Origin of the sequence: Pseudomonas sp. Irchel s3b5, from assembly GCF_900187435.1 — a bacterium.
GTDB lineage: Bacteria > Pseudomonadota > Gammaproteobacteria > Pseudomonadales > Pseudomonadaceae > Aquipseudomonas.
On sequence record NZ_FYDY01000039.1, the window covers coordinates 1 to 44,125 of the forward strand.

31 protein-coding genes and 3 pseudogenes are annotated in these 44,125 nt (G+C 60.3%); 16 read left to right on the forward strand and 18 right to left on the reverse strand.

Annotated features, from left to right (window positions below; all coding sequences use genetic code 11):
* The first annotated feature begins 341 nt into the window (after positions 1–341).
* Both CKW15_RS25545 and CKW15_RS25550 read left to right on the forward strand, forming a co-directional pair.
* The gene (locus CKW15_RS25545; RefSeq protein WP_095060779.1) at positions 342–803 is read left to right on the forward strand and encodes a glycine zipper domain-containing protein; all 462 of its coding nucleotides are present in this window, start codon (positions 342–344) and stop codon (positions 801–803) included.
* A gap of 235 nt (positions 804–1,038) precedes the next feature.
* A pseudogene (locus CKW15_RS25550) lies at positions 1,039–1,257 on the forward strand (IS4 family transposase); the annotation flags it as partial.
* A gap of 51 nt (positions 1,258–1,308) precedes the next feature.
* Here CKW15_RS25550 and CKW15_RS25555 read toward each other — a convergent pair.
* Both CKW15_RS25555 and mobA read right to left on the reverse strand, forming a co-directional pair.
* On the reverse strand, positions 1,309–1,530 hold the full coding sequence (locus CKW15_RS25555) for a YgdI/YgdR family lipoprotein (protein WP_095060777.1): 222 nt from the start codon (positions 1,528–1,530) through the stop codon (positions 1,309–1,311).
* A 78-nt stretch (positions 1,531–1,608) separates the two neighbouring features.
* The gene (gene mobA, locus CKW15_RS25560) at positions 1,609–2,211 is read right to left on the reverse strand and encodes a molybdenum cofactor guanylyltransferase MobA (protein ID WP_095060775.1); all 603 of its coding nucleotides are present in this window, start codon (positions 2,209–2,211) and stop codon (positions 1,609–1,611) included.
* A gap of 81 nt (positions 2,212–2,292) precedes the next feature.
* Here mobA and moaB point away from each other — a divergent pair, with 81 nt between their 5' ends.
* Positions 2,293–2,832, forward strand: coding sequence for a molybdenum cofactor biosynthesis protein B (moaB, locus tag CKW15_RS25565; RefSeq protein ID WP_095060773.1), 540 nt, complete (start codon positions 2,293–2,295; stop codon positions 2,830–2,832).
* Positions 2,816–4,042 carry a gephyrin-like molybdotransferase Glp gene (glp, locus tag CKW15_RS25570; RefSeq protein ID WP_095060771.1) on the forward strand — a complete coding sequence of 409 codons (1,227 nt, stop codon included), beginning with the start codon at positions 2,816–2,818 and terminating at the stop codon, positions 4,040–4,042. The genes moaB and glp overlap by 17 nt, the downstream gene beginning before the upstream one ends.
* A gap of 62 nt (positions 4,043–4,104) precedes the next feature.
* Here the strand turns inward: glp and CKW15_RS25575 are convergent, their stop codons facing one another.
* Positions 4,105–4,377 carry a hypothetical protein gene (locus tag CKW15_RS25575; RefSeq protein WP_095060783.1) on the reverse strand — a complete coding sequence of 91 codons (273 nt, stop codon included), beginning with the start codon at positions 4,375–4,377 and terminating at the stop codon, positions 4,105–4,107.
* A 263-nt stretch (positions 4,378–4,640) separates the two neighbouring features.
* Between CKW15_RS25575 and yegS the strand changes: the two genes are divergently transcribed.
* A complete protein-coding gene (gene yegS, locus CKW15_RS25580; protein ID WP_095060769.1) occupies positions 4,641–5,558 on the forward strand; it encodes a lipid kinase YegS in 918 nt (305 codons plus the stop codon).
* On the opposite strand, the gene CKW15_RS25585 is transcribed toward yegS, so the two are convergent.
* The 3 genes from CKW15_RS25585 to CKW15_RS25595 all read right to left on the reverse strand — a co-directional run bounded on the left by CKW15_RS25585 (position 5,542) and on the right by CKW15_RS25595 (position 8,016).
* Entirely contained in the window at positions 5,542–6,201 is a 660-nt protein-coding gene (locus CKW15_RS25585; RefSeq protein WP_095060767.1) for a response regulator transcription factor, read from the reverse strand. The two genes, yegS and CKW15_RS25585, sit on opposite strands and share 17 nt — an antisense overlap.
* Entirely contained in the window at positions 6,198–7,091 is an 894-nt protein-coding gene (locus tag CKW15_RS25590; RefSeq protein WP_095060764.1) for a sensor histidine kinase, read from the reverse strand. Before CKW15_RS25590 ends, CKW15_RS25585 begins: the two co-directional genes overlap by 4 nt.
* A 454-nt stretch (positions 7,092–7,545) precedes the next feature.
* Complete coding sequence (locus CKW15_RS25595) at positions 7,546–8,016, reverse strand: hypothetical protein (RefSeq protein ID WP_095060762.1); 471 nt, start codon at positions 8,014–8,016, stop codon at positions 7,546–7,548.
* 431 nt (positions 8,017–8,447) lie between these two features.
* Between CKW15_RS25595 and CKW15_RS25600 the strand changes: the two genes are divergently transcribed.
* On the forward strand, positions 8,448–9,383 hold the full coding sequence (locus tag CKW15_RS25600; RefSeq protein ID WP_095060760.1) for a chemotaxis protein CheV: 936 nt from the start codon (positions 8,448–8,450) through the stop codon (positions 9,381–9,383).
* Between the two features lie 171 nt (positions 9,384–9,554).
* Positions 9,555–10,361 (forward strand): MOSC domain-containing protein, encoded by an 807-nt coding sequence (locus CKW15_RS25605; RefSeq protein ID WP_095060758.1) that lies wholly within the window; start codon positions 9,555–9,557, stop codon positions 10,359–10,361.
* A gap of 72 nt (positions 10,362–10,433) precedes the next feature.
* On the opposite strand, the gene CKW15_RS25610 is transcribed toward CKW15_RS25605, so the two are convergent.
* From CKW15_RS25610 to CKW15_RS25645, 8 genes are all read right to left on the reverse strand, one after another.
* Complete coding sequence (locus tag CKW15_RS25610; protein ID WP_007940055.1) at positions 10,434–10,718, reverse strand: pyrimidine/purine nucleoside phosphorylase; 285 nt, start codon at positions 10,716–10,718, stop codon at positions 10,434–10,436.
* Between the two features lie 89 nt (positions 10,719–10,807).
* Positions 10,808–11,350: an exonuclease domain-containing protein gene (locus tag CKW15_RS25615; protein ID WP_095060756.1), complete on the reverse strand. Its 543-nt coding sequence runs from the start codon at positions 11,348–11,350 to the stop codon at positions 10,808–10,810.
* A 70-nt stretch (positions 11,351–11,420) separates the two neighbouring features.
* A complete protein-coding gene (locus tag CKW15_RS25620; RefSeq protein ID WP_095152884.1) occupies positions 11,421–13,382 on the reverse strand; it encodes an acetyl/propionyl/methylcrotonyl-CoA carboxylase subunit alpha in 1,962 nt (653 codons plus the stop codon).
* Positions 13,383–13,499: 117 nt separating this feature from the next.
* The gene (locus tag CKW15_RS25625; protein ID WP_095060752.1) at positions 13,500–14,297 is read right to left on the reverse strand and encodes an enoyl-CoA hydratase/isomerase family protein; all 798 of its coding nucleotides are present in this window, start codon (positions 14,295–14,297) and stop codon (positions 13,500–13,502) included.
* Entirely contained in the window at positions 14,294–15,451 is a 1,158-nt protein-coding gene (gene atuD, locus CKW15_RS25630; protein ID WP_095060750.1) for a citronellyl-CoA dehydrogenase, read from the reverse strand. Before atuD ends, CKW15_RS25625 begins: the two co-directional genes overlap by 4 nt.
* A 25-nt stretch (positions 15,452–15,476) precedes the next feature.
* Entirely contained in the window at positions 15,477–17,093 is a 1,617-nt protein-coding gene (atuC, locus tag CKW15_RS25635; RefSeq protein WP_095060748.1) for a geranyl-CoA carboxylase subunit beta, read from the reverse strand.
* A gap of 3 nt (positions 17,094–17,096) precedes the next feature.
* The gene (locus CKW15_RS25640; protein ID WP_095060746.1) at positions 17,097–17,966 is read right to left on the reverse strand and encodes an SDR family oxidoreductase; all 870 of its coding nucleotides are present in this window, start codon (positions 17,964–17,966) and stop codon (positions 17,097–17,099) included.
* Between the two features lie 12 nt (positions 17,967–17,978).
* Positions 17,979–19,781 carry an acyclic terpene utilization AtuA family protein gene (locus CKW15_RS25645; protein ID WP_095060745.1) on the reverse strand — a complete coding sequence of 601 codons (1,803 nt, stop codon included), beginning with the start codon at positions 19,779–19,781 and terminating at the stop codon, positions 17,979–17,981.
* Positions 19,782–19,959: 178 nt separating this feature from the next.
* Here CKW15_RS25645 and CKW15_RS25650 point away from each other — a divergent pair, with 178 nt between their 5' ends.
* The 3 genes and pseudogenes from CKW15_RS25650 to CKW15_RS25660 all read left to right on the forward strand — a co-directional run.
* Positions 19,960–20,586 (forward strand): TetR/AcrR family transcriptional regulator, encoded by a 627-nt coding sequence (locus tag CKW15_RS25650; protein ID WP_095060744.1) that lies wholly within the window; start codon positions 19,960–19,962, stop codon positions 20,584–20,586.
* Between the two features lie 91 nt (positions 20,587–20,677).
* Positions 20,678–21,496 (forward strand): ABC transporter substrate-binding protein, encoded by an 819-nt coding sequence (locus CKW15_RS25655; protein ID WP_095060743.1) that lies wholly within the window; start codon positions 20,678–20,680, stop codon positions 21,494–21,496.
* 114 nt (positions 21,497–21,610) lie between these two features.
* Positions 21,611–22,249 (forward strand): annotated as a pseudogene (locus CKW15_RS25660) (GNAT family N-acetyltransferase); the annotation flags it as partial.
* A gap of 63 nt (positions 22,250–22,312) precedes the next feature.
* On the opposite strand, the gene CKW15_RS25665 reads toward CKW15_RS25660, so the two are convergent.
* Positions 22,313–22,861, reverse strand: a complete 549-nt coding sequence (locus CKW15_RS25665) for an RNA polymerase factor sigma-70 (RefSeq protein WP_095060741.1) — start codon at positions 22,859–22,861, stop codon at positions 22,313–22,315.
* A gap of 372 nt (positions 22,862–23,233) precedes the next feature.
* Here CKW15_RS25665 and CKW15_RS25670 point away from each other — a divergent pair, with 372 nt between their 5' ends.
* A complete protein-coding gene (locus CKW15_RS25670; RefSeq protein WP_095152885.1) occupies positions 23,234–36,232 on the forward strand; it encodes a non-ribosomal peptide synthetase in 12,999 nt (4,332 codons plus the stop codon).
* Between the two features lie 58 nt (positions 36,233–36,290).
* Here the strand turns inward: CKW15_RS25670 and dsbG are convergent, their stop codons facing one another.
* From dsbG to dsbD, 3 genes are read right to left on the reverse strand one after another with little or no spacing between them, the layout of a single operon-like run.
* On the reverse strand, positions 36,291–37,058 hold the full coding sequence (gene dsbG, locus CKW15_RS25675; RefSeq protein ID WP_095060737.1) for a thiol:disulfide interchange protein DsbG: 768 nt from the start codon (positions 37,056–37,058) through the stop codon (positions 36,291–36,293).
* Positions 37,034–37,888 (reverse strand): TlpA disulfide reductase family protein, encoded by an 855-nt coding sequence (locus tag CKW15_RS25680; RefSeq protein WP_095060735.1) that lies wholly within the window; start codon positions 37,886–37,888, stop codon positions 37,034–37,036. The genes dsbG and CKW15_RS25680 overlap by 25 nt, the downstream gene beginning before the upstream one ends.
* Positions 37,888–39,624 carry a protein-disulfide reductase DsbD gene (gene dsbD / locus CKW15_RS25685; protein ID WP_095060733.1) on the reverse strand — a complete coding sequence of 579 codons (1,737 nt, stop codon included), beginning with the start codon at positions 39,622–39,624 and terminating at the stop codon, positions 37,888–37,890. Before dsbD ends, CKW15_RS25680 begins: the two co-directional genes overlap by 1 nt.
* A gap of 154 nt (positions 39,625–39,778) precedes the next feature.
* On the opposite strand from dsbD, the gene CKW15_RS25690 reads away from it, so the two are divergent.
* From CKW15_RS25690 to CKW15_RS25710, 5 genes and pseudogenes are all read left to right on the forward strand, one after another.
* Positions 39,779–40,459: a response regulator gene (locus CKW15_RS25690; protein WP_095060731.1), complete on the forward strand. Its 681-nt coding sequence runs from the start codon at positions 39,779–39,781 to the stop codon at positions 40,457–40,459.
* Positions 40,456–41,781: an ATP-binding protein gene (locus CKW15_RS25695; protein WP_095152886.1), complete on the forward strand. Its 1,326-nt coding sequence runs from the start codon at positions 40,456–40,458 to the stop codon at positions 41,779–41,781. Before CKW15_RS25690 ends, CKW15_RS25695 begins: the two co-directional genes overlap by 4 nt.
* A gap of 270 nt (positions 41,782–42,051) precedes the next feature.
* A complete protein-coding gene (locus CKW15_RS25700) occupies positions 42,052–43,458 on the forward strand; it encodes an aspartate aminotransferase family protein (RefSeq protein WP_095060727.1) in 1,407 nt (468 codons plus the stop codon).
* An 81-nt stretch (positions 43,459–43,539) separates the two neighbouring features.
* Positions 43,540–43,767 (forward strand): MbtH family protein, encoded by a 228-nt coding sequence (locus CKW15_RS25705; protein ID WP_095060725.1) that lies wholly within the window; start codon positions 43,540–43,542, stop codon positions 43,765–43,767.
* A gap of 197 nt (positions 43,768–43,964) precedes the next feature.
* Positions 43,965–44,125: pseudogene (locus CKW15_RS25710) on the forward strand (IS256 family transposase); the annotation flags it as partial.

Sequence of the window (44,125 nt, forward strand, 5' to 3'; positions counted from 1 at the left end):
TCTTTGCGGGTCTGCTTACGCTTGCCTGCGTACTCGGCGTCAGCGAAGGTCATCTGTTTCATCGGAAAACTCGGCGGGTGGAGTCCTGGTATTTTGCCAAAATCAGGAAGTCTTCTTCAGAATTTCCCTAGAAAATCCGAGACCAGACCTCTGGTATCGGATTTTTTATGTCTGTTCAACAAGACCTGCTCGACCTCGGCGACCTTTTCAACTTCTCTGATCTAAGTACCTTCACTCAAACATTCCGGTTGAATGGGTAAATGCCGGACCTTTTCTTTTATGAACGATTCTTTAAACAAAGGCTCGAAGCCCATATACCCCAGAAGAACATGAGGCGTCCTATGACACCGGTTAACAACGGCAAAAAGACTAAACGTTTGGCACTGTCCGCGTTTGTGGCTGGACTGTTGATGGCTCAAGGAGCAATGGCAGCCAATGACGGCACCGCTGCTGTAGGCGGCGGTCTGGGTGGTGCATTGGGTAACGTCGTCGGCGGCCAATTGGGCGGCAGCACGGGCGCAGCCATCGGCGCCGGTGTCGGCGGTGCGGCAGGGAGCGCAGTCGGGGCGAATAAGGGCAGTCGCAACGAAGCAGCCATTGGCGGTGGCTTAGGTGCGGCAGGCGGCTCGATAATTGGTAACAGCCTCGGCGGCTCAACGGGTTCGACCATTGGTGCGGGCCTTGGCGGTGCAGCGGGTGGTGGCGTCGGCAATAACCTGGGCAACGACGACGATGATCATGGCAGTTCCCATTCCGGTGGTGGCCATAAGCACAAGCACAAGCATAAAAACAAACACCACTAACTCGGTATCGAGTAGCAAAAACCCGGCCCCGTGCCGTAATGCTGTTCACTTAAGCATTTGAGCTCACGCGGGGCTTCCTAGAAAATCCGAGACCAGACTTCTGGTATCGGATTTTTTATGTCTGTTCAACAAGACCTGCTCGACCTCGGCGACCTTTTCAACTTCTCTGATCTAAGTACCTTCACTCAAACATTCCTGTTGAATGGGTAGCCTCAGCGCTGGATCTTTCTATGCAGGCATCCGTTTCAAGTCAGCCTGCCAATACATCGCCGTTCAACTGATCGTGATGGCTGCGGCAAATCCGATTTCAGCAACGGGAAGGCGGTTGGCAGAGCTAAGGGCGGGTGTAGGAGGGATGTTTCTGGATCACCGTCCGAGGCCTTTGAGGCCAAGGACGGTGAAGATCTCAAAGACCCGGTTTCCGGTGGACCGTAAGGCTGCTCCGCTTAAGTGAACAGCATTACGCGACTAGCGGGCTTTTCTGTATCTGATCTCTCGTCCTGGATTACAGCTCCTTGACGGTACGAACCTGATCCTTGTTGATGCGTGTTTGCTTGCCATCCAGCTGTTCGAATTCGTAGAAGCCAGTTTCATCGTCGTACTGTGGCGCGTCGACGGCCTGGATTTCGCGACCGTCATTCAAGGTGATCACCGATGGCGATGCGCAACCGGCAAGGGTCGCAAGGCCGAGGGCAAGCATGAAAGTGGCGAGGGTCCGTTGTGTCATGGGTGTGTCTCCGAATGGGAATTCTTTTGGTTACCGAGCTTGAGACGTAAACGGCACGAGCAAGTTCCTCACATAGTGTCAGTCTGACACAGTGTAGTCGGTGCTCAACAGTTCCGGTGTGTTGAGGTTGGCCAGTCGAGGGTCATTGTCGGGGCATTGCAACGCCGTTGCACCGAGCTTGCGCATCAGTCGGCCCGGGCTGCGTTCACCTTGATTCCAGGCTTCTTCGAACGCTGCCTTGAGCGTCACCGGTATCACGCACAACAACGGTTCCCAATGGTCGCCATGACGCAGCATCAGCGGTTTGTCCGGATGCAGGTTGGCGGTTTCGCGCATGCTGGTGAGCAGCGCCGCATCTACACGTGGCACGTCGCAGGGCATAACCAGCAGATGAGTATGGCGAGCCGCGTTCAGACCCGCACGGATACCCGCCAGAGGGCCGGGGAAATCCCTTTCATCGTCATGGACCAACTGATCGGCGTAGGGCGCGTACTTCTCCAGATTGCGGTTGCAGGAGATGATCAGGTCATCGGTCATCCCGCGGGTCTTGGCATGCAAGTGGGTAATCAGCGGCTCGCCGTGCCAGTCCAGTAACCCTTTGTCCTGGCCACCCATACGTTGGCCGCGGCCACCTGCCAGAAGCAGAATGGAGCAGGGCGGCAAATGTGTATTGGTGGTCATGGCAGGTCTCCACGGGAGCGGCGCAAAAAGGGGGCGCTGTGATATAACACCGGGCTGTTTCTCCTACAACTGGACGAGCCTATGAAAGCCAAGGCTGATGTGCCTTTCGCACCGCTGAACATCGCCGTACTGACTGTCAGTGATACCCGCACCCTGGAAACCGACACTTCCGGCCAGGTTTTTGTCGACCGATTGACCGCTGCCGGCCATCACCTTGCTGCCCGTGTATTGCTCAAAGATGACCTCTACAAAATTCGCGCGCAAGTGGCCAACTGGATTGCCGACGATGTCGTGCAAGTCGTGCTGATTACCGGCGGCACCGGATTTACCGGACGTGACAGTACGCCGGAAGCAGTGAGCTGCTTGCTGGACAAGCAGGTGGATGGTTTCGGTGAACTGTTCCGTCAGATATCGGTGGCCGACATTGGCACCTCGACCGTTCAGTCCCGAGCTTTGGCCGGTTTGGCCAATGGCACGCTGGTCTGCTGCTTGCCGGGCTCGACCAATGCCGTGCGCACGGGGTGGGATGGCATCCTTGGCGAACAGCTGGATTCACGGCATCGCCCGTGCAATTTCGTGACGCATTTGAAGCAGGCCGCCCCTTGTGAATCCCGTGGGTAAGCCGGGCAAGACCGGCAGCCTGATGCCCGTCGAAGCGGCATTGGCACGCTTGCTTGAAATGGCTGAAGCCTCAAGAATTTTCGAGCGTGAACGCTTGCCGTTGGCGCAGGCGCAGGGTCGAGTGTTGGCTGAAGATTTACTGTCGACGCTTGACCTGCCGCCCTGGCCCAACAGTGCCATGGACGGTTATGCGCTGAGGATGGCGGACTGGACGGGTGAACCGTTGACCGTCAGCCAGAAGATTTTTGCCGGCCAGGCTCCCGCTCCCCTGGAGCCTGGAACCTGTGCGCGAATCTTCACGGGCGCACCTGTTCCCGCCGGCGCCGATTGTGTCGAAATGCAGGAAAACGCCGACGTTCAGGCCGATGAGCGAGTGCGCTTCACCGAAGTCATGACTCCGGGCCAGAACATCCGTCCGCAAGGCCAGGAAACCACGGTCGGTGAGCTGATTCTGTCGGCAGGCACGCGTTTGGGCCCAATCGAACAAGGATTGGCGGCCTCCTTGGGCTGTGCCGAGCTTGATGTCATCCGAAAAGTGCGCGTAGCCGTGTTGTCCACTGGCGACGAGTTGATTGAGCCAGGACAAGCGTTGGGGCCGGGGCAGATCTATAACAGTAATCGGGTATTGCTTTGCAGCTGGTTGCAGCGTTTGGGCTGTGAAGTCATTGATGCGGGCATTCTCCCGGATAATCTGGAAACCACTCGCGCCCGATTGGGGGAATTGAAGGATGTCGACCTGATTCTCTCGACAGGCGGAGTATCGGTAGGTGAGGCCGACTTTTTGGGCATTGCCTTGCGTGAAGAAGGTGAATTAACGCTGTGGAAACTTGCGATCAAACCCGGTAAACCACTGACGTTCGGGCATTTTCGTGGCGTACCCGTGATTGGTCTGCCTGGCAATCCGGCATCGACGCTGGTGACCTTCGCGTTACTGGCCAGGCCTTACCTCCTGCGCCGACAGGGCGTGCAAGACGTTGAGCCGCTAAACGTGCAGGTGCCCGCAGGGTTTGACTGGCCACAGGCCGGTAACCGGCGTGAGTATCTACGGGGACGCCTAGAAAACGGTCGGGCAATTATCTATAGAAACCAGAGTTCCGGCGTACTGCGCAGTGCCGCGTGGGCCGATGGTTTGGTTGAGGTGCTGGAGGGGCGCACCTTGGTTCAGGGTGACAGCGTGAACTTCATTCCGTTAAGTGAAGTATTGGGCTGACGGCTGCTCCACCCTACATGCAAAGCCCGGTCGAATGAGCCGGGCTTTGCACTTATGGCGAGTCAATGAGCCAGCAGCAGGGCAATGACCTGCTCGAATCGACTATTGGCAATCCAGCCGAGGAGCCCGAGGACGACCGCTGTACCTCCGGCCGAGTAGGCAAGCCGATGCTTGATGGATTTGACGTCACCCCGGACTTCGTCCATGTCTCTGCGGATGTACTTGAGGTGTGTTTCCAGTTCGGTGACGCGAGGTTCCATATCAACTTCTCCAGTGGCTTTTGCGCTGTCTTTGGGCTCTGCCCGGTGGTCGGCACGTTTTTCTGCGAGCGCCATAACCTGAATGACCGATGAACCGATGTGTTGGTTTTGCAATGGCACGTCCTTGTGTTTGTCCTGATGACTGAAAACCGCCGACCCAAAGTGAACCAATCCTCTTTCTGGGTCAATTGAGCCGATTCCTCACGTTTTGTAAGAAAAATCCCGCAATGTGATACCGAACAAAATTACCCGCCGGAATTAATTCGCGACCTGGCGACTTTTATGGCGTGTGGCGAGGTCACATTTCCCAGATGGCATTCATTCCGGGGGAACACCGCATGAGCGAACGCAAGGCGCTATTGATTCTGCATGGCAAGCAGGCGCTCAACGAAGAGGTGCGTGCCGCTGTCGCAAACAAACGTGAACAGGGTTGGGAGTTGGCGGTTAGCTTGACCTGGGAGGCCGGCGACGCGCAGCGGATGGTGACGCAAGCACTGGCGGCGGGTTATCGGCAGATCATCGCGGGGGGCGGCGATGGCACCTTGCGTGATATCGCCGAAGCCATGGCAATGCAACCGACCCAGGCCAGCCTGGTGCTGATGCCGCTGGGCACTGCCAACGATTTTGCGCGCGCGGCGGGCGTCCCGCTTGAACCCGCTTTGGCGCTGGAGCTTCTGGAGTCTGCGCCGAGTGCAATCGATCTGGGAGAGGTCGATGGGCAGGTATTTCTGAACATGGCCACGGGAGGCTTTGGCAGTCAGGTGACGGCGAACACCTCGGAAGAACTGAAAAAGATCCTCGGTGGCGCGGCCTATCTGTTTACCGGTCTTTCACGCTTCAACGAGCTGCATGCCGCTTACGGTGAGTTGCAGGGACCGGACTTTCACTGGCAAGGCGATCTGTTGGCGTTGGGTATCGGTAATGGACGGCAGGCCGGTGGAGGGCGGGTGCTGTGTCCTGAAGCCCTGGTGGATGACGGATTACTGGATATCAGTATCTTGCCTGCACCGCAGGAAGTGGTGGGCACATTAAAGAACCTGTTGACCGAGGGGTTCGGCATCGACAGCCTGTTCGTTCGCGCCCGGTTGCCCTGGATCGAGATCAAGGTGTCTGAAGGGCTTTACATCAACCTGGACGGTGAGCCACTGGAAGGGAATAGCCTACGGTTTTCGGTGCGTCCAGCGGCGCTGCTTGTGCATTTGCCTGAGACCTCGCTGCTGTTAAGCGCCAATGCAGAGGTTAATCGTCCAGGCTGATGATTTGTTCACGCACTGCAAACAGCACCAGACCTGCCACGTCGTAGATCTGCAAGCGTTTCATGATCTGCGAGCGATGGGTCTCGACGGTCTTGACGCTCAAGCCCAGGCCGTTGGCGATCTCCCGGGTGGATTTCCCGCGAACGATCAGTCGCAGGATTTCCAGCTGGCGCGCGGTCAGGTTGTGCGAGTCGGAAGGCTCCGGCTGGTTTTTCTGGTGTCGGGTGAGCGCCTGATTGATGACCGTGTGAGCGATGGCCGGGCTCAGGTAGCGTTCGTTGTTACGCAAAGCCTCCAGAGCATGCTCGAGTTCGGTGGCGGTTGTGTCCTTGAGCAGGTAACCGTGGGCGCCGGATTCCAGTGCCTGCATGATGACAGCCGGGTCGGTGTGCATGGACAGGATCAGCACCTTGCTTTGCGGGCGGACGCGTTTGAGCTGCTGCAAGGATTCCAGGCCTCCGGTCTGCCGCATGGAAATATCCAGCAAGACAATATCCGGAAGCAATTGCTCGACCAGCTCAAGCAACTGCGACCCGTCATTGGCTTCACCAATGACGGCATAGCCGGGAAGATCCATTACCAGAGCGCGCACGCCAGCCCTGATCAGCGAGTGGTCATCCACCAGAAGTAAGTTACAAGTCAATGCATAACCTTATTCGAACTGGCCCGTTCAAGCGCACGAGGCGCCCAGGGGAAGAGAGCTTCGATTTGAGTACCTTTGCCCGGTTCGCTGGCAACGGTCAATGTGCCGCCCAATTGATCGATCCGTTCCGACATTCCGGCCATACCCCGTTGACCTTCACGGCCGGGATCTGAGGCAGGTGAAAACCCCAGACCGTCGTCGCGGATTTGTAGCATCAGGCCTTGGGGCTGACGTTGCAGGCAGACCTGCAAATTTTTCGCTTGGGCATGCCGCAAGATGTTGGTGACCGCTTCCTGGGTGATACGGAATGCCGCCACGGCGATTTCTTCCGGTATGCCGGTCAGGCGCTGATGACATTCCAGGCTCCAGTGCACCGGCGTATTGGCCAGGGTCTTGAGCAGGTGCGCACGCAGACTGGCTTCCAGCCCAAGGCTGGCCAGTTGCCGGGGATTGAGGATGGCCGAAACATCACGGACTTTGGCCAGCGTCTCTTCGAGCGTGTCGCACAGGATGGAGCATTGCCCGTGGAGTTCTTCGGGCATCCGCCGTTTGAGCCAGTCACTTTGCAGTTTGGCGGCGGTCAGCAGTTGGCCAATGTCGTCATGCAATTCCCGGCTCAATCGGTGACGCTCGTTTTCCTGAACCTGCAGCAGGCGGTCGGCCAGTTCCTGGGGCTGGAATTTTATCGATTTGCGAGAGAGGCGGTATTGCACCCAGACGCTGGTCAGCGCGGCAACGTTGAGAAGCAACAGACCCAGTGGCAAGCGAATGGACAGGCTATAAGCCCACAAACTACCGACTGTGGAGCAGGCGCATAGCAACAACGTGAACCTGCGGGCATTTTCTCCGGAGGGTGGCCACGTGGCGATTGACTTGAGGCTGGCGTGCATAACGGATGGAGCCAATGGATGTTCGCTGCGGGCAGACCAGCCAATTGGACAAGTCTCTGTTTTGTCTGGTGACGCGTCGACTTCAACGGGTGTGTTTTTTATTTTTGCATCAGCCTGAGCTGATTCGCCGGTGTAGTCGGCACGCACACTACCATTATTTGGCGTCAACTAATGGACGGCATAATAGCACTTAAGAAATCGTTGGTCGCGCGTGGGGTCGATGCAGAAGTCAGGAAAGGGGGCTTTTGGCTTATGGATCCATAATGGACAAAGTGTGGTCGATGCCTGTGTTAATGCCAGGCAAAACCTTAGATGGAATACAGAATGTAACTGGCTAAAAGAATGACTGTTAGTTACAAACAGTCGCTTATGCAGGAAGGTTTTAAAAGCGACATCCGCACAGGCCAATATCGGCGCCCACTAAAACATTGCGCCCCAGCATCGGTTGATGATTTCAGGCTTGCCGTTCCAGGTAGGACACGCGCGTGAATGGCCTGGTGTTGACGGGTAGTTGAAACTGGCTGTGTCCGACCTGAAAGGCAAAGGCTTCGATCAACGTCGTCTGTTCAGATTCGTCGAGACTGAGCTGGCCTGTGGTCTGGTCGATGAGTTCAAGTTGCCAGGCAATCAGGGTCAGGCAGTCTTTCAGTGCGCTCAGGGCCTCGTCATGCAGGCTCATGTGATTCTGTGCGTGGTTCAGCAGGCCATGGATGTGCAGTGAGAACTCCGACACGGCAGCCAACGCCAGCGCATCAGCCCTGTTGGCCAGCTTGAGCAAGTTGCTGAGCATGCAGTCGATGGCATCCTTGTCATTGCTGATCAGTTGCAAATGACTCAGGCATTCCTCGGTTTTACCCAGGAGCGTTTCAGCCTCGACAAGAAACTCCGGGATTCGTTGAGCCCACTCTTTACGGTCGTTCGGCATGATTATCTCCACAACGTCATTAAAATGAGGGGGGTGTCGTGTGTGCCGACGAGAAAGGAGTCCGGTTTTGAACCGGCCTGGAGGCAGCCTGAGAAGGACGAGAGGGTGGTTGGCCACTTACCTGCGATCGCACACAAAAGCCTGACTCCGTTCATGCAATGAGAATGGCGTCACATTAATGGCAATTGGATATTGCGAATATCAGGTTGCACCTGATTGTTGCTAGGGGAATCCCTTATGCAGCGGAACCTAATGCACAAATGATGGTCGTGGGGCGCGGAGGTGACAGAGGTCAATCACGGCGCCAGTAAAGCATGATGTTAATGTGACATCAATGCTTGGGCGTGGCATTTTAGAGGGGTCAAGCTACGGCAAACATTGCCGATAACCTTCCTTAAGTGAATTCATCCGAACAAGACCTGGAGTCATCGATGGCCGGCATTCTCGACACGGTAGACCAACGCACGCAACTGGTGGGTGAGAATCGCCTGGAAATTCTCATGTTCCGTCTCGCCGGACGCCAGTTGTTCGCGATCAACGTCTTTAAAGTGCAAGAAGTCCTGCAGTTGCCGAAGTTGACCCTGATGCCCCAGCGCCATCCTTTCGTGTGCGGCGTGGTCAATCTGCGTGGTCAGACACTGCCGGTCATCGACTTGTCCCAGGCCATCGGCATGCGTCCGTTGGTGCCGGGACCCGGCAGCACGATCATCGTGACCGAGTACAACCGCTCGGTGCAGGCATTCCTGGTCGGTGGTGTGGACCGTATCGTCAACATGAACTGGGAAGCCATCCTGCCGCCGCCGACCAGCGCCGGCCGCCAGCATTACCTGACGGCCATCAGCAAGGTCGATGATCAGCTGGTGGAAATCATCGATGTGGAAAAGGTCCTGGCCGAGATCGTGCCGTACAACGCCAAGGTGTCCCGTGAAAAACTGGCCGATCCGGTGCTGGAGCGCGCCCGGGGCCGTGAAGTGTTGCTGGTGGATGACTCGAACGTGGCGCTGGCGCAATTGCGCGACACCCTGGGGCAGTTGGGGGTGAAAATGCACATCGCCAGCGACGGCATGAAAGCGTTGAACATGCTCAAGGCCTGGGCGGACACCGGCGTGGACATGACCGACAAACTGCTGATGGTCTTCACCGATGCGGAAATGCCGGAAATGGACGGCTATCGCCTGACCACCGAAATCCGCAACGATCCGCGTCTGCGTGGGCTGTATGTGGTGCTGCACACCTCGTTGTCCGGCAGTTTCAACGACTCGATGGTGAAGAAAGTCGGCTGCGATAACTTCCTGTCCAAATTCCAGCCGGACAAACTCGTCGACGTGGTGCGTCAGCGTCTGATGCTTGACGAAGTTCCGGCCTGATCAAGTCCTCGACCACTGTTGGAGCGAGCTTGCTCGCGATCGCGTCGGCACATCCGGCAGGGATGTAACTGATACACCATCGCGAGCAAGCTCGCTCCTACAGGTTTTTGCTCTTTGATTCGTCGAGCAAGCTCGTATAGGGTGGCTTTTTTGCCATCCAGGGAGCCGGCTATGCTGCGTTTGAGCGCGCTTTATCGTTATCCGTTGAAATCCGCCAGGGGTGAAGCCTTGCAACAGATCGGTCTCGACAAATTGGGGCTGGACGGAGATCGACGCTGGATGCTGGTGGATGAGTCCAGCGGGCGCTTCCTGACCCAGCGGGCGGTGGCGCAGATGAGTCAGCTGTCGGCCTTGTGGAATGCCGAAGGCGGCTTGACCCTCAGTGCTCCCGGCCATTCACCGATGAACGTGGTGCTGCCCGGCAGTGACGCGGAACTGCGTGGCGTGACGATCTGGCGCGACACCTTGCGTGTTCCCGATGCCGGTGATGCGGCGGCGGCCTGGGTCAGCAAGTTCATCGGTCAACCGACACGTCTGGTGCAAGTGCCGCTGGACCGCGCACGGACCACTCAGGCGGGCTTCGGCAAAGATGATGATCAGGTGGCGTTTGCCGATGGCTTCCCGCTGTTGTTGATCGGTCAGGCGTCTTTGGAGGACTTGTCACAGGAGGTCGGTCGCCCGATGGAAATGCTGCGTTTTCGACCGAATCTGGTGATCGAGGGCAGCGAAGCCTTCGCCGAGGATGGCTGGAAACGCATTCGTATCGGCGAGGTCGAGTTCCGCGTGGTCAAGCCGTGCTCACGCTGCATCCTGACCACCATCGACCCGGAAACCGGCGAACGCAGTGTAGATCGCGAACCCTTTGCGACCTTGCAGAAGTACCGTTCCACAGCAGATGGCGCGATGTTTGGCCAGAACCTGGTCAACGATGGCAATGGCCGACTCGAAGTCGGCATGCCGGTAGAGATCCTCGAATAGCCGTGCCAGGAATGAAAAATGCCCGTGTCCAAGGACACGGGCATTTTTTGTTGCGCTAAAAAAACCGTGGTTTCAGCCGCGGTATTCGCACAGGTAAGCGGTGTCGACAGCCACTTTCAGCTGGAACTTGCTGTTGGCAGGCACGTTGAACTGGCTACCGGCGGCAAAGGTTTCCCAGTCGCTGCTGTCCGGCAGTTTGACCGTCAGTGCGCCGCTCACGACGTGCATGATTTCACGCTGGCTGGTGCCGAATTCGTATTCGCCCGGAGCCATGACGCCGATGGTCGCCGGACCTTCTGCGGTGCCAAAGGCGATCGACTTGACGGTGCCGTCGAAGTACTCGTTGACTTTAAACATGGGCGATTCCTCGAAAAGGGCTAAAAAGGGCTAAAAAGGGCTAAAAAGGGCCGGCCAGTATGCACAAGGCCCTTGGCGTCGTCACCTGTCTAAAGCGGAAGAACCAGCGGCAATAGCCGTGCGGTATTGCGCGCATCTTCCAGTGCCCGGTGTTGCTGGCCGGTGAACTGCAAGCCGGCCAGTTGCAGGGCGCCATTGAGGCCCAGCGGACGTTCGAGCCGCCGCACCTTGGCAAACCGCTGCTTGAGGTTCATGTGGGGCACGTTGGCCAATACGCTGGCGAGTTGCAGCTGCTGCCACTCCAGCAGCAATTGTTTGCGATCGTAGTCGCCCCAGCTGACCCAGCCTTCAAGGTGTGTGTGATGTTGGCCAAGCCAGCGCTCAAAATCCGCCCAGACCTCGCTCAGCGGTTGTGCGGTATCGATGTTGGCCTGGGTGATGTGCGTGAGTTCCCGGCAAAACGGCGTCAGCAAGGGCCGCCGCAACGGCCGGACGAAGCGCTGGAAGTGATCCAGCTCCCGACCTTTGCGGTCCACCAGGGTCGCGCCGATTTCGATGATTTCCATTTCCGTTATCGGCCAACCACCCTCATCGGTGGTGGCTTCCAGATCAATGACCAGCCAGTGAGGCATTGCAGGGTTCCTGGTATCCGCGACTTGATAGCGCTGAGCGTAGCCAAACCCGGCGGTTCCGCCTAGAGGCTTATTCGACCTCCAGCAGTATCTGGCGGTTTTTGACTTGATCGCCGACCTGCACCTGCAAACGCTTGAGCACACCGTCGATACCCGATTTGAGCGGGTGTTCCATTTTCATGGCTTCCAGCACCACCAGCAGTTGCCCCTTGCTCACAGCGCTGCCTTCGCTGACCAGCACATCGACAATCGCGCCATCCATGGGCGCCTTGAGGGTGCCGGTGCTGATGCTGGTCCGGCTGCTGACCGGCGCCTGGGTGCGATCCTCCAAGCGCAAACTGCCCGGACGGGTGGATAACCAGAGTTGCCCGGCCTCCAGGCGATAAGCGTGGCGTTGACGGATGCCGTCGATTTCCAGGGTGGCCCAGCGCCCGTCGCACTGAATGATCTTCAGGTTGATATGGCGGCTGGCGGCTTGAATTTGCAATGGCTCGCCAGGTACGGCGTGCAATTGCACCGGCCAGTCCTGATCCTCGGCACCGACACGATAGTGCAGTGGCACGCTGGCGTTGTTGCGCCAACCGGCCAGCGGGGCAGGGTGCGTCATCGCCGAGGCGTGATAAAGCAGCGCCGCAGCAATGGCCAGTTGTTCGGCGCTCGGCACCAGCGGTTGCAGGCAGGCATCGTTGGCGAAATGTTGCTGAATGAACCCGGTGCTGAAATCACTGCTGGCAAATTGTGGATGCTCCAGCAGGCTGGCGAGCAAGCGCTGATTGCCGTGCACGCCCAGCAGCACGGTGTCTTGCACCGCGCGCAGCAACTTGCGCCGCGCCTCTTCGCGGGTGGCGCCATGGGCGATGATCTTGCCGAGCATCGGGTCGTAGAACGGGCTGATGGTCTGGCCTTCGATCAAGCCATGGTCGATCCGCACACCGTCCTGCAGACCCGGCTCCCACCCCGTGATGCATCCGGTTTGCGGGAGGAATCCCTGAGCGGGATCTTCGGCGTACAAGCGCACTTCCATGGCGTGCCCGTTGAGCTGCACTTGTTCCTGACGCAATGGCAGCGCTTGCCCTTCGGCCACGTTCAACTGCCAGGCCACCAGGTCCAATCCCGTGATCAATTCGGTCACCGGGTGCTCCACTTGCAGCCGGGTGTTCATTTCCAGAAAGTAGAACTGGCCACGGGCATCCAGCAGAAACTCCACCGTGCCGGCGCCGACGTAATTCACCGCTCGCCCGGCTTTGAGCGCGGCTTCACCCATGGCCTGGCGCAGTTCGATGGTCATGACCGGGCAGGGCGCTTCTTCGATGACTTTCTGGTGGCGGCGCTGGATCGAACAATCGCGCTCACCGAGGTAAATCAGGTTGCCGTGCTGATCGCCAAACAGTTGAATCTCGACGTGACGAGGCTCGATCAAGGCCTGCTCGAGAATCAGTTCATCGCTGCCAAAGCCGTTCAAGGCTTCCGAGCGCGCGGTGCGAATCTGCGCAAGCAAATCCCCTGCGTCATGCACCAGGCGCATGCCACGACCACCGCCGCCAGCGCTGGCCTTGATCATCAGCGGATAACCGATTCGTTCGGCTTCACGGCTCAGGGTGGCGTCGTCCTGTTGCGCACCTTGATAGCCGTTGATGCACGGCACACCGGCTTCGAGCATGGCGATTTTCGACAGGCGCTTGCTGCCCATCAATTCGATGGCTTCGGGGCTTGGGCCGATGAAGGTGAGGCCGGCTGCCTGGCAGGCGCGGGCGAATCCGGCGTTCTCCGAAAGAAAACCGTAACCCGGATGGATCGCGTCCGCCCCGGTGCGGCGTGCCGCGTCGAGGATTGCCGGGATGTTCAGATAAGACTGTTGCACCGGAGCCGGGCCGATGTTGACTGCTTCGTCGGCCATCTGCACATGCAAGGCGTCGGCGTCGGCATCGCTGAACACGGCAACGGTGCGATAGCCCAGCGCCTGCGCGGTGCGCTGGATGCGACAGGCGATTTCACCGCGGTTGGCGATGAGGATTTTTTTGAGTCCGGGCATGGGTTGGCTCTCTGAAAGTTGCGGTGTCTGGTCGGGCCTCATCGCTGGCAAGCCAGCTCCTACAGTGGGTTTATGTCGCACACAGAACCTGTAGGAGCGGGCTTGCCAGCGATGCTTTCAAGAAGCCCACCCCGGTTTACGTTTTTGCAAGAAGGCCATCGTTCCTTCGACCCCTTCAGGCCCGGTCACCGCCTCGCTGAACCATTCGGCAGCCTCGTCCAGCAAGGCATCCGTCGGTTGTCCGGCGCTCGCCAGCAAGAGCTTCTTGGTCGCGGCGTTGGCCCCTGGCGCGCAACACAACACATGGGCCAACACCTCGTCGAGACGCTCGGCCAACGCCTGTGGATCGTGTTCGACAAAATGCACCAACCCCATCTTCCGAGCCTGGATCCCATCGAAACGGGCCGCGGTCAGGGCCAGTCGTCGGGCCTGGGTCAGGCCGATGCGTTGCACCACGAACGGCACAATTTGCGCGGGCAACAGACCGAGGCTGGTTTCCGGCAGGCCGAATTGCGCCGAATGATCGGCCATGGCGATATCGCTGACACAGGCCAGGCCGAAACCGCCACCCAACACGGCGCCTTGCAGGATCGTGATCACCACCTGTGGCGCGTGTTGCATCTCTTGCAGCAGCGCACCGAACACCCGGTTCAGATCGCGATGGGCATTCGGACCCTGAGTGCGGGCATTGGCCATGTCCTTGATATCGCCGCCGGCACAGAAGTGCCCACCGACGCCGCCGATCACCAAGGCGCGAACCCCCGGTTTATCGCGGACCGAGGCCAGCACCGAACGCAATTCGGTGACCATTTGCACACTCATGGCGTTGCGACTTTCCGGGCGGTTGAGGGTGACGTGCAACACGCCGTTGTGCAGTTCCAACAACAAGGTCTGGCAAACCGGCAGGTTGTTCATTTCTTTCTCCCAGGCAGGATGCCCATGAGTTTGCAGATGATCCCCAACATGATTTCGTCGGCACCGCCGCCAATCGAGACCAGTCGCACATCGCGATAGGCGCGGGCGACCGGGTTGTCCCACATGAAACCCATGCCGCCCCAGTATTGCAGGCAACTGTCGCTGACTTCGCGGCCCAGCCGTCCGGCCTTGAGCTTGGCCATGGAGGCCAGGCGCGTAACGTCCTGGCCTTTGACGTATTGCTCGGTGGCTTGATAGACCAGCGCCCGCAGGCATTCGATTTCGGTCTGCAGTTCGGCCAGGCGGAAGTGGATGACCTGGTTGTCGATTAGCGCATTGCCGAAGGTTTTGCGCTCCTTGCAGTACTCGATGGTGCTGTCGACGCAGTATTCCAGGCCCTTGATCATGTTGGCGGCGCCAAACAGGCGTTCCTCCTGGAATTGCAGCATTTGCATCATGAAACCCGCGCCTTCATGGCCGATGCGGTTGCGCTGCGGTACGCGCACGTTGTCGAAAAACACCTGGGCGGTTTCCGAACTGCGCATGCCGAGTTTGTCCAGGTTCGAGCTGAGGCTGATGCCCGGCGCGTTCATCGGCACCATGATCAACGACTTGTTGATGTGCGGTTTGTCGTCCGATGTGTTCGCCAGCAGGCAGATGAAATCAGCGCTGGGTGAGTTGGTGATCCACATCTTGCTGCCGTTGATCACGTAGTCGTCGCCGTCCTTGCGCGCACTGGTTTTCAGCCCGGCCACGTCGGAACCCGCACCGACTTCGGAAACGCCGATGCAGCCGACCTGTTCGCCGCTGATGGCCGGGCGCAGGAACTCATCACGCAACTCATCGGAGCCGAAACGGGCCAGGGCCGGGGTGCACATGTCGGTCTGCACGCCGATGGACATCGGGATGCCGCCGCAATGGATGGTGCCGAACTCTTCGGCAGCGACGATCGAATAGCTGTAGTCGAGTCCCATACCACCGAATTTTTCCGGTTTGGAAATGCCCAGCAAACCAAGGTCGCCGGCCTTGCGGAAAATCTCGTGGATCGGAAAGCGTCCGGCTTTTTCCCATTCGTCGACGTGCGGATTGATCTCGTGCTCGACGAATTGGCGAACCGTGCGGCGCAGTGCTTCGTGTTCCTGGGTGAAGATCATTTTTATTGTTCTCCTGACGATCAATTCAAAAACGCGAAACGCCAAAACTGTTGGTTTGGAGTGACCGCACTTCGGCCTCGTGACAGATATCCAGCAAGTAGCCGAGCAGCGTTCGGGTATCCCGTGGGTCGATCAAACCGTCGTCCCACAGATTGGCGCTGCCGTAAAGCGCCGTGGACTGGCTGTCGAGTTTCTGCGCGGCGGCCTGTTCGAGCATGTCGAGCACTTTCGGGTCGGGCACCAGGCCATCCTTGGCTTGTTTGGCCTCGGTGACGATGCGCAGCACCTTGCCTGCCTGGGCACCGCCCATCACCGCAGTGCGGCTGTTGGGCCAGGCGAAGATGAAGCGCGGGTCGAGGCCGCGCCCGCACATCGCATAGTTACCGGCACCATAGGAGCCACCGACGACGACGGTCAGTTTGGGCACACGGGCGTTGGCCACCGCTTGTATCATCTTGGCGCCATGCTTGATCACGCCTTGCTGTTCCGATTCGGTGCCGACCATGAACCCGGTGGTGTTGTGGAAAAACAGCAGCGGTGTCTGGCTCTGGTCGCACAGCTGAATGAATTGCGCTGCCTTGCTCGCCCCTTTGGGCGTGATCGGGCCGTTGTTGCCGATGAAACCACAGGTCCGTCCCTGGATTTTCAGGTGACCGCAGACGGTCTGCTGATCGAACTCGACCTTGAAGTCGAGGAAGTTCGAGCCATCGGCAATGCGGGCAATGATTTCGCGCACGTCGTAAGGTTTTTTCGGGTCGTCCGGGATCAGCCCCAGCAGTTCGTCGATGGGGTAGAGCGGCTCTGCCCATTGTGGTTCAGGTAACCAGGGCAGTTGATCGTTCCATGACAGCAGGCTGACGATCTCGCGCACCTGACGCACACCGTCGGCGTCGTTTTCCGCCAGGTACTCGGCGGTGCCGGCGGTTTGCGCGTGCATCTCGGCGCCGCCCAGTTCCTCATCCGTCGCGACTTCGCCGGTGGCGGCCTTCAACAGCGGCGGGCCGGCCAAAAACAACTTGGCCTTGCCGCGCACCACCACCACGTAGTCCGACAAACCGGGTTGATAAGCGCCGCCAGCGGTGGCTGAACCGTGCACCACGGTGATCTGTGGCAGGCCCATCGCCGACATCCGCGCCTGGTTGGCAAAGCTGCGCGCGCCTTCGACGAAAATCTCCGCTGCGTAATTGAGGTTGGCGCCGCCGCTTTCGGCAAGGGTGATCACTGGCAGTTTGTTTTCCATGGCGATCTGTTGCAGGCGCAGGGATTTTTTCAGACCGCTGGGGGAGATGGTTCCACCCTTGATCGCGCTGTTGTTCGCCACCACCAGTACCCGCACACCCGAGACGTAGCCGATACCGGCGATCAGGCCGCCACCGGCGGAGTTGCCGTCCTTGTCATCGTGCAGCTTGAAACCGGCCAGACTCGCCAACTCGAGGAACGGCGCGCCAGGGTCCAGCAAAAGATTGAGGCGTTCCCGGGGCAACAGCTGACCGCGTTTCTCGAATTTCGGCTTGGCCTCGGCAGCCTTGCTCAGCAGGTTCTGTTCAAGTGTGCGCACCTGCTCTATCGCGCTCAGCATCGCCGCACGGTTCTGGGCGAACTGTTCACTATGGGGATCGAGTTGCGACTGAATCACCGGCATGGGTTATTCCTTGTCCTTGAGGACATCGGGAAGGTAGGCGCGGTGGAAACCGTTGTAAGACTCACTGTTAGTCGCCTTGTGGATCGGCCAGGCACGCCCGCCAAGGCTGGCGGCACCGTCGATGCGCAACGTGCTGCCGCTGACGAACGCTGCGGCCGGGCTGAGGAGGAAAACAATCGCGGCGCTGACTTCCGATTCTGTCCCGATGCGTTTGAGCGGCACGTGTTCACGCAAGGTCGGGATCACGGCTTTGAACGCGCCTTCATAGGTGTCCATGCCGCTGGAGGCAATCCAGCCCGGTGCCACGGCATTGACCCGCACCCCGGCATAACCCCATTCGAACGCGGCGGTCTTGGTCAGGTTGTCCATGCCCGAACGTGCTGCGCCGGAGTGCCCCATGCCGGGCATGCCGCCCCACATGTCGGCCAGCATGTTGACGATGGCGCCGCCGTGCTTGCTCATGGACTGGTTGAACACTTCCCGGGCCATCAGGAAACCGCCCACCAGGTTGGTGCGCATCACGGTTTCGAAACCCTTTTGATTGATCGAGGCCAGGGGCGATGGGTACTGCCCACCAGCGTTATTGACCAGTCCATGAATGGGGCCATGCTGGCGGATCAGTTCACTGACCAGATGCGTAACCGCTTCTTCGTCGCGAATGTCGCAAGTCGCCCAATCCGCCTTGCCACCGTCTTCGACGATTTCCGTTGCGACACTTTTGAGTTTGTCGGCCTTGCGTCCGATCAGCAGAACATGGGCGCCGAGAGCGGCCAGTTCGTGGGCGGTGCAACGACCGATGCCACTGCCGCCACCGGTGACAATGATGTTTTGGCCAGCAAACAGATCGGCTTTGAAAATCGAATCGTAGGCCATGGCGGCAGTCCTCTAGTTGACCTGGTCGGCGATGCGCTGCGGCACCGGAATCTGGATTTCCAGCAATTGCTGGGCGAAGGCCTTGCCTTGCGGGTCGATCCGCAGGCTGGCGATGCCACCGCCACCGAGGGCGTTCTCCAGCAGAAAATTCAGGCTGTGGCTGGCGGGCAAATACCAGCGTTCGACTCGCCCGAAAATCGGGTCGAGGACATGGCTCATCCAGTCGACGATCACTTCCGGGGTCAAGGCTTCGGCGATCCACGGCAGGTATTCTGGATCACGGGCCATGACGCCGATGTTGCTGTGATTGCCCTTGTCGCCGGAGCGCGCGACCGCGAGTTTGATCAAGGCCACGCTGGCGTCGGCGCGACCATCGGGTTTGGGTGGCTCGACCGGTATGGGCAGGTCGTGGGTGTCGAGCGCGTCCAGGGCGGGCAAGGCACACGGGTGACGACGGCCCATGAAATCAATGTCCAGCGTGCAGGCGGTTTTGTCGATCAGGAACGAGAACAGCCGGATCAGCGGATACACCGTCGGCCGGCCACCGACAATCCCGGTCAGCCCCGGCGCCATGCCGGTAGCGGCCTGAGCAATTTCCCGAGAGAACATGATCAACGCCTGCTTGTTCGGATGACGCACCGCGAGCTTGATCACCACTTCGCGAGTGTCCCGGCGCTGGCCGTGGGGGCCATAAGTGGCCTCGCTGCCGAGCAGTTCGATATTCACTTCGCTGTACGGTGCCCAACCGCGTTGACTGAACATGTCCGAGGTCTTGTTGATGATTGCGTCGCTGACCCGCCGGGCCTTGTCGTGCGCATCGATACCGGCGATCAGACAACTGGCGGTGCAGCGAAAGCCGTCCGGATACGTCGCGCTGACCTTGTACTGAGCGGTCGGCGGCAAGCCTTTTGCGCCGTGGACCCGGACCGCGTTCTTGCCCTGTTGCTGTAGTTTTACTTGAGTGAAATCGCAGACCACATCGGGCAGCAGATAGGCCCGTGGGTCACCGATCTCATAGAGCATTTGTTCGCCAACGGTCAGCGGCGTGATCAACCCGCCGGAGCCTTCCGGTTTGCTGACGACAAATTGGCTGTCGGCGCTGACCTCGACGATCGGGAAGCCGATGTGCTCGTAATCGGGCACGTCGCGCCAATCGGTAAAGTTGCCGCCGGTGCACTGGGCGCCACATTCGATGATATGCCCGGCCAGCGCGGCCTGGGCCAGTTTGTCGTAGTCGTGCCACGACCAGCCGAACTCATGCACCAGCGCGGCGCTGACCACGGCGCTGTCGACCACGCGGCCGGTGATGACGATGTCCGCCCCCAGGCGCAAGGCCTCGACGATGCCCGGCGCACCGAGGTAGGCGTTGGTTGACACGCACATCGGCGGCAATGGCGCGCCGTTGAACATTTCATGAATGCCCAGGCTGCCCAGTTGCTTGAACTGCGGTTGCAGGTCATCCCCCAGCAGCACGGCAATTTTCAGCGTCACGCCGGCCTTGTCGCAGGCGGCTTGCAGGGCGGCGGCACACGCCTGTGGATTGACCCCGCCGGCATTGCTGATGACGCGGATGTTTTGTTCGGCAAGCCGTTGGAGCAGAGGGCTGAGGACCTCGATGAAGTCGCCTGCATAACCCGCCTGAGGGTCTTTCATGCGGGCACCGGCCATGATCGACATCGTGATTTCTGCCAGGTAATCAAAGACCAGATAGTCCAGGTGCCCGTGCTCCACCAGTTGCGCGGCCGCGGTCGAGGTGTCGCCCCAGAAGGCGCTGGCGCAACCAATGCGAATCGTTTCAGGCGTAGTCCGTTGCATAGCCACCTCCAACCGAAGTGCAGCGACATTACCAAGCAAGCGCTTGGTTTGTAAATCCTCGAATGTTTCTTCTTCCCAAGCGCTTGCTTGGTTGCGGCCGTCAGCTTAAATTGCCCGCGCAACCCCAATGTTTCAGGGGGATCGGCGTATCGGATTGATCGACTGTAGGAGAGAATGCGTGGACGAGCAAAAAGCCCTGAGCGTCATGCGCGAATTGGTCGACAGCGGCCAGTTGACCGATCCGGACAGCGCCCGTGGCAAGCTGCTGCAAGTGGCGGCTCATCTGTTCCGCAATAAAGGCTATGAACGCACGACGGTACGCGACCTGGCCGGCGCTGTGGGCATTCAGTCCGGAAGCATTTTTCATCACTTCAAGAGCAAGGACGAAATCCTGCGGGCAGTGATGGAGGAAACCATTCGCTACAACACCGCGTTGATGCGCGCGGCCATCGCCGAGGCCGGCAGTGTGCGCGAGCAGGTGTTGGCGCTGATTCGCTGTGAATTGCAGTCGATCATGGGCGGCAGCGGCGAGGCCATGGCGGTGCTGGTCTACGAATGGCGGTCGCTGTCCGAGGACGGCCAGGCCAAGGTACTGGCGCTGCGGGATATTTACGAAGACATCTGGTTGCAAGTGCTGGGTGAGGCCAAGAGCGCCGGGTTTATCCGGGGTGATGTGTTCATCACGCGACGGTTTCTGACCGGGGCCTTGTCCTGGACCACGACCTGGTTTCGCGCCGATGGCAGCATGAGCCTCGATCAATTGGCCGAAGAGGCGTTGATTCTTGTACTTGAGGGGAAGCAATAAGCTTGTAATGGCTGGCCAAATGCTGGCTAATTGGACGGAACGCCTGGTTTTAATGCATTGATGCTGTTTTATCGGGGAGTGGGTTGTTTTGATGGGGTTGCCAATCCGGACAGTCTCGCGGCTTTTGCTGGTGACGCTTGCGGCATTAACGATGATGCCATCCCAGGCCGCACAACTGGTGCGCGTGGGTGCCGCTCACTTTCCGCCTTACACCGTACGCCCGGAGTCCGGGGCCGACACGGGATTGCTGCCGCAACTGATCCAGGCGCTCAACGCTTCACAAACCGACTACCAGTTCGTGGTGGTGCCCACCTCCATCCCCCGGCGTTTCGGTGATTTCCTGCAGGGCCGGATCGACATGGCAATCTTCGAAAATCCCGCCTGGGGTTGGGACAGTGTTCCCCACGTCGCCGTCGACATGGGGCTGGAAGATGCCGAGGTCTTTGTCGCGCAACGCCAGCTCGATCGACAGCAAAACTACTTTGCCGACCTGACCGGCAAACGTCTGGCGTTGTTCAGCGGCTATCATTATGAATTCGCCAATTTCAATGCCGACCCCCAGTACCTTGCGAAAAACTACAAGGCCACGCTGACCTATTCCCACGACAGCAATCTGTTGATGGTATTGCGCGGGCGCGCCGACATTGCACTGCTGACGCGCTCATACCTGAGCGATTATTTTTTGCGCAACGATCATGTCGCCGAACAGTTGCTGGTGTCCGAGCGCGTCGACCAGATCTATCACCACTACGCCATTCTGCGTCCGGCAGCGCCCATCAGCGGCGAGACCTTCGGCAACTTGCTGCAAGCCCTGCGCGAGAATGGCCAGATGCTGAAGATCTTCGGCCCGTACAAGATTGTGGTGGTACCGATCCCTCCCGCTGAAAAGGCCCCCACAGTCGCGAACTGACGGACTTCCCCTAAATTTTCCCCTGCGGCTCACGTCACATCGTTGAACTGTCGACGATTATCGCGAGCCCGACCCATGCCCAATTTGAATGACCTCAACGCCCTGCACTTGCCGACCGGCAGCTGTCCGCAGCAAATGATCGTGAGCGCTGGCAAGCGACATCCTCTACGGCCGGTCAAACCCGATGGTGAAGTCTATCGCCGCTTCGATGCGCGTTTGGGCATGTGGGTGTCCCTGCGCACATTGGACATCGAACAGGATCTGGTGCGTTTCAATTGTTGGCAGAACAACCCGCGTGTCGCGAGTTTCTGGCAGGAGGAGGGCAGCCTCGAACAGCATCGCGATTACCTGAGCAAACTCGAAGCCGATCCCCATACCCTGACGTTGATTGGCTGCTTTGACGACCAGCCGTTTGCCTATTTCGAAGCCTACTGGGCCAAGGAAGATCGCATTGCGCCGTTCTATGACGCAGCCGATTACGACCGTGGCATTCACATGCTGGTGGGCGAGGAAAATCACCGTGGACCGCACAAGGTGGTGAGCTGGTTATCGGCGCTGGTTCATTACCTTTTTCTCGATGATCCGCGCACGCAGCGGGTCGTCGCCGAACCTCGCGCCGATAACGCGAAGATGATCGGTTACATGCAGGATCAAGGTTTCCGCTGCGAAAAAGAATTCGACTTCCCGCACAAGCGCGCGGCCTTGATGGTGTTGGGGCGTGAGGTTTTTTTTGATCGGTGCGAATTAGCGTAGAAGTAAAAGATCGCAGCCTTCGGCAGCGCCTGCAGACGTGGACCGAAGGCTGCGATCTTTTATTCAGTGGCGGGCAGAAGACTCACCACGACTGACCGACACCTTGCGGCAATGCACCAAGGCATCACGAATCATGAAGTTCACCAGGGTCGGCGAAACACCCAATTCCTTGGCGATATCTTTTTGCGGCACGCCGTGCAAGCGGTACATCTCGAAGGCATAGCGGGTGCGGCTCGGCAGCTCCGTCAGCGCATCGGCGATGTGTTCCAGGGTCGAGAAGTTGATGTGCGACGTTTCCGGTGATGCGCCTTGAATCACCACGTTCAGGCCTTCCTCTTCAGGCCCGGAATACTTCTGCTCCAGCGCCTGCTTGCGGTAGTGATCGATCGCCAGGTTACGCACGATCTGGAACAGATAGCTGAGCTGCGCCTTGATCGAACTGGTGATTTGCGGCGCTGATTGCAAGCGGAAGAAGGCGTCCTGCACGACATCTTCGGCACGGGAGCGGCAGCCGGTAATTCGCGCTGCGATCTTCACCAGAATTAATCGATTATCGACAAAAGCCTGAAGTAGCGGTGTATCGCACCTGCTTGTGGACACTGGTTCCATCATGGAAATCACCCTGCTGCCAAAAGGTTTGTGGGACGGGGTAAACCGGGGGCCGTCCTACACATCGAGCGACAAATTAGGCTTAATGATAATGATTGTCAAATGAGAAGAAGAACTAATGCGCTACAAAGGTGCAGAGTGAGAACTGCGACACGCTGACGCAGGCCGGCCCGTCTGGCGTCCAGGCTTGGCGACTAATTATTTCAGAACGTCATCCGTTCTCATTGGTGAATGGACCCGGGCAACTGTCCCGGTGACAACCGCATTCCCAATGCCTTGCGCGGTCGGCGAAGACCGCGTCCTGCGTGCCTCCCGATGGGGCGCGACGCCAGAAAACCGATTCCAATTGCAAGCCGAAATCAGGCAGGAAACCTCATGACCGACGCGTTCGAACTCCCCAGCACAATGGTCCAAGCCCTCCAGCGCCGTGCGGCCCTGACGCCGGATCGGGTGGCCTTGCGTTTTCTCGCCGAAACCCCGGACCAGGCTGCGGTGCTCAGTTATCGCGAACTGGATCTACGCGCGCGGACCATTGCCAGCGCGTTGCAGGCCGAGGCTGATTTTGGCGACCGTGCGGTACTGCTGTTTCCCAGTGGGCCTGATTACGTGGCTGCATTTTTCGGCTGCCTGTACGCCGGTGTCATCGCCGTGCCGGCCTATCCGCCGGAGTCGACCCGTCGTCATCATCAGGAGCGTTTGCTGTCGATCATTGGCGATGCCGAGCCGCGTCTGCTGCTGACCAGCGCTGACCTGCGCGATGTGTTGGCGAAAATCGAGGGCGCGCCGCCGCTGCTGTGCGTCGATACGCTCGATACCGACATGGCCGAGCGCTGGGTCGAGCCGCCGTTGCAAGACGATCACATCGCGTTCTTGCAATACACCTCCGGCTCCACCGCGCTGCCTAAAGGCGTGCAAGTCAGCCACGGCAATCTGGTCGCCAATGAGCTGTTGATTCGTCACGGTTTCGGTATCGACCTCAACCCTGACGACGTGATCGTCAGCTGGTTGCCGCTGTACCACGACATGGGCCTGATCGGTGGTTTGCTGCAACCGATTTTCAGCGGCGTGCCGTGTGTGTTGATGTCGCCCGCGTACTTTCTGGGTCGACCCTTGCGCTGGCTCGAAGCGATCAGCGATTACGGCGGCACCATCAGCGGCGGGCCGGATTTTGCCTATCGCCTGTGCAACGAACGGGTCAGTGAGTCGGCCTTGCAACGCCTCGACCTGAGCGGCTGGCGCGTGGCGTACTCCGGGTCCGAACCGATTCGTCTCGATACCCTCGAAAGCTTCGCCGAAAAGTTCGCGACCTGCGGTTTTTCCGCGGACAGCTTCATGGCGTCCTACGGTTTGGCCGAGGCCACGCTGTTCGTCGCTGGCACCCCACGCGGGCAAGGTATTGGCAGCCTGCGCGTTGACGATCAGGCCCTGACGCAAAACCGCGCCGAACCGGGCGAGGGCAGTGCGATCATGAGCTGCGGCATCCATCAGCCGGATCATGCGGTGTTGATCATCGATCCGGCGTCGCTCGGTGAACGGGCGGACAACAGCGTCGGAGAAGTCTGGGCCAGCGGGCCGAGCATCGCCCAAGGTTACTGGTGCAACCCTGAGGCGTCGGCCAAAACCTTTGTCCAGCATGCCGGTCGCACCTGGCTGCGCACCGGTGACCTGGGCTTCATGCGCAACGGTGAACTGTTCATCACCGGTCGCCTGAAAGACATGCTGATCGTTCGCGGCCACAACCTCTATCCGCAGGACATCGAGCAAACCATCGAGCGTGAAGTGGAGGTGGTGCGCAAAGGTCGCGTCGCCGCATTTGCGGTTTCCATCGACGGACTGGAAGGCATCGGCATTGCCGCCGAAATCAGTCGCAGCGTGCAAAAAATTCTACCGCCAGACGCCGTGATCAAAGCCATTCGTCAGGCCGTTGCCGAGGCCTGTCAGGAAGCGCCGAGCGTGGTGGTGCTGCTAAATCCGGGCGCATTGCCCAAGACGTCCAGCGGCAAGCTGCAACGCTCGGCGTGCCGCAATCGCCTGGCGGACGGCAGCCTCGACAGCTATGCAGTGTTTCCGTCAATGGCGCCTGAAAGCACCGGCAACCTCGAATCCGGATCCGACCTGCAAACCCTGATCGCCCGGATCTGGTGCGAGCAGTTGCAGGTCCGGCAGATCGGCGCCGATGATCATTTCTTCCTGCTCGGCGGCAACTCCATTGCGGCCACCCAAGTGGTTGCGCGGTTGCGCGAGGAACTCGCTCTGGAGCTGAACCTGCGCCTGTTGTTCGAAGCACCGACCCTCGGCGCATTCACTGAGGTGGTGGCCTGCCAGCAACAGGACGGCGGACTGGCCCAAGGCGCGATCACACCGTTGTCACGCGTCGAAGCGATGCTGCAATCCCTGGCCCAGAACCGTTTGTGGATCACCTGGCAACTCGACCCGCACAGCAGCGCCTACAACATTCCCGGTGCCTTGCGCCTGCGCGGCGAACTGGATGAAGACGCCTTGCGCGCCAGTTTCCAGCAGTTGATCGAGCGTCACGAATCCTTGCGCACGCGGTTCTTCGAGCGCGACGGCGTGGCGTTGCAGCAGGTGATTGCGGCGGGTGAGTTCAACCTGCAAATGATCGACATCAGCGATCTGCCGATGGCCGAGCGTGAAGCCCGCGCGCAACAAATCCGCGAGGATGAAGCGCACACCCAGTTCGATCTGGAGAAAGGCCCGTTGCTGTGGGTGACCCTGTTGCGCCTCGACGACGAGGATCATCAACTGCTGGTGACGATGCACCACATCATCGCGGACGGCTGGTCGCTGAACGTGTTGATCGACGAGTTTTCCCGTTTATACGCGGCCGCCAGCCAAGGACAGCCCGCGACACTGGCACCGTTGCCCACGCAATACGCCGATTACGGCAGCTGGCAACGCCAATGGCTGGCGCAGGGCGAAGGCGAACGGCAACTGGCGTATTGGAAAGCACAACTGGGCGATGAGCATCCGACCTTGAGCCTGGCCACCGATCATCCACGTTCGGCACAACCACAGCACAGCGCTGCGCGTCACACCGCGCGGTTGGATACGGCCCAGAGCGCGGCGATTCGTCGGACTGCGCAGGCCCATGAGTCAACGTCGTTCATGCTGCTGCTCGCCGCATTCCAGACGTTGTTGCACCGCTACAGCGGCCAGCGTGATATCCGCATCGGCGTGCCGAACGCCAACCGTCCACGCCTGGAAACCCAGGGCCTGATCGGCTTCTTCATCAACACTCAGGTGCTGCGCGCCGAGGTGGATCCGCGGTTGCCGTTCGTTGAACTGCTGGCGCAAACACGGCTGGCGGCGTTGGGCGCACAGGCCCATCAGGATCTGCCGTTCGAACAACTGCTCGAAGCGTTCCCGCAGGCGCGTGAACAAGGCCTGTTCCAGGTGATGTTCAATCACCAGCAGCGCGACCTCAGCGCATTGAAGCGCTTGCCGGGCCTGCTGGCCGAAGAGCTGCCGTGGCACAGCCGCGAAGCCAAGTTCGATTTGCAGTTGCACAGTGAAGAAGACCGCAACGGTCGCCTTAGCCTGTCGTTCGACTACGCCAGCGAGTTGTTCGATGGCGCGACCATTGAGCGTTTGGCGGCGCACTTCAACAACCTGTTGCGTGACGTCTGCGAGCGTCCGCAAACCGCCCTCGGCGATTTGCGATTGCTGACTGAGTCCGAGATTGATCAGCAAGCGGATTGGGCTGCTGCACCGTGCACGCCGGCCAGTCTGTGGTTGCCGGAATTGCTTAACGAGCAAGCACGCCAGACGCCCGAGCGTACTGCGCTGCTGTGGGACGGCGGCCAGATGGACTTCGCCGAACTGCACGCTCGGGCCAATCGCCTGGCCCATTACCTGCGCGACAAAGGGGTTGGCCCGGATGTCTGCGTGGCGATTGCCTGCGAGCGTTCGCCGCAATTGCTGATCGGCCTGTTGGCGATCATCAAGGCCGGTGGCGCCTACGTACCGCTGGACCCGGATTACCCGGCCGAGCGCCTGGCCTACATGCTCGGCGACAGCGGCGTGCAATTGCTGTTGACCCAAACCCCATTGCTCAACCGCTTGCCGGCCAGCGAAGGCGTCAGCGTGATCGCCATGGACGCCCTGCATCTGGACGGCTGGCCGAGTCATGCTCCGGGCTTGCACCTGCACGGCGACAACCTTGCGTATGTGATTTACACCTCAGGTTCCACCGGGCAACCCAAAGGCGTCGGCAACACCCATGCGGCACTCGCCGAACGACTGCAATGGATGCAGGACACCTATCGCCTGAACCACACCGACGTGCTGATGCAAAAGGCGCCGATCAGTTTCGACGTGTCGGTGTGGGAATGCTTCTGGCCACTGATCACGGGCGCACGCCTGGTGATCGCCGGCCCGGGAGAACACCGCGATCCCCATCGCATCGCGCAGTTGGTCCAGCAGTTCGGCGTGACCACGCTGCACTTCGTGCCGCCGCTGCTTTCGCTGTTTATCGACGAAGCGCTGACCGCTGAATGCAGCAGCCTGCGTCGCGTGTTCTCGGGTGGCGAAGCGTTGCCCGCCGAACTGCGCAACCGCGTGTTGGCACAACTACCCGCCGCGCAATTGCACAACCGCTACGGCCCGACCGAGACGGCGATCAACGTCACCCACTGGCATTGCACCCGCGCCGATGGCGAGCGCTCGCCGATTGGCCGGCCGCTGGGGAATGTGATCTGCCGAATCCTCGACAGCGATCTCAACCCTGTCCCGGCCGGGGTGCCGGGTGAGTTGTGCATCGGCGGCGTTGGGTTGGCGCGAGGTTACCTGGGCCGTGCGGGGTTGACCGCCGAACGTTTCGTGGTCGATCCATTGGGCGAGCAGGGCGAACGTCTCTACCGTACAGGTGACCGTGCGCGCTGGACCGCCGAGGGCGTGATCGAGTACCTCGGTCGCCTCGATCAGCAGGTGAAGCTGCGTGGTTTTCGCGTCGAACCGGAGGAAGTCGAAGCGCGTTTGTTGGCCCAAGCTGGCGTCACCCAAGCCGTGGTGCTGGTGCGCAAAACCGCGGCGGGTGGTCAACTGATCGGCTACTACACAGCGATGGATGGCGACGAAAGCGAAGACGCTCAAACGGCTCGCCTGAAAATTGCCCTTGCCGCCGAACTGCCGGAATACATGGTGCCTGCGCAGCTGATGCGTCTGGACGAAATGCCCCTCAGCCCAAGCGGCAAACTCGACCGCCGCGCCTTGCCGGAACCGCAGTGGCAGGTTCGTGAGCACGTCGAGCCAGTGACGGAACTGGAGCAACAGATCGCCGGTATCTGGCGCGAAGTGTTGGGGCTGGCGCAAGTCGGTTTGCGCGATGACTTCTTCGCCCTCGGCGGTCATTCCCTATTGGCCACGCAAATCATCTCCCGCACCCGCCAGGCCTGCGACGTCGAGTTGCCCCTGCGTACATTGTTCGAGAACAGCGAGTTGGGCGAATTTGCCGAACAGGTGCGCCGGATCCACGCCAGCGGCAGCACCAACCAGCAGCCGCCCATCGAGAAAGTCGACCGCAGCCAACCTGTGCCGTTGTCCTATTCCCAGCAACGCATGTGGTTCCTCTGGCAGATGGAGCCGGATAGCCCGGCCTACAACGTCGGCGGCATGGCGCGGTTGCGCGGGGTGCTGGATGTCGCGCGTTTCGAAGCGGCGCTGCAAGCGCTGATCCTGCGTCACGAAACCCTGCGCACCACGTTCCCGAGTATCGACGGCGTCGCTCGCCAACAGGTGCACGCGGAAACCGGCGTGCGCATGGCGTGGAAGGACTTCACCGCACTGGATGCCGAAGGCCGCGAATGGCAGGTCCAGCAACTGGCCGACGACGAAGCGCACCAGCCGTTTGATCTGGAAACCGGACCGCTTCTGCGCGCGAGCCTGGTCAAGACTGCCGAGCAGGAACACTACTTCGTACTGACCTTGCACCACATCGTCACCGAAGGCTGGGCGATGGACATTTTCGCCCGGGAATTGAGTGCGTTGTACGAAGCGTTCGTGGATGATCGCGAGTCGCCGCTGCAACCGCTGCCGGTGCAATACCTGGATTACAGCGTGTGGCAACGTCAGTGGCTGGAATCCGGTGAGCGCCAGCGCCAACTCGACTACTGGACCACACAACTGGGCCGCGAGCATCCGCTGCTGGAGTTGCCCGCCGACCGCCCGCGTCCACCGGTGCAAAGCCATCAGGGCGAACTGTACCGTTTCGATCTCAGCGATGAACTCGCGGCAAAGGTCCGCGCCTTCAACGCGCAAAACGGCCTGACGCTGTTCATGACCATGACCGCTGCATTGGCCACTTTGCTGTACCGCTACAGCGGCCAGACCGATTTGCGCATCGGTGCGCCAGTGGCCAACCGCATTCGCCCGGAAAGCGAAGGGCTGATCGGTGCGTTCCTCAATACCCAGGTGCTGCGCTGCCAACTTGACGGGCAGATGTCCGTGGGCGAGTTGTTCGAGCAGGTACGTCACACCGTGATCGAAGGCCAGTCCCATCAGGACCTGCCGTTCGATCATCTGGTGGAAGCTTTGCAGCCGCCGCGCAGTACGGCGTACAACCCTTTGTTCCAGGTGATGTGCAACGTGCAGCGCTGGGAATTCCAGCAGAGCCGCACCCTGGCCGGCATGACGGTCGAGTACTTGGCCAACGATGCGCGGGCGACCAAGTTTGATCTCAACCTGGAAGTCACCGATCTCGACCATCGCCTGGGTTGCTGCCTGACTTACAGCACCGATCTGTTCGACGAGCCGCGCATCGCACAAATGGCCGCGCACTGGCGAAATCTGCTGGAAGCGCTGATTGCCGGTCCGCAACAGCGTCTCAGTGAATTGCCGCTGTTGGACGCCAGCGAACAACAATATCTGCTCGACAGTCTTGGCGTCGAGCCGGGCGAGCATCGACTCGACCAGTGCATTCATCAGCTGTTCAGCGAACAGGCACTGGCGCGCCCCGATGCACCGGCGTTGACCTTCGCCGGACAAACACTGAGCTACGCCGAACTCGACAGCCGAGCCAATCGTCTCGCGTGGATGCTGCGTGAGCGTGGCGTCGGTCCGCAGGTGCGCGTGGGGCTGGCGCTTGAGCGTTCACTGGAAATGGTCGTCAGTCTGCTGGCGATCCTCAAGGCCGGCGGCGCCTATGTGCCACTGGACCCTGAATACCCGCTCGACCGTTTGCATTACATGATCGAAGACAGTGGCATCGGTTTGCTGCTCAGTGATGCGGCGATGTTCAAAGCCCTGGGGGAATTGCCACCTTCGGTTGCCCATTGGTGCCTGGAGGAAGACACGGCAAAACTGGCCGACTACCCGACAACCGAGCTGCCATTCATCAATCTGCCGCAGCATCAGGCGTACCTGATCTATACCTCGGGCTCCACTGGCAAGCCGAAAGGTGTGGTGGTGTCCCACGGCGAAATCGCCATGCACTGCCGCGCCGTGATCGAGCGCTTCGGCATGCGCCCGGACGACTGCGAACTGCATTTCTATTCGATCAACTTCGATGCCGCTACCGAACGCTTGCTGGTGCCATTGCTGTGCGGTGCTCAAGTGGTGCTGCGCGCCCAAGGCCAATGGGATGCCGAAGAAATCTGCGGACTGATCCGTACCCACCACATCAACGTGCTTGGCTTCACCCCAAGCTATGGCAGCCAGTTGGCGCAATGGCTGGCGACTCAGGGCGATACCTTGCCGGTGCGCATGATCATCACCGGTGGCGAAGCGCTGACCGGCGAACACCTGGCGCGTATTCGTGCAGCGTTCAAACCGAATCTGTTTTTCAACGCTTACGGTCCAACCGAAACCGTGGTCATGCCGCTGGCCAGCCTTGCGCCCGAGGTGTTGGAAGAAGGCTTGGGCAGTGTGCCGATCGGCAGCGTGATCGGCGACCGCGTGGCGTACATCCTTGATGCCGACATGGCATTGGTTCCGCAGGGCGCGACGGGCGAACTGTTCGTCGGTGGCGCTGGCCTGGCGCAGGGTTATCACCAACGAGCGGGGATTACGGCAGAACGCTTTGTCGCCGATCCGTTTGCCGGCAATGGCGGGCGCATGTACCGCACGGGCGACCTGGTGCGCCAGCGCGCCGATGGCCTGGTGGAATACCTCGGTCGTATCGACCATCAAGTGAAGATTCGTGGTTTCCGTATCGAGCTGGGCGAAATCGAAACCCGGCTGCTGGAGCATGAATCGGTTCGCGAAGCCGTTGTGTTGGCGCTCGACGCGCCGAGCGGCAAACAGTTGGTTGGCTATCTGGTGACGGACGTCGCCGAACAGGACGAAGCGCAGCAATCGGTTTTGCGCGAAGCCCTCAAGGCGCATCTGAAGGCACAATTGCCGGATTACATGGTGCCGACGCACCAGATCCTGCTGGCCAGCATGCCGCTGACCGCCAACGGCAAACTCGACCGACGCGCCTTGCCGGCACCGGACCCGGAGCTGAACCGTCAACGCTACGTGGCGCCGAGCAACGAGCTCGAGGTCACGCTGGCGCAGATCTGGTGCGAAGTGCTGAACGTCGAACAGGTTGGCATCAACGATAACTTCTTCGAACTGGGCGGCGACTCCATCCTGTCGATCCAGGTGGTCAGCCGGGGGCGGCAACAGGGTATTCACTGCAGCCCACGCGATTTGTTCCAGCACCAGACCGTGCAGACCCTCGCCGCCGTGTCGACTCGCACTGAACAAATCACTGCCGAGCAAGGGTTGCTCAGTGGTGAATCACACCTGACGCCGATCCAGCACTGGTTCTTCGACACCGACATCCCGCAGCGTCAACACTGGAACCAGGCGTTGTTGCTGCAACCGACTGCGCCTCTGGAGCCCCATCGCCTGGAGCAAGCACTGCTGGCGGTGATTGAACAGCATGATGCGTTGCGCCTGCGCTTCGACAAAGTGGGTGGCCAATGGCATGCGGCCCATCAGGCGATTTTCGATACCCCGGTGTTGTGGCAGATGCGGGTTTCGTCCATGGACAAATGTGCCGCGCTGTTCGCCGATGCCCAACGCAGCCTCGACCTTAACGACGGACCGTTGATGCGCGTGCTGCTGGTCGATGGCCCCGAGGGTCAGCAACGCCTGTTCATTGCGATTCATCACTTGGTGGTCGATGGCGTTTCCTGGCGCATTCTGCTGGACGATCTGCAAACCGTGTACCGCCAACTCGACGCGCAACAGTCAGTGAAACTGCCGGCCAAAACCAGCGCCTTCAAGGACTGGGCCGCACGTTTGCACGCCTATGCCGGCAGCGAATCCCTGCGTGAAGAATTGGGTGGGTGGCAAACTCAACTGGCCGGGCCGAACGCCGAGTTGCCGTGTGATCGTCCCGAGGGCGGTCGGCAGAACCGGCATGCGCAAACCGTCAGCGTACGCCTCGACAGCGAGCGCACCCGGCAATTGCTGCAACAGGCGCCAAGCGCTTATCGCACCCAGGTCAACGACTTGCTGCTGACGGCGTTGGCCCGCGTGGTGTGTCGCTGGAGCGGTCATGAATCGGCGCTGATTCAACTGGAAGGCCACGGCCGCGAAGCGCTGTTCGACGAGATCGACCTGACCCGCACCGTCGGTTGGTTCACCAGCGCTTACCCGCTGCGCCTGACCCCGTCGAACATTAAGGAGGGCGCAGGGCAGGGCGCGTCGATCAAGGCCATCAAGGAACAGTTGCGCGCCGTGCCGCACAAAGGCCTGGGGTATGGCGTGCTGCGTTACCTCGCCGATGACCTGAGTCGCCAGCGCATGGCCGAGTTGCCGGTGGCGCCGATCACCTTCAACTACCTCGGTCAGTTCGACCAGAGTTTTGGCGCGGAGGCGCTGTTCCTTCCGCTCGATGAACCTGTCGGCGCGGCCCACGATCCGAAAGCACCGTTGCCCAATGAGTTGAGTGTCGACAGTCAGGTTTACGGTGGTGAACTGCTGTTGCGCTGGACCTTCAGCGCCGAACGCTACGATCCGCAAACTATCAACGAACTGGCAGTCGCTTATGTTGGCGAACTGCAAAGCCTGATCGAGCATTGCCTGCGCGAAGATGCCGGAGGCCTGACGCCGTCGGACTTCCCGCTGGCGAAACTCAGCCAGACGCAACTGGATGCACTGCCGATTCCGGCCGCTGTCATCGAAGACGTCTACCCGCTGACCCCGATGCAGGAAGGCATGCTGCTGCACACCTTGCTGGAGCCGGGCACCGGCCTGTATTACATGCAGGATCGCTACCGCATCAACAGCGATCTCGATCCGCAGCGTTTCGCCCAGGCCTGGCAAGCGGTGATCGCCCGGCATGAAGCACTGCGCGCGTCGTTCTGCTGGAACGTCGGCGAAGACATGCTGCAAGTGATCCACAAACCGGGCAGCACGCCGATCGAATATCTCGACTGGAGCGCTATTGCCGAAGCCGAGCAAGAGCCGAAGCTGCAAACCTTGCTCAAGACCGAACGCGAGGCCGGGTTCGATCTGCTCAACCAGGCACCGTTCCACTTGCGCCTGATCCGGGTTGGCGCAGCGCGTTACTGGTTCATGATGAGCAATCACCACATCCTCATCGATGCCTGGTGCCGCTCGTTGTTGATGAACGATTTCTTCGAAATCTACACCGCCCTCGGTGAAGGCCGGGAAGCGCAATTGGCCGTGCCGCCGCGCTATCGCGACTACATCGGCTGGCTGCAACGCCAGAGCCTGTCCGAAGCGCGGCAGTGGTGGAAAACCAACCTGCAAGGTTTCGAGCGGACCACGCCAATCCCGAGCGACCGGCCGTTCCTGCGTGAACATGCCGGCGACAGCGGCGGCATGATCGTCGGCGACCGCTACACCCGGCTCGACGCCCGTGACGGCGCGCAATTGCGCGAACTCGCCCAGGCGCATCAGTTGACCATCAACACCTTCGCCCAAGCGGCGTGGGCGCTGGTGCTGCGCCGCTTGAGCGATGATCGCGATGTGCTGTTCGGCGTCACGGTGGCGGGTCGCCCGGTGGAGATGCCGCAGATGCAGCGCACCGTCGGCCTGTTCATCAACAGCATCGCCCTGCGGGTGAAAATGCCTGAGGACGATCAGCGTTGCAGCGTGCGCCAGTGGCTGACCGGGCTGCTCGACAGCAACATGCAACTGCGCGAGTACGAATACCTGCCGCTGGTGAGCATTCAGGAAAACAGCGAATTGCCCAAGGGCCAGCCACTGTTCGACAGCCTGTTCGTGTTCGAAAACGCCCCGGTGGAAGTCTCGGTGCTGGACCGTGCACAAAGCCTTAACGCGACTTCCGATTCGGGCCGCACCCACACCAATTTCCCGCTGACGGCGGTCTGCTATCCGGGGGATGACCTGGGCTTGCACCTGTCCTACGACCGGCGTTACTTCGATGAGTCGACGGTCGAGCGCATGCTCGGCGAGTTCAAGCGGTTGCTGTTGGCGTTGGTCGAAGGCTTCCACGGCGACATGGCTGACCTGCCGTTACTCGGCGTCGAGGAGCAGGAATTCCTGATTCACGGTTGTAACCAGAGCGAGCACGAGTATCCGCTAGAGACCAGTTATGTCGAGTTGTTCGAAGCACAGGTTGCCGAGCATCCGCAGCGGATTGCCGCCAGTTGCCTCACGCAACAGCACAGTTATTTCGAGCTGAACCAGCGCAGCAACCGTCTCGGACATGCGCTGATTGCCGGCGGTGTCGGGCTGGATCAACCGGTGGCGTTGCTGGCGGAACGTAATCTCGACCTGCTCGGGATGATCATCGGTAGCTTCAAGGCGGGCGCAGGTTATCTGCCGCTGGATCCGGGGCTGCCGAGTCAGCGCTTGAGTCGCATCATCGATCTGAGCCGCACGCCGTTGCTGGTCTGCACCGAAGCGTGTCGCGAGCAGGCTGTCGCGCTGCTGGAAGAATTCGGCTGCGCCAATCGCCCTCGCTTGTTGGTTTGGGAAACTGTGCAGGCAGCTGACTTTTCGGTGAGCAACCCGGGCATTTACAGCGGCCCGGACAACCTCGCTTACGTGATCTACACCTCCGGTTCTACCGGGTTGCCGAAGGGCGTGATGGTCGAACAGCGCGGCATGCTCAACAACCAGTTGAGCAAGGTGCCGTATCTGAATCTGAGTGAAGCCGACGTGATCGCGCAAACTGCGTCGCAAAGCTTCGACATTTCCGTCTGGCAGTTCCTTGCTGCGCCGTTGTTCGGCGCGCGGGTCGACATTGTGCCGAACACCATCGCCCATGATCCGCAGGGTTTGTTGGCGCACGTGCAGAGCCAGGGCATCACCGTGCTGGAAAGCGTGCCGTCGCTGATCCAGGGCATGCTCGCCCAGGAACGCATGAGCCTCGACGGCTTGCGCTGGATGCTGCCGACCGGTGAGGCCATGCCGCCAGAACTCGCACATCAATGGCTGTTGCGTTACCCGCAGATCGGTTTGGTGAACGCCTACGGTCCGGCGGAATGCTCGGATGACGTGGCGTTTTTCCGTGTTGATATCGCCTCGACACGCGGCAGCTACTTGCCGATCGGCATGCCGACCGACAACAACCGTTTGTACTTGCTGGACGGCGCGCAGGAGCTGGTGCCGCTGGGTGCGGTGGGTGAGTTGTGCGTTGCGGGCACGGGGGTAGGGCGCGGTTATGTCAGTGACCCGCTGCGCACTGCGCAGGTGTTTGTACCGGACCCGTTCGGCGCGCCGGGTGATCGTTTGTACCGCACCGGCGACCTGGCTCGTCGGCGCAGTGACGGCGTACTGGAATACGTCGGGCGCATCGACCATCAGGTGAAGATTCGCGGCTACCGCATTGAGTTGGGCGAAATCGAAGCGCGCCTGCATGAGCAAGCCGAAGTCCGTGATGCTGCCGTTGGCGTGCAGGAAGGCACGAATGGCAAGCATCTGGTGGGTTATCTGGTGGCGGCTGATTCAACGCTCAATCCCGTCGAACGACTGGAGCGCATCAAGCAACGCCTGCGCGCCGAACTGCCCGAATACATGGTGCCGCTGCACTGGTTGTGGCTCGACAAAATGCCGCTTAACGCCAACGGCAAACTCGACCGCAAGGCCCTGCCGGCGCTGGACATCGGCCAGACGCAGAGCCAAGACTATCAAGCGCCGCGCAGTGATCTGGAGCAAACCCTGGCCGCTATCTGGGCCGAGGTGCTGAAGGTCGAGAAAGTCGGCATTCGCGACAACTTCTTCGAACTGGGCGGGCATTCGCTGCTGGCCACGCAGATCGCCTCCCGTGTGCAGAAAACCCTGCAACGGGATGTGCCACTGCGGGCGATGTTCGAGTGCAGTACGGTGGAAGAACTGGCCGGGTACATCGAAGGGTTGGCGGCCAGCGATATCACTGAAGAGAAGGTGGATCGGTTGAATGATTTGATGGCGGAGCTGGAGGGGTTTTGATTCTCTAGCGTCTGGATTGGCCTCTTCGCTGGCTTGCCAGCGAAGGCGTCGATGCGTGTTACTTCGGCCCGAGAATCTTCCCCAACGTTTCCGGCGACGGCGCACCTTGCTGTTGTTGCAACTCGCCCTTGGCGTCCATATAGAAAATCGCCGGAGTGGCCTGCAGCTCCAACTCTTCCATCAACTGCATGTTGGCCGCCAGTTTGGCCTGAACGGCTGGCGGCACTTCCTTCAGCGCCTTGAGCGAGCTGCTCTTGCCCGCCGCTTCATGTTCTTGCAGGGCTTTTTGCGGGTCTTTGGCAGCAAGCAGTGCGGCGGACTTGCCCGGGCTGTCTTCGCGGATGATGCCGACCATGATGTGGCGCAACTGCACTTTGCCGGACTTGACCCATGGCCGCGCCTGTTCCCAGAACACATTGCAGTACGGGCAGTTCGGATCGCTGAACAGGTACACCACGCGCGGGGCGTCCTTGTTGCCGTCGCCAATCCAGTTGCTCGCTTCGAACTTGCTCCAGACCTCCTTGGACATCGGCGCGTACACCAGCTTCTGCAACGGCGCGCTGGTCAAGTCGTTGCCCTCGGCGTCATACAGATTGCCCAGCAGCACATGCTTGCCATCCGGGGTCAGGTACAACGCCATGCCGCGGTTCTGGTATTGCGCGGCGTAACCGCGCAAGCCGTCGGGTGCGTCGAACCGGCCGACGATTTTCGCGCCTTTGGCTTCGATCTTCTTGATCGCCTCGGGCAGCTCTTCGGCCTGCACCGACGGCAGGTGCAGCAGGGCGGCACCGAGGCTCAGGGTCAGCAGGTGGCGGAGGCGGGGCATGGCAATTTCCTTGAAGAAGTGGCGGGGACAGTGTCGAAGTTTTCCAGGGCGCGAGCCAGGCTGGCTTCCGAGAGTTCGCCCAGATGGCTGCCCAGCAGGCGACCTTCGGGGCTGTAGAACAGCGTAGTCGGCAACGCCATGGAGCCAACGGCCTGACCCAAACGACCTCCGCCGTCGAACAGCACGTTGGACAGGCTCAGGCCCTGGGTTTCCAGGAAGGTCGCGACGCTTTGCATGCTTTCGGCCTGATTGATGAACAGAAAGGTCAGGTCCGACCGGGCTTGCTGGGCATTTTCCAGCACCGGCATTTCCCGGCGACACGGTGGGCACCAGGTGGCCCAGAGATTGATCACCAACGGGCCGCCCTTGTAGTCGGCCAGTTTCACGGTTTCACCGGCGGCGTTGCGCAAAGTGATTTCCGGCAGGCGCGTGCCTTGTTCGTAAATCGACAGGGAAAACGTTGCGAGCACCCAGAACGCCAGGCCGCTGGCCACGCCAAACCCCAATGGGCGTCTCAAGCCTGGGCGTCGCCAGCCACGATACAAGGTCGCAAGCAGCACCACGATCACGCCGGGCCAGGCGAGGAAACCGCCGTCACGCAAGTCGATGATCTGCCACGGATCGTTGCGATAGTGCATCCAGTAAGCGACCACGAAACCGACCCGGGCCGCGAGCATGCCCAGTAAAAACAGGCTGAACAGCGCCGACTCGGGATTCTCGCCACCACGCTTGGCCACCCGCCAGCCGACAAAAGTCGCCAGCGCCAATGCACTGATCAGCAGCAGGTGATTAAGCGCGATGGCAAAGGTGCCGAGGGTGAGTGTCAGCATTAACGGGCGTCTCGGGTGGTGGTCCAGCGTTGCAGGAACGTATCGGCATCGACCTCGCCGGTGATGCGCTGGCTGCGACGCTCCTCGCCGTCAGCGCCGATCCACAGCAGGCTCGGTGGCCCCGGCACTTTGTAACGGCTAAGCAGTTCGCGGCTGGCGGCATTGTCGGCGGTGACGTCCAGCCGGAGCAAGCGTACGTCGCTCAGGGCTTCCATGACTTTGGCTTTGCCGAACACCTGTTTCTCCATGACCTTGCACGACACGCACCAGTCGGCGTAATAGTCCAGCAGCACCCATTGACCCTGAGCCTGTGCAGCGTCGAGTTCACGCTGCAACGCTTGTGGATCCTTGAGGGTGGTGAAGGCGTCGTGACCGACCGGAGCGGCGGCAACCGCTGTGCCTGAAGCGCGAAACACCTGCAACGGCTTGAACAGATCATCGCTGCCGCCCGCCGCGCCGATCATCAACAGGCTGCCCCACACACCGAGCAGCAACGAGCTGGCACCGAACAGGTGGGCGATCCGTCCAAAACCGTCCGATTGTTTCCAGGCGCTGTAGGCTGCGACCAACAGCAGGGCGCCACAGAGACCGATCCACAGCGACTCATCCAGTACCGGACGCAGCATCAGCAATGCCGTGGCGAGGAACAGGAAGCCGAAAATACCTTTGACCAGATTCATCCAGGCGCCCGGTTTGGGCATGAAGCGGTTGCCGACAGTGACCAGCAACAGCAGCGGCACACCGATGCCAATCCCCATGGCGAACAGAATCAGCCCGCCGTGCAGCGCGTTACCGCTCTGCGCAATGTAGAGCAGGGCACCGGCCAGCGGAGCGGTCATGCACGGGCCGACCAGCAGACCGGACAACGCCCCCAGCACTCCCGCGCCAACCAGGCTGCCACCGCGTTGATTGCGCGAGACGTTTTCCAGGCGATCACGCACGGCCACCGGCAACTGCAATTCGAAGAAACCGAACATCGGCAAGGCCAGCAGCACGAAAATCGCCGCGAAACTGCCGAGCAACCAAGGGTTCTGCAGCAACGCTTGCAGATTCGCCCCTAGCATGGCGGCCAAAACACCCATCGCCGCGTACACCAGCGCCATGCTGACCACATAGCTACTGGCCAGGGCCAAACCACGTTTGGGCGTGGCGCCACTGCCCACGATCAGACCGGCCAGAATCGGCAGCATCGGCAGTGAACATGGGGTGAATGCCAGCAACAGCCCGAGGCCGAAAAACACCAGAAGGCTCCAGCCCAGAGCACGCTGTTGCAGGCCGCTGGCCAAGGCTTGATCCGGAGCTTCGGCGCCTGCATTCGTGACGTTGGTGTTGCCCAGATCGACAACTTTGGTTTGCGGCGGATAACACAAGCCGGCATCCGCGCAGCCCTGATAGCTCACTTTGACCTGACCGCTGGCACCCACCGGAACCTTCAGCTCCAGGCCTTGGCGGTAGACTTGCTGCTGACCGAAAAACTCGTCGCTGTGATCTTCGCCCACGGGCAACGTCGGTTTGTGTTCGGTCGGCAGACCGTCGAACTTCAGGCGCTGCTGGTACAGGTAATAACCGTCGGCAATCTGCCAATAGAGCTGGGTTTCACCAGATTCCAGACGTTCAGACGTAAACGTGAAGGCTTTCTCGACAGGGAGAAAATCGGGTTTTGTGTCAAACGGATTGGTCCCTGCCTGGGCCAGGCCCGAGATCAAGAAAGCGAAAAGTAAAAACAGTCGACGCATGGGTAAGCCTTTGCCCTGTGCAAGTGAGGTGCACAATGGGTGGTGTCGATTAACCGATGATTAACCGTGGCGGCCTTGTGGCGGTGGCGCTTGCGGCATAATGTCCGCTTAATCGGTCAAAGGCTTAATCTGCTTTATTTACAAGAGGCTCCCCATGCACGTACTGGTTTGCGAAGACGATGAGCTGATCGCCAGCGGCATCGTTGCCGGCCTGACCGCCCAGGGCCTGACGGTGGAACACGTCGCCACGGCGTCGGCGGCCCGGGCCATGCTCAAGGTGGCCGAATTCGACGTGATGGTGCTCGACCTCGGATTGCCCGATGAAGATGGCCTGAAATTGTTGCAGCAGTTGCGCCACAACGGTCTGGAATTGCCGGTGCTGATTCTCACGGCGCGGGACTCGGTCACCGATCGTGTTGATGGCTTGCAGGCCGGCGCCGACGACTACCTGCTCAAACCTTTCGACTTGCGCGAACTCGCTGCACGGTTGCATACCCTGTTGCGCCGGGTGGCGGGGCGCAGCGTCAACCTGATCGAACATGGCGCGTTGACGTACGACCCCAGCAGCCGCGAAACCCTGCTCGCCGGTCAGCCCGTAGACCTTTCGCGCCGCGAACAGTCGCTGCTGCAAGCCTTGTTGCACAACCGTGGCCGCGTGCTGTCGACCGAGCAGCTCAAGGACAGTGTCTACGGTTTCAACGACGAACTGGAAAGCAACGCCCTCAACGTCCACATCCATCACCTGCGGCGCAAACTCGGCAACGGGATTGTCGAGACCGTGCGCGGCTTGGGTTATCGCCTGGGGCCGGCTGATGGGGGAGAAGAGTCGAAGTGATGAGCCTGCGTTTGCGCTTGAGCCTGACGCTCGGCGCCGCTTTTGCGTTGATCTGGGCACTGGCTGCGGCCTGGATGCTCAGCGACCTGCGCAATCAGATGATGTTTTCCCTCGACCAGCGGCTGGTGGCATCGGCACGCATGGTCGCCGGCCTGATGGAGCAACTGCCGCCCGTGTCGAGCAAGGGCGAGGGCACCCATTTCAGCGCCGAGCAGTTGAACATTCCCGGTGGCATGGCCTGTCAGGTCAGCTCGTTGCGCGGTGAAATCCTGGCCCGCAGCCACACCGATCCGCAGCAAACCCTGGAAGCCGAGAAAATGGGCTTCCACGATCAGATGATCGACGGCGCACCGTGGCGCAGTTTCACCCTGGCCCGGGGCGATTTGCGCATCACCACGGCCGACCGCCAAATCGAGCGCGAAGCGTTGAACATGTCGATCCTGCTGGCCGCTTCGGTGCCGGTGGGCGTGGCGTTGCTCGGTTGCCTGTGCCTGCTCTGGCTGGGTATCGGCCAGGGGCTCGCGCCGCTCAACCGCATGCGCGATGCCTTGATGCGCCGCAGCCCCGACTCCCTGGAACCCTTGCATGTCCACCCATTGCCCAGTGAGCTGCAACCCTTGCTGGAAACCCAGAATCAGTTGCTGCTGCGCATCGGCAAGACCATCGAACGCGAGCGCCGCCTGACCGGTGATGCCGCCCACGAGCTGCGCAGCCCGTTGACCGCGATCAAGACCCACCTGCAAGTGGCGCGCATGACCGAAGGCACTGCCCGGGATCAGTCCCTGGCCCGCGCCGAGGAGGGTGCCGACCGCTTGCACCGGACCCTCGAACAATTGCTGTTGCTGGCGCGGGTCGAAGGCAGTCTGTCGTTCGACGACGGTGTGCAATGCAGCGCTGAACAAGTCGCGAAACTGGCGATTCAGGACGCGGCCAGTGGTGATCGCCAGCGTATCCGCTTCCAACCGCCGACCAAGGCTTCCAATGCACCGGTGCAAATGCCCGCCGTGCTGTCGATTGCGGCGCTGCGCAACTTGCTCGATAACGCCCTGCGCCATACGCCGGGTGACAAGGCAGTGGAGTTGAGCCTGGAAACAACCGGTGATCGCGTGCAGTTTGTGGTTCGCGATCACGGGCCGGGCATTGCCGAAGAAGATTTGCAGAACCTGACCCAACGCTTCTGGCGCAACGGCCAGAGCATCGGCTGCGGTCTGGGGCTGGCGATTGTCCAGGCCATCGTCCAGCGTTGCGGCTGCACGTTGCATTTCGACAGCCGCCCGGACGGCTTGCGCGTTGAGCTGACCATGCCGCTACAACCAGCCTGATAAATACCCAACCCCTTGTAGGAGCGAGCCTGCTCGCGATGACGTCGTGTCAGTCGACATCAATGTTGCCTGATACACCGCTATCGCGAGCAGGCTCGCTCCTACAAGGGCTTGGGGTGCCTCCGAGAAAGCCGCTCAAAAGTCTAAATCCTCTCGACGCTGATGCGTTTCCAGAACAGGAAAACCTGACAAGTGCGCCCCGTGAGCGGAATGCGCACCTGCCTGGTGTGCAGTTTTGGTCACTATCACAGCGTATTGAGGGGTCGAGAGATGTCAGTCGCTACCAGCCTTATCGAAGATCAGCCGGCCCGGGTCGCCCCGACCGAAACGCTTTATCAATTCGAAGAAACGCCCTTGCTGGCCCGCCAGAGCCGGCAGGAATCCAACGCCCGCAGCTACCCGCGACGCATACCCCTGGCGCTCAAGCGTGCCAGGGGCCTGTATGTCGAGGATGTCGAAGGCCGCACTTTTATCGACTGCCTGGCCGGCGCCGGAACACTGGCCCTTGGACACAACCACCCGGTCGTGATCGAAGCCATCCAGCAAGTGCTGAGCGATGAACTACCGCTGCACACGCTCGACCTGACGACACCGGTGAAAGATCAGTTTGTTCAGGATTTGTTCGGCCTGCTGCCACCGGCATTGGCCGCCGAAGCGAAGATCCAGTTCTGTGGCCCGACCGGCACCGATGCCGTGGAAGCCGCACTGAAACTGGTGCGCACCGCCACGGGTCGTAGCACCGTGCTGTCGTTTCAGGGCGGTTATCACGGCATGAGCCAGGGCGCGTTGAGCCTGATGGGCAGCCTGGGTCCGAAAAAGCCACTGGGCGCGTTGCTCAGCAGCGGCGTGCAGTTCATGCCATACCCCTACGATTACCGTTGCCCGTTCGGATTGGGCGGTACGCAGGGCATCAAGGCCAACCTGAACTACCTGGAAAACCTGCTCAACGATCCCGAGGCTGGCGTTCAATTACCCGCGGCCGTGATCGTGGAAGTGGTGCAGGGCGAGGGCGGGGTCATTCCGGCCGATCTGGACTGGTTACGCGGTTTGCGCCGGATCACCGAAAAGGCAGGGGTGGCGTTGATCGTCGACGAGATCCAGAGCGGATTCGCCCGCACCGGCAAGATGTTTGCCTTCGAACACGCCGGGATCACCCCCGATGTGGTGGTGATGTCCAAAGCCATCGGCGGCAGCCTGCCGCTGGCGGTGGTGATCTACCGCGACTGGCTCGACACCTGGCTGCCGGGTGCCCACGCCGGGACTTTTCGCGGCAACCAGATGGCGATGGCCGCCGGTTCCGCCGTCATGCGCTATCTGGTTGAGCACAGGGTGTGCGAACACGCCGCTGCGATGGGCGAGCGTCTGACCGAGCACTTGCGCATCCTGCAGCGCGACTTCCCGCAAATGGGCGACATTCGCGGTCGCGGCTTGATGCTGGGAGTGGAACTGGTCGATCCGGCCGGTGCGCGTGACGCTCTGGGCCATCCACCGGCTTTCGCGCGCCTGGCGCCGCTGGTTCAGCGTGAATGCCTCAAACGGGGCTTGATCCTGGAACTCGGCGGTCGGCATGGCGCGGTGGTGCGTTTCCTGCCGCCACTGGTGATCACCTCTGCGGAAATAGATCGGGTTGCCGAGATTTTCGGTCGGGCTTTGGCCGCTGCCACCACCACGCTCTAAATTTTCCGGCGCGTACATCGTTCCTTCTACATACCGGCTGCGCACACAGCGCAGCCCGCCCTACAACGATGGAGACATAGCATGACGTCAGTATTCGACCGCGAGGACATCCTCTTTCAGGTCGTGGTCAACCACGAAGAGCAATACTCGATCTGGCCCGACTACAAAGCCGTGCCACAAGGCTGGCGCACCGTGGGTAAAAGCGGGTTGAAAAAGGAATGCCTGGCCTACATCGAAGAGACCTGGACCGACATGCGTCCGTTGAGCCTGCGTCAGAAAATGGAAGAGCAGGCGTCTGTGGCGCACTGAGTCGTCGCGGCAAAAAGAAGCCCGCTGGACTGGTGACAGTCAGCGGGCTTTTTCAGGTCTGGAGTCTGTATTTGGATTGCCTTCGTGAGCAGGCTCGCTCCCTGTAGGAGCGAGCTTGCTCGCGATGAACGATAACGCGGTCCTGGGGGGTGTCAGAAATTTTGTGTTCGGGCATAACATGAGTAAGAGGTGCATGTATGCCAACCAAAAAGAAACCCGCGTTGCGAGAACTACCGAAAATCCCGAAAGAGCTGCTCGAGCAATTCACCGATGGACCGATGACCGCTGAAGCCATTGAGGACGCCTCTGCGGCGTTCAAGAAGGCTTTGATCGAGCGAGCCCTCAGTGCTGAGCTTGG

Bases quoted from the DNA above. Each gene is read 5' to 3' on its own strand.
- CKW15_RS25545 (WP_095060779.1), top strand. From the start codon at position 342: ATGACACCGGTTAACAACGGCAAAAAGACTAAACGTTTGGCACTGTCC.
- CKW15_RS25555 (WP_095060777.1), bottom strand. From the start codon at position 1,530: ATGACACAACGGACCCTCGCCACTTTCATGCTTGCCCTCGGCCTTGCG.
- mobA (WP_095060775.1), bottom strand. From the start codon at position 2,211: ATGACCACCAATACACATTTGCCGCCCTGCTCCATTCTGCTTCTGGCA.
- moaB (WP_095060773.1), top strand. From the start codon at position 2,293: ATGAAAGCCAAGGCTGATGTGCCTTTCGCACCGCTGAACATCGCCGTA.
- CKW15_RS25575 (WP_095060783.1), bottom strand. From the start codon at position 4,377: ATGGCGCTCGCAGAAAAACGTGCCGACCACCGGGCAGAGCCCAAAGAC.
- yegS (WP_095060769.1), top strand. From the start codon at position 4,641: ATGAGCGAACGCAAGGCGCTATTGATTCTGCATGGCAAGCAGGCGCTC.
- CKW15_RS25590 (WP_095060764.1), bottom strand. From the start codon at position 7,091: ATGCACGCCAGCCTCAAGTCAATCGCCACGTGGCCACCCTCCGGAGAA.
- CKW15_RS25595 (WP_095060762.1), bottom strand. From the start codon at position 8,016: ATGCCGAACGACCGTAAAGAGTGGGCTCAACGAATCCCGGAGTTTCTT.
- CKW15_RS25600 (WP_095060760.1), top strand. From the start codon at position 8,448: ATGGCCGGCATTCTCGACACGGTAGACCAACGCACGCAACTGGTGGGT.
- CKW15_RS25605 (WP_095060758.1), top strand. From the start codon at position 9,555: ATGCTGCGTTTGAGCGCGCTTTATCGTTATCCGTTGAAATCCGCCAGG.
- CKW15_RS25610 (WP_007940055.1), bottom strand. From the start codon at position 10,718: ATGTTTAAAGTCAACGAGTACTTCGACGGCACCGTCAAGTCGATCGCC.
- CKW15_RS25615 (WP_095060756.1), bottom strand. From the start codon at position 11,350: ATGCCTCACTGGCTGGTCATTGATCTGGAAGCCACCACCGATGAGGGT.
- CKW15_RS25620 (WP_095152884.1), bottom strand. From the start codon at position 13,382: ATGCCCGGACTCAAAAAAATCCTCATCGCCAACCGCGGTGAAATCGCC.
- CKW15_RS25625 (WP_095060752.1), bottom strand. From the start codon at position 14,297: ATGAACAACCTGCCGGTTTGCCAGACCTTGTTGTTGGAACTGCACAAC.
- atuD (WP_095060750.1), bottom strand. From the start codon at position 15,451: ATGATCTTCACCCAGGAACACGAAGCACTGCGCCGCACGGTTCGCCAA.
- atuC (WP_095060748.1), bottom strand. From the start codon at position 17,093: ATGCCGGTGATTCAGTCGCAACTCGATCCCCATAGTGAACAGTTCGCC.
- CKW15_RS25640 (WP_095060746.1), bottom strand. From the start codon at position 17,966: ATGGCCTACGATTCGATTTTCAAAGCCGATCTGTTTGCTGGCCAAAAC.
- CKW15_RS25645 (WP_095060745.1), bottom strand. From the start codon at position 19,781: ATGCAACGGACTACGCCTGAAACGATTCGCATTGGTTGCGCCAGCGCC.
- CKW15_RS25655 (WP_095060743.1), top strand. From the start codon at position 20,678: ATGGGGTTGCCAATCCGGACAGTCTCGCGGCTTTTGCTGGTGACGCTT.
- CKW15_RS25665 (WP_095060741.1), bottom strand. From the start codon at position 22,861: ATGATGGAACCAGTGTCCACAAGCAGGTGCGATACACCGCTACTTCAG.
- CKW15_RS25670 (WP_095152885.1), top strand. From the start codon at position 23,234: ATGACCGACGCGTTCGAACTCCCCAGCACAATGGTCCAAGCCCTCCAG.
- dsbG (WP_095060737.1), bottom strand. From the start codon at position 37,058: ATGCCCCGCCTCCGCCACCTGCTGACCCTGAGCCTCGGTGCCGCCCTG.
- CKW15_RS25680 (WP_095060735.1), bottom strand. From the start codon at position 37,888: ATGCTGACACTCACCCTCGGCACCTTTGCCATCGCGCTTAATCACCTG.
- dsbD (WP_095060733.1), bottom strand. From the start codon at position 39,624: ATGCGTCGACTGTTTTTACTTTTCGCTTTCTTGATCTCGGGCCTGGCC.
- CKW15_RS25690 (WP_095060731.1), top strand. From the start codon at position 39,779: ATGCACGTACTGGTTTGCGAAGACGATGAGCTGATCGCCAGCGGCATC.
- CKW15_RS25700 (WP_095060727.1), top strand. From the start codon at position 42,052: ATGTCAGTCGCTACCAGCCTTATCGAAGATCAGCCGGCCCGGGTCGCC.
- CKW15_RS25705 (WP_095060725.1), top strand. From the start codon at position 43,540: ATGACGTCAGTATTCGACCGCGAGGACATCCTCTTTCAGGTCGTGGTC.